The sequence below is a fragment of the Curtobacterium sp. MCBD17_019 genome (assembly GCF_003234555.1).
In the GTDB taxonomy this organism is placed as follows: Bacteria; Actinomycetota; Actinomycetes; order Actinomycetales; family Microbacteriaceae; genus Curtobacterium.
This window is the reverse complement of the sequence record NZ_QKTT01000002.1, coordinates 1-56,233: the sequence shown is the minus strand read 5'-3', so window position 1 is coordinate 56,233 and position 56,233 is coordinate 1. Positions and strand designations below refer to the sequence as shown.

At 73.6% G+C, this 56,233-nt stretch carries 53 protein-coding genes; 33 read left to right on the top strand and 20 right to left on the bottom strand.

Annotated elements, in window-relative coordinates:
• The first annotated feature begins 45 nt into the window (after positions 1-45).
• Both DEI82_RS02170 and DEI82_RS02165 read left to right on the top strand, forming a co-directional pair.
• Positions 46-1,383 carry a sugar ABC transporter substrate-binding protein gene (locus tag DEI82_RS02170; protein WP_111035654.1) on the top strand — a complete coding sequence of 446 codons (1,338 nt, stop codon included), beginning with the start codon at positions 46-48 and terminating at the stop codon, positions 1,381-1,383.
• Positions 1,384-1,448: 65 nt separating this feature from the next.
• Complete coding sequence (locus tag DEI82_RS02165) at positions 1,449-3,461, top strand: beta-galactosidase family protein (RefSeq protein WP_111035653.1); 2,013 nt, start codon at positions 1,449-1,451, stop codon at positions 3,459-3,461.
• A gap of 185 nt (positions 3,462-3,646) precedes the next feature.
• On the opposite strand, the gene DEI82_RS02155 is transcribed toward DEI82_RS02165, so the two are convergent.
• Complete coding sequence (locus DEI82_RS02155) at positions 3,647-4,162, bottom strand: hypothetical protein (protein WP_111035652.1); 516 nt, start codon at positions 4,160-4,162, stop codon at positions 3,647-3,649.
• A gap of 95 nt (positions 4,163-4,257) precedes the next feature.
• A complete protein-coding gene (locus DEI82_RS02150; protein ID WP_220037222.1) occupies positions 4,258-5,847 on the bottom strand; it encodes a phospholipase D-like domain-containing protein in 1,590 nt (529 codons plus the stop codon).
• 131 nt (positions 5,848-5,978) lie between these two features.
• On the opposite strand from DEI82_RS02150, the gene DEI82_RS02145 reads away from it, so the two are divergent.
• The 19 genes from DEI82_RS02145 (at position 5,979) to DEI82_RS02055 (ending at position 26,725) form a co-directional block, all read left to right on the top strand.
• Positions 5,979-8,360: an alpha-galactosidase gene (locus DEI82_RS02145; RefSeq protein WP_111035651.1), complete on the top strand. Its 2,382-nt coding sequence runs from the start codon at positions 5,979-5,981 to the stop codon at positions 8,358-8,360.
• A gap of 144 nt (positions 8,361-8,504) precedes the next feature.
• Positions 8,505-10,016 carry an alpha-N-arabinofuranosidase gene (locus DEI82_RS02140; RefSeq protein ID WP_111035650.1) on the top strand — a complete coding sequence of 504 codons (1,512 nt, stop codon included), beginning with the start codon at positions 8,505-8,507 and terminating at the stop codon, positions 10,014-10,016.
• Between the two features lie 78 nt (positions 10,017-10,094).
• Complete coding sequence (locus DEI82_RS02135) at positions 10,095-11,108, top strand: substrate-binding domain-containing protein (RefSeq protein ID WP_258368731.1); 1,014 nt, start codon at positions 10,095-10,097, stop codon at positions 11,106-11,108.
• A gap of 106 nt (positions 11,109-11,214) precedes the next feature.
• Positions 11,215-12,900, top strand: a complete 1,686-nt coding sequence (locus tag DEI82_RS02130) for a xylulokinase (RefSeq protein ID WP_111035813.1) — start codon at positions 11,215-11,217, stop codon at positions 12,898-12,900.
• Positions 12,897-13,628 (top strand): L-ribulose-5-phosphate 4-epimerase, encoded by a 732-nt coding sequence (locus DEI82_RS02125; protein WP_111035649.1) that lies wholly within the window; start codon positions 12,897-12,899, stop codon positions 13,626-13,628. Before DEI82_RS02130 ends, DEI82_RS02125 begins: the two co-directional genes overlap by 4 nt.
• On the top strand, positions 13,625-15,136 hold the full coding sequence (araA, locus tag DEI82_RS02120; RefSeq protein WP_111035648.1) for an L-arabinose isomerase: 1,512 nt from the start codon (positions 13,625-13,627) through the stop codon (positions 15,134-15,136). The genes DEI82_RS02125 and araA overlap by 4 nt, the downstream gene beginning before the upstream one ends.
• Before the next feature lie 433 nt (positions 15,137-15,569).
• On the top strand, positions 15,570-16,265 hold the full coding sequence (locus DEI82_RS02115; protein WP_111011261.1) for a transglycosylase family protein: 696 nt from the start codon (positions 15,570-15,572) through the stop codon (positions 16,263-16,265).
• A gap of 258 nt (positions 16,266-16,523) precedes the next feature.
• On the top strand, positions 16,524-17,117 hold the full coding sequence (locus tag DEI82_RS02110; RefSeq protein ID WP_111035647.1) for a molybdopterin-dependent oxidoreductase: 594 nt from the start codon (positions 16,524-16,526) through the stop codon (positions 17,115-17,117).
• Complete coding sequence (locus tag DEI82_RS02105) at positions 17,114-17,947, top strand: FAD-binding oxidoreductase (RefSeq protein ID WP_309146635.1); 834 nt, start codon at positions 17,114-17,116, stop codon at positions 17,945-17,947. Before DEI82_RS02110 ends, DEI82_RS02105 begins: the two co-directional genes overlap by 4 nt.
• Complete coding sequence (locus DEI82_RS02100) at positions 17,944-18,243, top strand: DUF6510 family protein (RefSeq protein ID WP_181435070.1); 300 nt, start codon at positions 17,944-17,946, stop codon at positions 18,241-18,243. Before DEI82_RS02105 ends, DEI82_RS02100 begins: the two co-directional genes overlap by 4 nt.
• An 88-nt stretch (positions 18,244-18,331) precedes the next feature.
• Positions 18,332-19,126, top strand: a complete 795-nt coding sequence (locus DEI82_RS02095) for an HAD family phosphatase (protein ID WP_111035646.1) — start codon at positions 18,332-18,334, stop codon at positions 19,124-19,126.
• Entirely contained in the window at positions 19,123-21,630 is a 2,508-nt protein-coding gene (locus tag DEI82_RS02090; RefSeq protein ID WP_111035645.1) for a glycoside hydrolase family 65 protein, read from the top strand. The genes DEI82_RS02095 and DEI82_RS02090 overlap by 4 nt, the downstream gene beginning before the upstream one ends.
• Entirely contained in the window at positions 21,627-22,211 is a 585-nt protein-coding gene (locus DEI82_RS02085; RefSeq protein WP_111035644.1) for a DUF1697 domain-containing protein, read from the top strand. The genes DEI82_RS02090 and DEI82_RS02085 overlap by 4 nt, the downstream gene beginning before the upstream one ends.
• An 82-nt stretch (positions 22,212-22,293) precedes the next feature.
• A complete protein-coding gene (locus DEI82_RS02080; protein ID WP_111011229.1) occupies positions 22,294-22,761 on the top strand; it encodes a hypothetical protein in 468 nt (155 codons plus the stop codon).
• The gene (gene folE, locus DEI82_RS02075) at positions 22,742-23,368 is read left to right on the top strand and encodes a GTP cyclohydrolase I (protein ID WP_111012092.1); all 627 of its coding nucleotides are present in this window, start codon (positions 22,742-22,744) and stop codon (positions 23,366-23,368) included. The genes DEI82_RS02080 and folE overlap by 20 nt, the downstream gene beginning before the upstream one ends.
• Positions 23,365-24,417, top strand: a complete 1,053-nt coding sequence (folP, locus tag DEI82_RS02070; RefSeq protein ID WP_111035643.1) for a dihydropteroate synthase — start codon at positions 23,365-23,367, stop codon at positions 24,415-24,417. The genes folE and folP overlap by 4 nt, the downstream gene beginning before the upstream one ends.
• The gene (locus DEI82_RS02065; protein ID WP_111035642.1) at positions 24,414-25,307 is read left to right on the top strand and encodes a pyrimidine reductase family protein; all 894 of its coding nucleotides are present in this window, start codon (positions 24,414-24,416) and stop codon (positions 25,305-25,307) included. Before folP ends, DEI82_RS02065 begins: the two co-directional genes overlap by 4 nt.
• Positions 25,307-25,975 carry an HAD-IA family hydrolase gene (locus DEI82_RS02060; protein ID WP_258371912.1) on the top strand — a complete coding sequence of 223 codons (669 nt, stop codon included), beginning with the start codon at positions 25,307-25,309 and terminating at the stop codon, positions 25,973-25,975. Before DEI82_RS02065 ends, DEI82_RS02060 begins: the two co-directional genes overlap by 1 nt.
• A gap of 186 nt (positions 25,976-26,161) precedes the next feature.
• Positions 26,162-26,725: a type 1 glutamine amidotransferase domain-containing protein gene (locus DEI82_RS02055; RefSeq protein ID WP_111011232.1), complete on the top strand. Its 564-nt coding sequence runs from the start codon at positions 26,162-26,164 to the stop codon at positions 26,723-26,725.
• A 92-nt stretch (positions 26,726-26,817) separates the two neighbouring features.
• Here DEI82_RS02055 and DEI82_RS02050 read toward each other — a convergent pair whose 3' ends face one another.
• The gene (locus tag DEI82_RS02050) at positions 26,818-27,459 is read right to left on the bottom strand and encodes an MOSC domain-containing protein (RefSeq protein ID WP_258371910.1); all 642 of its coding nucleotides are present in this window, start codon (positions 27,457-27,459) and stop codon (positions 26,818-26,820) included.
• Between the two features lie 160 nt (positions 27,460-27,619).
• Between DEI82_RS02050 and DEI82_RS02045 the strand changes: the two genes are divergently transcribed.
• Together DEI82_RS02045 and DEI82_RS02040 are read left to right on the top strand one after the other, a co-directional pair.
• Positions 27,620-29,233, top strand: a complete 1,614-nt coding sequence (locus DEI82_RS02045; protein WP_111035641.1) for an AlkA N-terminal domain-containing protein — start codon at positions 27,620-27,622, stop codon at positions 29,231-29,233.
• Positions 29,230-29,865, top strand: coding sequence for a methylated-DNA--[protein]-cysteine S-methyltransferase (locus tag DEI82_RS02040; RefSeq protein WP_111035640.1), 636 nt, complete (start codon positions 29,230-29,232; stop codon positions 29,863-29,865). The genes DEI82_RS02045 and DEI82_RS02040 overlap by 4 nt, the downstream gene beginning before the upstream one ends.
• Before the next feature lie 120 nt (positions 29,866-29,985).
• On the opposite strand, the gene DEI82_RS02035 is transcribed toward DEI82_RS02040, so the two are convergent.
• The gene (locus tag DEI82_RS02035) at positions 29,986-31,212 is read right to left on the bottom strand and encodes a cobalamin-independent methionine synthase II family protein (protein WP_111012097.1); all 1,227 of its coding nucleotides are present in this window, start codon (positions 31,210-31,212) and stop codon (positions 29,986-29,988) included.
• A 526-nt stretch (positions 31,213-31,738) separates the two neighbouring features.
• Between DEI82_RS02035 and DEI82_RS16100 the strand changes: the two genes are divergently transcribed.
• Positions 31,739-32,563: an alpha/beta fold hydrolase gene (locus tag DEI82_RS16100; RefSeq protein ID WP_181434588.1), complete on the top strand. Its 825-nt coding sequence runs from the start codon at positions 31,739-31,741 to the stop codon at positions 32,561-32,563.
• Between the two features lie 73 nt (positions 32,564-32,636).
• The gene (locus DEI82_RS02025; protein WP_111035639.1) at positions 32,637-33,512 is read left to right on the top strand and encodes a hypothetical protein; all 876 of its coding nucleotides are present in this window, start codon (positions 32,637-32,639) and stop codon (positions 33,510-33,512) included.
• A gap of 13 nt (positions 33,513-33,525) precedes the next feature.
• Here DEI82_RS02025 and DEI82_RS02020 read toward each other — a convergent pair whose 3' ends face one another.
• A complete protein-coding gene (locus DEI82_RS02020) occupies positions 33,526-34,335 on the bottom strand; it encodes a DUF4184 family protein (protein WP_181435069.1) in 810 nt (269 codons plus the stop codon).
• 156 nt (positions 34,336-34,491) lie between these two features.
• Here DEI82_RS02020 and DEI82_RS16095 point away from each other — a divergent pair, with 156 nt between their 5' ends.
• On the top strand, positions 34,492-35,010 hold the full coding sequence (locus DEI82_RS16095; protein ID WP_111011239.1) for a hypothetical protein: 519 nt from the start codon (positions 34,492-34,494) through the stop codon (positions 35,008-35,010).
• Between the two features lie 139 nt (positions 35,011-35,149).
• On the opposite strand, the gene DEI82_RS02010 is transcribed toward DEI82_RS16095, so the two are convergent.
• From DEI82_RS02010 to DEI82_RS02000, 3 genes are all read right to left on the bottom strand, one after another.
• Positions 35,150-35,929: a DNA-formamidopyrimidine glycosylase family protein gene (locus DEI82_RS02010; protein ID WP_111011240.1), complete on the bottom strand. Its 780-nt coding sequence runs from the start codon at positions 35,927-35,929 to the stop codon at positions 35,150-35,152.
• A complete protein-coding gene (locus tag DEI82_RS02005; protein WP_111035636.1) occupies positions 35,922-40,607 on the bottom strand; it encodes an ATP-dependent helicase in 4,686 nt (1,561 codons plus the stop codon). The genes DEI82_RS02010 and DEI82_RS02005 overlap by 8 nt, the downstream gene beginning before the upstream one ends.
• Before the next feature lie 303 nt (positions 40,608-40,910).
• Positions 40,911-41,240 (bottom strand): ATP-dependent DNA ligase, encoded by a 330-nt coding sequence (locus DEI82_RS02000; protein ID WP_111035635.1) that lies wholly within the window; start codon positions 41,238-41,240, stop codon positions 40,911-40,913.
• Positions 41,241-41,416: 176 nt separating this feature from the next.
• On the opposite strand from DEI82_RS02000, the gene DEI82_RS01995 reads away from it, so the two are divergent.
• Together DEI82_RS01995 and DEI82_RS01990 are read left to right on the top strand one after the other, a co-directional pair.
• Positions 41,417-42,082, top strand: coding sequence for a PadR family transcriptional regulator (locus DEI82_RS01995; RefSeq protein WP_258371909.1), 666 nt, complete (start codon positions 41,417-41,419; stop codon positions 42,080-42,082).
• A 122-nt stretch (positions 42,083-42,204) separates the two neighbouring features.
• A complete protein-coding gene (locus DEI82_RS01990; protein WP_111011244.1) occupies positions 42,205-42,747 on the top strand; it encodes an NUDIX hydrolase family protein in 543 nt (180 codons plus the stop codon).
• Positions 42,748-42,891: 144 nt separating this feature from the next.
• On the opposite strand, the gene DEI82_RS01985 is transcribed toward DEI82_RS01990, so the two are convergent.
• From DEI82_RS01985 to DEI82_RS01960, 6 genes are all read right to left on the bottom strand, one after another.
• Positions 42,892-43,089, bottom strand: coding sequence for a CsbD family protein (locus DEI82_RS01985; protein WP_111035633.1), 198 nt, complete (start codon positions 43,087-43,089; stop codon positions 42,892-42,894).
• A 106-nt stretch (positions 43,090-43,195) separates the two neighbouring features.
• Entirely contained in the window at positions 43,196-44,782 is a 1,587-nt protein-coding gene (locus tag DEI82_RS01980; protein ID WP_111035810.1) for a DEAD/DEAH box helicase, read from the bottom strand.
• A gap of 375 nt (positions 44,783-45,157) precedes the next feature.
• On the bottom strand, positions 45,158-45,526 hold the full coding sequence (locus DEI82_RS01975; protein WP_258369875.1) for a GntR family transcriptional regulator: 369 nt from the start codon (positions 45,524-45,526) through the stop codon (positions 45,158-45,160).
• Positions 45,523-46,182 carry a DUF1684 domain-containing protein gene (locus DEI82_RS01970; protein ID WP_258369876.1) on the bottom strand — a complete coding sequence of 220 codons (660 nt, stop codon included), beginning with the start codon at positions 46,180-46,182 and terminating at the stop codon, positions 45,523-45,525. The genes DEI82_RS01975 and DEI82_RS01970 overlap by 4 nt, the downstream gene beginning before the upstream one ends.
• Before the next feature lie 100 nt (positions 46,183-46,282).
• A complete protein-coding gene (locus tag DEI82_RS01965; RefSeq protein ID WP_146242800.1) occupies positions 46,283-46,774 on the bottom strand; it encodes a hypothetical protein in 492 nt (163 codons plus the stop codon).
• A 7-nt stretch (positions 46,775-46,781) separates the two neighbouring features.
• On the bottom strand, positions 46,782-47,423 hold the full coding sequence (locus DEI82_RS01960; protein ID WP_111012105.1) for a GNAT family N-acetyltransferase: 642 nt from the start codon (positions 47,421-47,423) through the stop codon (positions 46,782-46,784).
• Between the two features lie 35 nt (positions 47,424-47,458).
• Between DEI82_RS01960 and DEI82_RS01955 the strand changes: the two genes are divergently transcribed.
• Both DEI82_RS01955 and DEI82_RS01950 read left to right on the top strand, forming a co-directional pair.
• Positions 47,459-48,088 (top strand): hypothetical protein, encoded by a 630-nt coding sequence (locus DEI82_RS01955; protein WP_111011249.1) that lies wholly within the window; start codon positions 47,459-47,461, stop codon positions 48,086-48,088.
• Positions 48,089-48,146: 58 nt separating this feature from the next.
• Positions 48,147-48,449, top strand: coding sequence for a DUF427 domain-containing protein (locus tag DEI82_RS01950; protein ID WP_111011250.1), 303 nt, complete (start codon positions 48,147-48,149; stop codon positions 48,447-48,449).
• Between the two features lie 120 nt (positions 48,450-48,569).
• On the opposite strand, the gene DEI82_RS01945 is transcribed toward DEI82_RS01950, so the two are convergent.
• The 6 genes from DEI82_RS01945 to DEI82_RS01920 all read right to left on the bottom strand — a co-directional run bounded on the left by DEI82_RS01945 (position 48,570) and on the right by DEI82_RS01920 (position 53,479).
• Complete coding sequence (locus DEI82_RS01945) at positions 48,570-49,799, bottom strand: Nramp family divalent metal transporter (RefSeq protein WP_111035631.1); 1,230 nt, start codon at positions 49,797-49,799, stop codon at positions 48,570-48,572.
• Positions 49,796-50,485 (bottom strand): CGNR zinc finger domain-containing protein, encoded by a 690-nt coding sequence (locus tag DEI82_RS01940; RefSeq protein WP_258368739.1) that lies wholly within the window; start codon positions 50,483-50,485, stop codon positions 49,796-49,798. Before DEI82_RS01940 ends, DEI82_RS01945 begins: the two co-directional genes overlap by 4 nt.
• A 39-nt stretch (positions 50,486-50,524) precedes the next feature.
• Positions 50,525-50,992, bottom strand: coding sequence for a SprT-like domain-containing protein (locus tag DEI82_RS01935; RefSeq protein WP_111035630.1), 468 nt, complete (start codon positions 50,990-50,992; stop codon positions 50,525-50,527).
• Positions 50,989-51,687 carry a tetratricopeptide repeat protein gene (locus DEI82_RS01930; RefSeq protein WP_111011253.1) on the bottom strand — a complete coding sequence of 233 codons (699 nt, stop codon included), beginning with the start codon at positions 51,685-51,687 and terminating at the stop codon, positions 50,989-50,991. The genes DEI82_RS01935 and DEI82_RS01930 overlap by 4 nt, the downstream gene beginning before the upstream one ends.
• Before the next feature lie 64 nt (positions 51,688-51,751).
• Positions 51,752-52,546, bottom strand: coding sequence for a hypothetical protein (locus DEI82_RS01925; protein WP_111035629.1), 795 nt, complete (start codon positions 52,544-52,546; stop codon positions 51,752-51,754).
• A gap of 93 nt (positions 52,547-52,639) precedes the next feature.
• Positions 52,640-53,479 (bottom strand): spermidine synthase, encoded by an 840-nt coding sequence (locus DEI82_RS01920; protein WP_111035628.1) that lies wholly within the window; start codon positions 53,477-53,479, stop codon positions 52,640-52,642.
• A gap of 153 nt (positions 53,480-53,632) precedes the next feature.
• Between DEI82_RS01920 and DEI82_RS01915 the strand changes: the two genes are divergently transcribed.
• From DEI82_RS01915 to DEI82_RS01905, 3 genes are read left to right on the top strand one after another with little or no spacing between them, the layout of a single operon-like run.
• The gene (locus tag DEI82_RS01915; RefSeq protein ID WP_111011256.1) at positions 53,633-54,133 is read left to right on the top strand and encodes a hypothetical protein; all 501 of its coding nucleotides are present in this window, start codon (positions 53,633-53,635) and stop codon (positions 54,131-54,133) included.
• 7 nt (positions 54,134-54,140) lie between these two features.
• Positions 54,141-55,430 carry a histidine kinase gene (locus DEI82_RS01910; RefSeq protein WP_111035627.1) on the top strand — a complete coding sequence of 430 codons (1,290 nt, stop codon included), beginning with the start codon at positions 54,141-54,143 and terminating at the stop codon, positions 55,428-55,430.
• Positions 55,427-56,176, top strand: a complete 750-nt coding sequence (locus DEI82_RS01905) for a response regulator transcription factor (RefSeq protein ID WP_111035626.1) — start codon at positions 55,427-55,429, stop codon at positions 56,174-56,176. Before DEI82_RS01910 ends, DEI82_RS01905 begins: the two co-directional genes overlap by 4 nt.
• Positions 56,177-56,233: the final 57 nt, after the last annotated feature.

The following is a 56,233-nucleotide window of genomic DNA, read 5'->3' as shown; positions in this document are numbered from 1 at the left end:
CACCACCGCACCCCTGCGATCCACAACGAAGTGAAAGGCATCACCATGCACAAGCGTCTCCGGCGCGGCCTCGCCGCCGTCGCCATCGGCGTCTCCGCCGCGGTCGCCCTCGTCGGCTGCGCGAGCGGCAGCTCGTCGGCCTCGGGCGGCAGCGCGAGCGACGTCTCCGCCGCGCTGAAGAAGGGCGGCACGATCACGTACTGGTCGTGGACCCCGTCCGCCAAGGCCCAGGTCGCCGCGTTCGAGAAGGCGTACCCGAAGGTGCACGTCAAGCTCGTCAACGCCGGCACCGGCACCGACGAGTACACGAAGCTCCAGAACACGATCAAGGCCGGCTCGGGCGCGCCCGACGTCGCGCAGGTCGAGTACTTCGCCGTCCCGCAGTTCGCGCTGTCGAACTCCCTGGCCGACCTCACCTCGTACGGGTTCGGCTCGCTCAAGGGCAAGTACTCCGCGAGCACGTGGGACTCGGTCGCCATGAACGGCAAGATCTACGGTCTGCCGCAGGACTCCGGCCCGATGGCGCTGTTCTACAACAAGCGCATCTTCGACCAGTACGGCCTCACCGTCCCGAAGACGTGGAGCGAGTACGTCGCCGACGCCAAGAAGCTGCACGCGGCGAACCCCAGCGAGTACATCACCGCGGACAACGGCGACCCCGGATTCGCGACCAGCATGATCTGGCAGGCCGGCGGCACCCCGTTCACGACGAACGGCACGAAGGTGTCGATCGACCTGCAGGACGCGGGGAGCAAGAAGTGGACGTCGACCTGGAACCCGCTCGTCCAGGGCAAACTCCTCTCGACCACGCCGGCCTGGAGCGACGACTGGTTCAAGCAGCTCGGCAACGGCCAGATCGCCTCGCTCATCACCGGCGCCTGGATGCCCGGCAACCTCGAGGCGAGCGCCCCGGCCGGCAGCGGTGACTGGCGCGTCGCCCCGATGCCCACCTACGACGGCAGCAAGGCCGTCACCGCGAACAACGGGGGCAGCTCGCAGGTCGTCATGAAGCAGTCGAAGAACCCCGCGCTCGCGGCGGGCTTCCTCAAGTGGCTCAACTCGTCGAGCGCGAGCACGAAGATCTTCGCCAAGTCCGGCGGGTTCCCGTCGACCACCGCCGACCTCGAGTCGTCGTCGTTCCTCAACGACAACCCGTCGTACTTCGGTGGCCAGAAGATCAACGAGGTCCTCGTCGACGCGTCGAAGAACGTCAAGTCCGGCTTCACCTACCTGCCCTACGAGGTCTACGCGAACAGCGTCTTCGCGGACACGGTCGGCCAGTCCTACCAGAACAACACGTCGCTCGACAGCGGCCTGCAGTCCTGGCAGAGCCAGCTCGTCAAGTACGGCAAGCAGCAGGGCTTCACGGTCTCGTCCAAGTGACCGAACGGTGCCCGGGCGCGCGTCGCCCGGGCACCGTCCCCTCCCATCCGAAGAAAGGCACGCTCATGCGTTTCGCCATCGGCCCCGACGACTTCCTGCTCGACGGCGAACCCCACCGCGTGCTCTCCGGAGCGCTCCACTACTTCCGCGTCCACCCCGACCAGTGGGCGGACCGGATCCACAAGGCCCGGCTCATGGGCCTCAACACCATCGAGACGTACGTCGCCTGGAACGCCCACGCGCCGTCGCCCGACACCTTCGACCTGACCGGCGGGCTCGACCTCGGCCGGTTCCTCGACCTCGTCGCGGCCGAGGGCATGCACGCGATCGTCCGCCCCGGCCCGTACATCTGCGCCGAGTGGGCGAACGGCGGACTGCCGTCCTGGCTGTTCGCCGACGCGAACGTCGGCGTGCGCCGGAACGAGCCCCGGTTCCTCGCCGCCGTGCAGGCGTACCTCGAGCGCCTCGCCCCCGTGCTCGTGCCCCGGCAGATCGACGCCGGCGGCCCGATCGTGCTCGTGCAGGTCGAGAACGAGTACGGCGCCTACGGCTCGGACCCCGCCTACCTCCGCGCGCTGCTCGCCATGCACCGCGACATCGGGCTCACCGTTCCGTTCACGAGCGTCGACCAGCCGATGGGCACGATGCTCGAGGACGGCACGATCCCGGGTCTCCACGCCACCGGCTCGTTCGGGTCCCGCGCGTCCGAGCGACTCGCGACCCTCCGACGTGTGCAGCCGACCGGCCCGCTCATGTGCTCGGAGTTCTGGGACGGCTGGTTCGACAGCTGGGGCGAACACCACCACACGACCTCGGCGACCGACTCCGCCCGGGAACTCGACGCACTCCTCGCCGCCGGGGCGTCCGTCAACGTCTACATGTTCCACGGCGGCACGAACTACGGCCTGACGAACGGTGCGAACGACAAGGGCGTCTACCGACCGATCGCGACGAGCTACGACTACGACGCACCGCTCGACGAGGCCGGGCTGCCCACCCCGAAGTTCCACGCGTTCCGATCGGTCATCGAGCGGTACGCGCCCGTGCCGGACCTGCCGCCGGAGTTCGCCCCGGACGCACCCGCCCCGGCCCCGGTGCCCGACGTCGCGATCCTGTTCGACCGTGCCCTGTCGCTCTGGAGCACCGTCGACGACATCGCCACGTGGACGCACCACGACGACGTCCCGACCGTCGACGCACTCGGGAGCGGCGCCGGCTTCGTGCTCTACCGCACCGAGGTCGACCTGCCCGCGGGCGGCGTCCTCACCGTCGAGGAGGTCCGCGACCGCGCCCAGGTGTTCCTCGACGGGCGACCGGTGGGCGTCCTCGAGCGCGAGCACCACGACCACGCGCTCGTCCTGCCGCCGGTGGGCCGCGCCGTGCTCGACGTCCTGGTCGAGGACCAGGGACGCGTCGACTACGGCGTCCGCATCGGGGAGCCCAAGGGCCTGGTCGGCCCGGTCACCGTCGACGGCGTCCCGCTGGCCCGGTGGTCCGTCACGCCGCTCGACCTGGTCGCGGCCGTCGCCGGGCCCGCGGACGGCCGGGAGGCCCGGCACGCGTCCGTCCCGCAGCCCGCGTCCGCCGTCCCCGCCGCCGTCGCATCGCTCGGCCATCACCCGTCGGACGGCGCCGCGAAGCCTGCCGCAGTGTCCCCGGCTGCGGAGCCCGCCGCCCCGGTGTCCCCTGCCGCGGACGGCCTGCTCGGCGAGCACATGACGGAAGAGGCCGTGCTGACGGCGCCGGCCCCGGCCCTCCCGGTCGTCGCCGCGCTCCGCGATGCCCGGCCCGACCCGGCCCCGACGCTCGCGGGACCGACGTTCGCGCTCGCGACCGTCGAGCTCGACGCCGTGCGGGACCTGCACCTGGCGCTCGACGGGTTCGGCAAGGGCGTCGCCTGGGTGAACGGGTTCTGCCTCGGGCGGTACTGGTCGCGTGGCCCCCAGCGGACGCTGTACGTGCCGGCGCCCGTCGTCCGCGCGGGCCGCAACGAGGTCGTCGTGTTCGAGCTCGGTGCCGCCGCCCGCCGCGATGCGGCGTTCCGGGGCTCCGCGGACCTCGGGCACACGGAGGCCTGATCCCCGAACCGGCTGGTCTACTCCGTCACGGATGACCACATCGTCGTGTTGCAGGCGCGCGACCACTCCTGAGGTGACCGAGCCGGAGCGGTCGGTGTCGTGCTGATGGCACACGGCGTCCGGATCGCCGAGGCGCGACCGCTCCGATGTCGCCTGTGAGGGCAGGGTCGCTGCCACCGCAGGAGTCACACTCCGATCATCTGGGGCCGACGCCGGGCTCCGACGATGCGGCCCCGCACGAAGAGCACGACCGTCCGCCCGAGCACCTCACCGACGGCCATCAGCAGGAGCGCGTCCACCCACGCCGATTCCTCGATCCGGTGCTCGACGCTGAAGGTGGCGAGATGCAGCTGCCCGGCAGCCGAGTTCGCCCAGAGTTGGAACGCCAGGCGGAACCCCATGCCGAGCACCCAGAGGGCGGCTGCCGCCGGTGTGGCCCGGGCGAACGGGTGACCGTCCTTCCGCCAGACGCGCGTCAGAGCCGCGGCGCCGATCCCGAGCGTCACACCCACCGCCGGTCCGAGGAGGACGAGGAGGACCCCGTTCGCGGTCGTCGGAAGTGCGTGCCCGTAGTGGAGCACGGCCACGGCGACGAGTGCGATCGGCAGGAGGAGCTGCACGATGCCGAGCCGTCGTCCGCGGAGTTGCAGCACCACGAGTCCGAGCAGGGTGCCGTCGATGAGCCAGTCAGTGATCGTCATGCGGCAAGCCTCGCGATCCCCGCGCGGCTGGGGCACCACCCCGGGGTGGTGCCGGGGGTGGTGATGTGGCACCCGGTCGGGCGGGAGCCGGACCGTCAGAACCGCGTGGTGCCCCGCAGCCGCCGCGGCCGCCCGTCCGGGTCCACCGCCAGCCGCGCGACCGCTCCGGCCCAGAGCCGCTGGACCGCCGAGATCGACTCGGGCGTGTGCTGCCGGACGTGCCCGACCGGCCGCGGTCCGGGCTCGCCGTCCTCGTGCCAGTGGTCGAGGGCACGAGCGGCGGCGGTCCACAGCGCGAGTCCGCCGGTCAGGTCCTGGAGCCGAGGGTCGTCCGGCGTCGTCCCGAGGTGCTCCGCCCACAGCTGGAGGCGCAGGTCACGCGGCAAGGAGGAGTCCGGGCCGTCGTCGGGCCGCGCCGCTCCGTCGACCACGGCGCAGGTGAGCTCGCTGTCACTGGTCCAGGATCGGCGGTTGAAGTTGTCCGACCCGCACGTCATCCAGGTGTCGTCGACGATGCAGATCTTGGCGTGGATGTAGATCGGCGTGCCCGCGGTGTTCTCGAGGTCGAACACCCCCACCCGGTGCGGGGCGGTGCGCTGCAGGGCCCGCACGGCTCGGAGCTGCCCGATGCGGCTCGGTGGTCCGGCGAGGGGACCGTCGGAGTCGGGGTAGCGCGGCACGACGACGATGACGTGCAGGTCCGGGTTCCGCTCGAGCGCGTCCGCGATGCCGGTGGCGACCTCGGTGGACCACAGGTACTGGTCCTCGATGTAGATGAGTCGCCGCGCCCGCTCGAACGCCTTCGTGTACGCCCGGGCGACGCTCCGCTCGCCGGCGGGGGCGAACGGGAACGCCGGGCGCTTCACTCCGTAGGTGCGGAGGAGCTGGACCGCGTGCGTGCCGGCGGGCGGCGGCGGGGGTGCGGTCTCCGGCAGCGGCTCGGGGTGCCGCGGCATCCGTGCGAGGCGCTGCAGGAGCATCCGGTAGGGGTCCCGGTGGTCGAGCGGGTGCGGATCGTCCCACCGCTCGGCGAACACGGCGAGGACGTCGGCCACGACCGGTCCGTGGAGTTCGAGGGCGGCGTCGTGCCACGGCGGTCGGTCGCCGTAGCGGGGGTCCATCGAGAGCGCCTGCGGGTCACCGGCGTGGTCGGCGTCGTCCCGCCGGCTGTGACAGAGGTCGATCCCGCCGACGAACGCGACGTCGCGGGCCGGGTCGTCGCGGTGCCGGATGACGAAGAACTTCTGGTGGTGCAAGCCGAACACCCGCACGCGCTGGTCGAGGAGCACCTCGCCGCCGGCGTCGTTGACCTCGCGCCCCAGCAGCTCGTTCGACCTGCCGCTGATCGGCGAGGAGATCCGTTCGCCGTGCGATCGCCAGACCAGGCCGCGGACCTCGACACCGCCTCGGGCCAGGTCCGCGAGGAGTTCCCCGATCGTCGGCCCGTCGGGGAGCAGGCGCTCGTCCGCGTCGCCGCGCCAGTCCGTGAACCAGACCCGGTCGCCGGGCTCCAGCGCGGTGAGTTCCTCGTGCAGCCGGGCGAAGTACGGCGCGCCGTGCACGATCGGCACGACGAGGTTGCCCTCCGACCACGCCGGTTCGCCGTCGCGGTCGGCATGCACCGCGGTGGCCGTGTTGCCCCGCTCGCCGGCGCGCAGGAACCAGTGGCGGGCGTCCTCGTACACGGTGGGAACACTACGGGAGGCGCTCCCGGGCGTCCCGTGCGTGCGGGGCGCGAGGGCGTACCGCCGCGGGTCGTGTTGTGTGCGCACGGCCGGAGCCGGGATGCTGGCAGGGCGACGAGTCAGGAGTCCCGATGACGCACCTCCCGGTCCCCGATCAGGCCACCGCATCCTCCGTGCCGGACGCGGTGGTCCACCTGAGCAGCGGCGGGGTGAGCCTCGTGCTCGACGCGTCGTCCGGCCTCCTGCCCGCGGTCGTCCACTGGGGAGCCGCGCTCGGGTCGCTGACCGCGGACGACGTCGCGGCGCTGTCCGAGGCGGGCGTCCCGCCGGTCGGCGGGAACGCCGTCGACGAGCCGGTGCGCGTCGCCGTGCTGCCCGAGGGGTGGACGGGATGGACCGGGAGGCCCGGGATCAGCGGCCATCGGAGCGGCCGGGACTGGTCGCCGCGGTTCCGCACGACGGCGGTCCGCCTGGAGGCCCGGGGGCACGAGGGCGCGCTGGCCGACTTCCGGGAGGTCGGGGCCGGCACCGTCACCGTGACCGCGGCGGACGAGGTGGCCGGGCTCGGGCTCGTGGTCGTCGTCGAACTGCTCGAGAGCGGCCTCGTGCGGCTGCGAGCCGAGGTCGAGAACACGGGTGCGGAGGAGTACGCACTCGACGACGTCACGCTCGCGCTGCCCGTGCCGTCGCGAGCGCGCGAGGTCCTCGACTTCGGCGGACGGTGGGGCGCGGAGCGGACACCGCAGCGGACTGAACTCGTGACGGGCATCCACGAGCGGCAGGGCCGCAAGGGCCGAACCGGTGCCGACGCGGCGACGGTGTTGAGCGTCGGGACGCCCGGGTTCGGGTTCGCCGGCGGTGAGGTCTGGGGCGTGCACACCGCGTGGAGCGGGAACCACCGGCACGCGGCGGAGCGCGTGTTCAGCGGCGAGCAGGTGCTCGGCGGTGGGGAGCTCCTGCTGCCGGGCGAGGTCCGGCTCGGCCCCGGCGCGTCCTACCGCACGCCGTGGGTGTTCGGCGCGTACGGGGTCGGTCTCGACGACCAGGCGCGGCGGTTCCACCGGTTCCTGCGCTCGCGCCCCCGACACCCGCGGCGGGACCGCCCGGTGACGATCAACGTGTGGGAGGCCGTGTACTTCGACCACGACCTGGGACGGCTGACGGACCTGGCGGAGCGTGCTGCCGGGCTCGGGGTGGAGCGGTACGTGCTCGACGACGGGTGGTTCCGGGGCCGCCGGGACGACACCCGAGGTCTGGGCGACTGGGTGGTCGACGAGGACGTCTGGCCGGACGGGCTGCACCCGCTCGTGGACCGCGTGCGGGAGCTCGGCATGGAGTTCGGCCTGTGGTTCGAGCCCGAGATGGTGAACGAGGACAGCGACGTGGCCCGCGCGCATCCGGAGTGGCTCATGCAGACGGGGGCGCGCCTCCCGGTCCGGTCACGGAACCAGCAGGTGCTCGACCTGGCGATCCCGGAGGCGTACGAGCACGTGCTGGGGCAGATGACGGCCGTGCTCGAGGAGTACGCGATCGCGTACGTCAAGTGGGACCACAACCGGGACCTCGTCGACGCGGGGCGGTGGCCGGCCGGCGAACCGGCGGTGCACGAGCAGACCCGGGCGGCGTACCGGCTCATGGCCACGCTGAAGGAGCGGTTCCCGGGGCTCGAGATCGAGTCGTGCTCGTCCGGGGGCGGGCGGGTCGACCTCGGCGTCATCGAACACACGGACCGGGTCTGGGTCTCCGACTGCATCGACCCGCTCGAGCGCCAGCGGATGAACCGGTGGACGATGCAGCTCCTGCCGCCGGAACTGCTCGGGTCGCACGTGGCCTCGGGCGTGAACCACACGACGGGGCGGTGGCACGAGCTGTCGTTCCGTGCCGGGACCGCCCTGTTCGGCCACTTCGGGATCGAGTGGGACCTGGCGCGGGCGACGGAGCTCGAGCTCCGGGACCTCGGCGCGTGGATCGACCTGTACAAGCGGTACCGGGACCTCATGCACCGTGGGGAGCTCGTGCGGGTCGACCAGGTGGACCCGACGCTCAACGTGTACGGCGTGGTCGACCCCGCGCGGCGGGAGGCCCTGTTCTTCGTCGCCACGATCGGGCGGTCGGACGTGTCACCGCGGGGTCGCCTGACGTTGCCCGGCCTCGACCCGGCGACGCGCTACCGGGTCACCCCCGTGCTCGTCGGCGACCCCGAGGCGGGGGTGCAGCCCGCATCGTGGTGGGGGCCGGTCGTCACTGCTGCCGCTCCCGCCACGGCATCCGCATCGAACCGCGTCCTTCCTGACGAACCCCGCGATGACGCGGTTCGAACGGACGGAGGCGGTGCAACGCCCACGGGTGCCACGGGTGCCACCGGTGCCACGGGGACCAGCGTCGGCGACGGGACGGTCCGTCGGTTCCGCGGGACGGTCCTCCCGGGCAGCGCGCTCGCGTCCGCGGGGCTGCAAGCGCCCCTGATGTACCCGGAGCGCGTGGTGCTGCTGCACGTGACGGCCGAGGACTGACCGCCCCGGGTCACCGGACGCGGCGCTGCCCAGCAGACGCGACGGCATCCCGCGGCACGGCGTGGATCGCGTTGTGTCCCTCGGGCTTCCGCCGTACACTCGGAGCCACTACAACGTTGTAACCGCGAACGAAGGAACACCGCAATGCCGCGCGTCCACCTCTCCCTCGACCCTGCGTTCACCATCGGCCCGGTCCGGCGTCGCCTGTTCGGCGGGTTCGTCGAGCACCTCGGCCGCCACGTCTACGACGGCATCCACGAGCCGAACCACCCCACCGCCGACGAGCAGGGCTTCCGGCAGGACGTCATCGAGCTCGTCAAGGAGCTCGGGGTCACGACGATCCGGTACCCCGGCGGCAACTTCGTGTCGGGCTACAACTGGGAGGACGGTGTCGGGCCGGTCGACCAGCGTCCCCGCCGCCTCGACCTCGCGTGGCACGCCACCGAGACGAACCAGGTCGGGCTGCACGAGTTCTCGCACTGGCTCGACCAGGTCGGCAGCGACCTCATGCTCGCGGTGAACCTCGGCACGCGCGGCACGAAGGAGGCCATCGAGCTCCTCGAGTACACGAACGTCCCCGGTGGCACCACGCGCTCCGAGGAGCGCAAGGCGAACGGGCGGGAACGGCCGTTCGACGTCCGCATGTGGTGCCTCGGCAACGAGATGGACGGCCCGTGGCAGCTCGGCCACCGCAACGCCGTCGACTACGGCAAGCTCGCTTCGCGCACCGCCAAGGCGATGCGCCAGATCGACCCCGACATCGACCTCGTCGCGTGCGGGTCCTCGGGCCGTGGCATGCCCACGTTCGGCGCCTGGGAGCGCGAGGTCCTCGAGCAGACGTACGACGACGTCGACTACATCTCCTGCCACGCCTACTACGAGGAGAAGGACGGCGACCTCGTCAGCTTCCTCTCGTCCGGTATCGACATGGACCAGTTCATCCGCTCGGTCGTCGAGACCGCGGACCACGTCAAGGCCGCCCGGAAGTCGGACAAGACGATCGAGATCTCGTTCGACGAGTGGAACGTCTGGTACATCACCGACTGGGAGGCGCAGCAGAAGACGTACACGATCGACGAGTGGCCGATCGCCCCGCGGCAGCTCGAGGACATCTACTCGGTCGCCGACGCGGTCGCCTTCGGCGGCCTCATGATCACGCTGCTCAACCACGCCGACCGGGTCGCCTCGGCCAGCCTCGCGCAGCTCGTCAACGTCATCGCCCCGATCATGACCGAGCCGAACGGCCCGGCCTGGCGGCAGACGACGTTCTTCCCGTTCTCGCTCACGTCGCAGCTCGCCCAGGGCCAGGCGCTCAAGGTCGCGATCGACGGCGACACCATCGACACCCCGGTCTACGGTGCCGTCCCCGTGGTGGACGCCGCTGCGACGACCGACGGTGAGCGCACGTCGGTGTTCCTCATCAACCGGAGCACCGACGCGGCGACGACCGTCACGCTCGACCTCGGCCGGCTCGGCGCGAGTGCGACCGGCTCGGTCAGCGCCCAGGGCATCTGGGACGACGACGTCCACGCCAAGAACACGCTCGAGGACACCGAGCGCGTCGGCCTGCGGACGAACGACACCGCGACGTTCGAGGACGGCACGCTCACGATCGAGCTGCCGGCGACGTCATGGACGGCGGTGACCATCGGCTGAGCCGACCTGGCGGGGTGCGGGTCGGTCCCGCACCCGGCCAGGGCTCGGTCGCCGATGCCGGAACGGTACGGTGCAGACGTGACAGCAACCCCGGAGCGGAGCGTGACGCGCTCGCCGACGATCTTCGACGTCGCCGAGCGCGCCGGGGTCTCCCACCAGACGGTGTCCCGCGTCATCAACGGCGACGCGACGGTGCGGGCGCCGTTGCGCGAGCGCGTGACCGCGGCGATCGCCGAGCTCGGGTACCGACCCCGTGCCGCCGCCCGGGCCCTCGCGAGCCGGACGAGCCGCGCCCTCGGTGTCGTGTCCACGGGCGGTGCCCTGCACGGTCCCACGAGCACCGCGCTCGCGTTCAACCAGGCGGCCCGTCGTGCCGGGTACCACGTGCTCACCGCGACGCTCGACCGGGCGGAACCGGAGTCGATGCGCGACGCCGTCGAGACCCTCCTGGCGCAGGACGTCGCCGCGATCGTCCTCGTCGCCGCGGACTCCACCGCGACCGACGCCCTCGCCGCGCTCCCGGTGGCCCCGCCGGTCCCCGTCGTCATCGCGAACGGTCGCGCCGGCCAGGTCGCGGGGTGGACCGCGGTCGCGATCGACCAGGCTGCCGGCGCGGAACTCGCCGTGCGGCACCTGCTCGACCGGGGGCGGCGCCGGATCGCGCACCTCACGGGCCCGGAGGTCTCGCAGGAGGCCGTGGTCCGCCGCGACACGTACGAGCGACTCGTCCGCGAGGCCGGGTTCGAACCGCTCGTGCTGGCGGGTGACTGGACGCCCGAGAGCGGGTACGACGCCGGGCTCGCGCTCGACCGGGACACGGTCGACGCCGTGTTCTGCGGGAACGACCAGATGGCGCTCGGCGTGCTCCACGCGTTCGCCGACCGGGGTGTCCGCGTGCCCGAGGACGTCGCCCTCGTCGGCTTCGACGACATCCCCGAGGCGGCGCACTTCACCCCGCCGCTCACCACCGTGCGGCAGGACTTCGCATCGCTCGGCGAACGCGTGCTCGAGGCCGTCCTCGTCGTGCTCACCGGTGGTGCCGTGACCGACCGGACGGTCGAGCCGGAGCTCGTCGTGCGCACGTCGACGTAGCCCGCACCCCCGGTCCTGACCGGCCCACCCACCCGATCCGTGCCTCCCGGCCTTGCCGAAGTGAGCGCTCACATGGCACGATCACACCATGACGAAGGAGTCGCCCATGCCCGATGACGACCAGGCGCGCCAGCGCCACGCCGACGACGTCAGCGAGGGTCGCGCGACCCTCGGGATCGAGCTCGGCTCCACCCGCATCAAGGCGACCCTCGTCGGCGCCGACCTGCTGCCGATCGCATCGGGCAGCCACGAGTGGGAGAACGAGTTCGTCGACGGCCGGTGGACGTACCCGCTCGACGCCGTCTGGTCGGGCCTCCAGGCCTGCTACGCGGACCTCGTGTCCGACGTCCAGGACCGGTTCGGGGTGCGCCCCACGCGCTTCCGGGCCATCGGCGTGTCCGCGATGATGCACGGCTACCTGGCGTTCGACGCGGACGACGAACTGCTCGTCCCGTTCCGGACCTGGCGCAACACCTCGACCGGCGCGGCGTCCGCCGAGCTGACCGAGGCGCTCCAGTTCAACATCCCGCTCCGTTGGTCCGTCGCGCACCTGTACCAGGCGGTCCTCGACGACGAACCGCACGTCGCCGACATCGCGTCGCTGACGACGCTCGCCGGGTACGTGCACTGGAAGCTCACGGGGCGTCGGGTGCTCGGCGTGGGGGACGCGTCGGGCGTGTTCCCGATCGACCCCGCCACCGGCACCTACGACGCCGGCATGCTCGCCACGGTCCAGGAGCGCGTCGGACAGCGGGCCGCGCACCTCGACCTCGCGGCCGTGCTCCCCGAGGTGCTCCCCGCCGGACGGGAGGCGGGGCAGCTGACCGCGGACGGCGCACGACTGCTGGACCCGACCGGCTCGCTGCAGGACGGCATCCCGCTCTGCCCGCCCGAGGGGGACGCGGGTACCGGCATGGTGGCCACGAACGCGGTCGCGCCGCGCACCGGGAACGTGAGCGTCGGCACGAGCATCTTCGCCATGGTCGTGCTCGAGGAACCCCTCACCGCCGCGCACCACGAGCTCGACGTCGTGACGACGCCGTCCGGTGACGCCGTCGCGATGGTGCACTGCAACAACGGCGCGAGCGAGCTCGCCGCCTGGGCGCGGGTGTTCGGCCGCTTCGCCGAGGTCACCGGGTCGCCGGTCGAGCCGGACCGGGTGTACGCGGCGCTGCTCGCGGAGGCCCTGGACGCGGACCCCGACGCCGGTGGCCTGCTGTCCTCGAACTACCTGTCCGGCGAGCCGGTGACGGGCGTCGAGGAGGGGCGACCGCTCCTCGTCCGCAGTCCCGCGGGTCGGTTCACGCTCGGCAACCTCATCCGGGCCGAGGTGGACGCGGCGTTCGCGACCCTCCGTATCGGCATGGACGTCCTGGCGGGCGAGGGAGTCGCGGTCGACCAGCTGCTCGCCCACGGGGGCCTGTTCCGGACGCGCGGGCCGGCCCAGCAGTTGCTGGCCGCCGCGTTGCGGGTGCCGATCGCCGTCGGGGCGACCGCCGGTGAGGGCGGTCCGTGGGGCATGGCGGTCCTCGCCGCGTACCTCGAGGCCGCCGACGAGCGGTCCCTGGCCGAGTACCTGGCCACCGAGGTCTTCGATGGCGACACGGTCGACGTCGTGCAGCCGGCGGCCGAGGACGTCGCGGGCTTCGCCACGTTCCTCGAGCGGTACCGGGCCGGCCTGGCCCTGCAGCCGGTCGCGGTCGCGGCCACACCGGCCGGCACGAGTGACGGCGACGCCGCCGGCGACGCCGTCGCGAACGGCGACACCCCGAACGAAGGAGCAACCCCATGACCGAGGACACCCCCGTGTCCGGCGACGCCGTGTCCGACGACGTCCGTGCCGCCGTGCAGGCGACCCGCGAGAAGGTCGCCGCCCTGCACAGCGAGCTGACCCGGAACGGACTCGTCGTCTGGACGGGCGGCAACGTGTCGGAGCGCGTGCCCGGCGCCGACCTGTTCGTCATCAAGCCGTCCGGCCTGACGTACGACGAGCTCCGTCCCGAGAACCAGATCGTCTGCACCCTCGACGGCGTGCCCGCCGACGGTTGGGGCAACGAGCACGGTCCGTCGAGCGACACCGCCGCGCACGCCTACGTGTACCGCCAGATGCCGAGCGTCGGCGGCGTCGTGCACACCCACTCGACCTACGCCACCGCGTGGGCCGCGCGGGGCGAGGAGATCCCGTGCGTCATCACCGCGATGGCGGACGAGTTCGGCGGACCCATCCCGATCGGTCCGTTCGCGATCATCGGTGACGACTCGATCGGCCGCGGCATCGTCGCGACGCTCGAGGGGCACCGCTCGCGCGCCGTGCTCATGCAGAACCACGGGGTGTTCACCATCGGCAAGGACGGCCGCGACGCGGTCAAGGCGGCCGTGATGGCCGAGGACGTCGCCCGCACCGTGCAGATCAGCCGGCAGCTCGGCGACCCGCTGCCGATCGACCCCGCCGACATCGACCGGTTGTTCGACCGGTACCAGAACGTCTACGGACAGGAACCCAAGGGAGCGATGCAATGACGCAGATCGACAGCGGACTCGACGGATACCAGATCTGGTTCCTGACCGGGAGCCAGGGGCTCTACGGCGAGGAGACCCTCCGCCAGGTCGCGGAGCAGTCGCAGGCGGTGCACGCGCAGCTCGCGGCGCAGGTGCCCGTCGAGCTCGTGTGGAAGCCGGTGCTCACCGACCCGGACTCGATCCGCCGCGCCCTCATCGAGGCGAGCGCGGACGACCGCGTCATCGGGGTCACGACGTGGATGCACACGTTCAGCCCGGCGAAGATGTGGATCGGCGGCCTCGGTGCGCTCACGAAGCCGTTGCTGCACCTGCACACACAGGCGAACGTCGAGCTGCCCTGGGGCGAGATCGACTTCGACTTCATGAACCTCAACCAGGCCGCGCACGGCGACCGCGAGTTCGGCTACGCGCTGGCCCGCATGGGGGTCGCGCACGCCACGACGATCGGCCACGTGTCGGATCCGCGCGTCGTGGCCGAGGTCTCGGCGTGGGCCCGTGCGGCCGCCGCCTGGGCCGCTGTCCGGTCGCTCAAGCTCGCGCGCTTCGGCGACAACATGCGGTACGTCGCCGTCACCGAGGGTGACAAGACCGAGGCCGAGATCGCGCTCGGCGTCCAGGTGAACACCTGGGCCGTCAACGAGCTCGCCGACGCGGTCGCCGACGTCGACGACACCGACGTCGACGCCCTCGTGGCCTCGTACGAGGAGGAGTACGAGGTCGTCGCCGAGCTCCGTCGCGGTGGCGAGCGCCACCAGTCCCTCCGTGACGGTGCCGCGATCGAGCTCGGGCTCCGCTCGTTCCTCGAGGCCGGTGGGTTCGGTGCGTTCACGACGAACTTCGAGGACCTCGGCGCGCTCAAGCAGCTGCCGGGCCTCGCGGTGCAGCGGCTCATGGCCGACGGCTACGGGTTCGGTGCCGAGGGCGACTGGAAGACCGCCGTGCTCGTCCGCGCGATGAACGTCGCCGGGGCCGGGCTCCCCGGCGGCGCCTCGCTCATGGAGGACTACACGTACGAGCTCACGCCGGTTCGCGAGAAGATCCTCGGCGCGCACATGCTCGAGGTCTCGCCGACGTTGACGGCCGCACGCCCCACGCTCGAGATCCACCCGCTCGGCATCGGCGGCAAGGACGACCCCGTGCGCCTCGTGTTCACGGCCGACCCGGGTGAGGCCGTCGTCGTCGCGATGTCCGACGTCCGCGACGGCTTCCGCCTGACGGCCAACGTCGTCGACGTCGTCGAGCCCGACGCGCCGCTGCCGCACCTGCCCGTCGGCCGCGCCGTCTGGGAGCCCCGGCCGTCGTTCCCCGTCGCCGCCGAGGCCTGGCTCGCCGCGGGTGCCGCCCACCACACCGTCATGACGAACGCGGTCGGGCTCGACGTCGTGGAGCGCTTCGCGACGATGGCCGGGACCGAGTTCGTGGTGATCGACGAGCACACCACGATCCGCGAGTTCCGGCAGGAGCTCAAGGTGCAGCAGGTGTGGCACCGCCTCGACCGGGGGTTCTGAGCCTCCCGCTCAGAACGCAGGACACGCCGTGTGCACCCGAGTGCACACGGCGTGTCCTGCACTCTGGGCAGGGTCGGCGTGACCCCCGGATGCGGGGTTCCCAGGTGATTCGGATGATCGCGGCGCCCATTGCCGCCGATCCGCGCGGTCATGGCGATCCCGGGGTGTCGTTCCGCTCAGGCTGCGCGCCCGACCGAGGGGTGGACCGATCGTTCCCGGTTGAGTCCGCGTCGAGCGGTACCTATCGTGGCCGAGGTCGTCCCGGGGGTGGGGAATGACGGTGGCCGCCCCAGGCGGTTGCACCAACGAGGCCGGACGCGCGCGAACAGCTGCCCCGCGACGGAACCCTCGACCTGACCGCAGATCGGCCGGGGTGGGCAGCGGTCGTCCGACGATCGTCGGCGTGCGCGGCCCCGTGAGGAAGCACCACACCATGAAGAAGTCCATCCGTACCCGCGCGCTCGTCAGCGGGCTCGCGTTCGCCGGCCTCGCCGTCACGGGCGTCGCCCTGGCGGCACCCGCCAACGCGGCCTCCGAGTCGACCTGGGACCAGATCGCCCAGTGTGAGAGCAGTGGCAACTGGGCCACCAACACCGGCAACGGCTACTCCGGCGGCCTCCAGTTCTCCCAGAGCACCTGGGCCGCCAACGGCGGGACCGGGACCCCGGCGTCCGCCAGCAAGTCGGAACAGATCGCGGTCGCGAACCGCGTGCTCGCGTCGCAGGGCTGGGGCGCCTGGCCGGCGTGCTCGTCCCGGCTCGGTCTGAGCGGCACCGAGGGCGCGTCCGCTCCCGCGGCGACCACCTCGACCGCTCCGTCGTCGACCACCTCGACCGCTCCGTCGTCGACCACCTCCACCGCGCCGTCGGCCGCCTCGTCCACCGCGACGTCGAGCGCGGCGACCTCGAGCGCGCCCGTCGCGGCACCGTCCGCACCCGCGGCGCCGTCGATCCCGTCTGTGGCGACGAGCGGCAAGACCTACACGGTGCTCTCGGGCGACACGCTCAACACGATCGCCACGAAGCTCGGCGTGAGCGGCGGGTGGACGCGCCTCGCTGGTGCGAACACGCGCACCGTGACCGACGTCGACCTGATCTACCCGGGGCAGGTCCTGCAGCTCCCGGCCTGATCGCAGGCGCCGCTCGGTCCGCACCACGCGCGGACCGAGCGGGACACGACGGACGGGACCCGGGCGACCGGGTCCCGTCCGTCGTTCCGTTCGGCGTGGACACCGCCGTGTCGACGCCGTCTCCGGCTCGTCCTCCACATCGGCAGGTGCATGAACGCTGTCCACCATCTCGGCTCGGCACCTTGTCGGCGGGCGTGCTCCCCGGCCATCATCGGAGCACGCGCCGCGGGGTGCGCAGGAGCACGAGGAGGACGGGACATGGCGACCTTCACCAGGGGGTTCGGCGGGCGGCGGCGTGACGTGGACCCGCGGGTGCCACCGGGACAGACCACCGTGGCCGACTGGCCGGTGCTCTCGGCGAGCGGCACACCGATCATCGAGCCCGAGGAGTGGCAGTTCTCCGTCCGTACCGAGACCGGCGCAGTGCACGAGTGGTCGTGGGACGAGGTCCGGGCGCTCGGGATCGAGGACATCCGGACCGACATCCACTGCGTGACTCACTGGTCCAAGCTCGACATGGGGTGGCGGGGCGTCCCGCTCGACGCCGTCTTCGCCGACGTCGAGACCTCGTTCGACCACCTGATGGTCCACAGCTACGGCGGCTACACGACGAACCTGCCCCTGGCCGAGGTCCTCGACGGCAAGGCGTGGATCGCGTTCGAGGCCGAGGGCGAGCCCCTGTCGCCCGAACACGGCGGCCCGGCGCGGTTGCTCGTGCCGCATCTCTACTTCTGGAAGAGCGCCAAGTGGGTCCGCGGGATCACGATGCAGGCGAACGACGAGCCGGGCTTCTGGGAGAACGCGGGCTACCACCTGCACGGGGACCCGTGGAAGGAAGAGCGCTACTGGTGAGCGTCGACGTCGGAGCGACCGCATCGGCGCAGACGGTGTCGGCCACGACGGGTGCGCCTGCGGACCCGGCCTCCCGTCCCGCGTCCGCACTCCCGCGCCCGGGGTGGCACGTGGCGCGCGTCGTCGCGGCCGCGTCCGAGACCCCGACGGCGCGGCGCATCGTGCTCGACGTCGCGGGCTGGCCCGGGAACGAGGCCGGCCAGCACCTCGACCTGCGCCTCACCGCCGAGGACGGCTACCAGGCGACGCGGTCCTACTCGATCGCCTCGCACGGGGCGAGCAGCCGGGTCGAGCTCGCGGTCGACCGGGTCGACGACGGCGAGGTCTCGCCCTTCCTGGTCGACGACGTCATGGTGGGCGACGAGCTCGAGGTGCACGGACCGCTCGGCGGCTGGTTCGTCTGGCGGCCACCGACGGAACCGGAACCGCGCCCGGTCCAGCTCATCGCGGGCGGATCCGGCGTCGTCCCGCTCGTCGCGATGGTCCGTGCGCACGCGGAGGCCGGGGACCCCACGCCCTTCCGGTTGCTGTACGCGGTCCGCACGCCGGAGGACGTCTTCTTCCGCCCGGAACTGCGGGCGGCGCTCGACGCGGACGCTCCCTTCGCACTGACGACGGTGTACTCGCGACGGACGCCCCCGGGCGACGACGCCGCACCCGGCCGCCTGACGCGGGACCGCCTCGGTGCCGCGATCGTGCCGGCGGCGGCCCACCCGCGCATCTACGTCTGCGGCTCGACGCCGTTCGTCGAACAGGTCATCACGTGGCTCGGCGAGCTCGGGTACGACACCCGGGGCGTGCGAGCCGAGCGGTTCGGAGGCAGCGCATGACGACCCGACTCGACGGCAACGCGGCGGCCGGGGTCCTGGCCGACGTCTTCGGCACGGACACCACCACCGCACGGGTCCGATGCTCCGGCTGCGGGGCGGTCGGGGTCGTCGCCACGGTGGTCGTCCTGGCCGATGCGGCGGGCACGGTCCTCCGCTGCCCCGAGTGCGACGACGTCCTCGCCACGGTGGTCGACGACGGCGCCACGGCCTGGCTGTCCATGCCCGGGGTGAGCGCGATCGGCATCCCACGACCGGTGCCCCTGGGCAGCCGCGCACGGGCCCGGCCCGGAGGCTGAGCGGACACGCCCTGGTCGGACTCCTACACTGGCCAGTCGCAGGAACCCCACCCCACCCCGCCACACCCCTCGGAAGGTCGATCGCCCGATGACCACCCCGTCCACACGCGTGCCCGGCAGCCTCGCCGAGCAGCGTGCGCTCCTCTTCGACCTCGACGGCGTCCTGACGCCCACCGCGGACGTCCACATGCGCGCATGGTCACGGCTGTTCACGCCGTACCTCGAGCAGCACGGGGTCGCCCCGTACACCGAGCAGGACTACTACGCGTACATCGACGGCAAGCCGCGCTACGACGGCGTCCGGTCCCTGCTCGTCGCGCGGGGGATCCGGGTCCCGGAGGGCGACCCGTCCGACGGCCCGGACGCCGACACGGTCTGCGGTCTCGGCAACCGGAAGAACGCCGCGTTCAACGCCGAGCTCGAGGAGAACGGCGTCCTGCCGTACCCCGGCTCCGCGCGGTTCCTCGACGCCGCCATCGCTGCCGGGTACCTCGTCGCGGTCGTCTCGAGTTCCGCGAACGCCCGGTCGGTCCTGCGCACCGCGGGGATCCTCGACCGCTTCCCCGTCGTGGTGGACGGCGCCGTCGCGATCGCCGACCACCTGGCCGGCAAGCCGGCTCCCGACACCTTCGTCGACGCGGCGCACCGCCTCGGACTGACGCCGGCGTCGTGCGTCGTGTTCGAGGACGCCCTCGCCGGGGTCCAGGCCGGCCACGCCGGGGCCTTCGGACTCGTCGTCGGCGTCGATCGCGGTGCGGGCGCGGACGCCCTCCGCGCGCACGGCGCGGACGTCGTCGTGCCCGACCTCGCCGACCTCGTCGACGACCTGCCGGCTCCGGGCACCGTCACCCACCCCACGGACGCTCCCGGGAAGGACGCATGAACCCGATCACCGCGGATCCCCTCGACCGCACCCGCTACCCGATCGACGAGTGGGCGCTGGAAGAGGCCGAGTACGCCCCCGACGAGCAGGGCGTCGCCGAGACGCTGTTCGCGGTCGGCAACGGGTACCTCGGCCTCCGGGGGAACTTCGACGAGGGCCGGGGCGGGTTCTCGTACGGCACCTACGTGAACGGGTTCCACGAGACCTGGCCGATCCGTCACGCCGAAGAGGCCTTCGGGTTCGCGAAGGTGGGACAGACGATCGTCAACGCCCCGGACGCCAAGGTGATCCGGCTCTACGTCGACGACGAACCCCTGGTCCTCGCCGAGGCCGACATCCTCCGGTACACGCGACGGCTCGAGTTCCGTGACGGCTACCTGCTCCGTGAGACCGAGTGGAGCACGCCCTCGGGCAAGCGCGTGCTCATCCGCTCGCGCCGACTCGTGTCGTTCGCCGACCGGCACCTCGCGGTCGTCGACTACGAGGTCACGATGCTCGACCACGATGCCTCCGTGTTGCTGTCGAGCCAGATCCTCAACCGCCAGGACGTGCCCGACGAGTACCACGCGATGATGCAGACCGCGGCGCCGATGTTCGACCCGCGCAAGGCGGAGCAGTTCACGAACCGGGTCCTGCAACCGCGCTTCCGGCGGAACACGGGCGAGCGGTCGCTGCTCGGTTACCAGACGTCGAGCTCGGGCATGACCATCTGCGTGGGGGCCGAGCACCGGCTCGAGACCGACAACACCTGGGACCACACCGCGCAGATCGACGACGACCTCGCCAAGCACGTGTACCGGATCACGGCCAAGGCCGGACAGCCGATCCGCCTCGTCAAGACCATCACGTACCACACGTCGCGCGGGGTCCCCGCCCGGGAGCTCGCCGATCGCTGCGACCGGACGCTCGACCGTGCGGCCGAGACCTCCGTGGACGACATGTTCGCGCACCAGCGGACGTGGATGGACGACTTCTGGGCCCGGAGCGACGTCGAGATCCCGCACGAGCCCGGCTTGCAGCAGGCGGTCCGGTGGAACCTGTTCCAGCTCGCGCAGGCCACCGCCCGCACCGATGGCCACGGCATCGCGGCGAAGGGCGTGAGCGGCTCCGGGTACGGCGGCCACTACTTCTGGGACACCGAGGTCTACGTGCTGCCGTTCCTCAGCTACACGGCACCGATCGTCGCCCGGAACGCCATGCGGTTCCGCTACAACATGCTCGACGCCGCCCGTGACCGCGCTCGGGAGCTGAACCAGCGCGGCGCCCTGTTCCCGTGGCGCACGATCAACGGTCAGGAGTCGAGCGCGTACTACGCGGCCGGCACGGCGCAGTACCACATCGACGCCGACATCGCCCACGCGCTCATGCAGTACGTGCGGGCGAGCGGTGACCGCGAGTTCCTCAAGCGTGGGGCGATCGACATCCTCGTCGAGACCGCGCGCTTGTGGGAGGACCTCGGCTTCTGGCGGCGGAACGGCGACCGGAAGTTCCACATCGACGGCGTGACGGGCCCGGACGAGTACACCACCGTCGTCGACGACAACATGTACACGAACGTCATGGCCCGCGCGAACCTGTGGTTCGCCGTGAACGCGTGCCGTGAACTCCGTGCCGACGACCCGGTCGAGTTCTCGCGCATGGTCCGTCGTACGGGTCTGGACGAGTCGGAGATCGCGGGCTGGGCCGCGGCGGCCGAGGCCATGGAGATCCCGTTCGACCCGCACCGGGGCATCCACCCGCAGGACGCCCAGTTCCTCGACAAGGAGCTCTGGGACCTCGAGAAGACGCCGGAGTCGAAGCGCCCGCTCCTGCTCCACTACCACCCGCTCGTGATCTACCGGTTCCAGGTGCTCAAGCAGGCGGACGTCGTGCTCGCGCTGTTCCTGCAGGGCCACGAGTTCACGCCCGCCGAGAAGCGCCGCGACTTCGAGTACTACGACGCACTGACCACGGGTGACTCCACGCTGTCGGCGGTCGTCCAGTCGATCATCGCGGCCGAGGTCGGGTACCACGAGCTCGCGGAGCAGTACTTCCTCACCTCGTTGTTCGTCGACCTCGCCGACCTGCACGGCAACACGTCCGACGGCGTCCACGTCGCCTCGACGGGCGGCGTCTGGGGTGCCCTCGTCAACGGCTTCGGCGGCATGCGCGACCACGGCGGCCGACTGACGTTCAATCCGCGGCTGCCGAAGACATGGCCCGGCCTGACCTTCCGGCTCACCGTGCAGGGGAACCGGATGCGCGTCGAGCTCGAACCGGATCGCATGACCTTCACGATCGAGCACGGCACCGAGGTCACGGTGTGGGTGCACAACGAGGAGTTCCTCGTCTCGGCGGACCACCCGCTCGTCGTCGAGCTCGGGCACCAGGGGCCGCGGCTCGAGGCGCACGCGCCGACGACGAGCGACATCCAGGGCACGCTCCGTGCCGACGGATCGGTGATCACCGCGTCCATCCCGACGATCTCGCTCGAGCGTGACGAGGTGGAGGCGCAGCCGTCGTGAGTGCACGCCGGGTCGCCACCGACGCGGACGTCGGCACCCGCTGGGTGGCCCTGCTCCGCGGCGTGAACGTGGGCGGGGTCACCGTCCGGAACCCCGAACTCACCGCGGTCGTCGAGGGGATCGGCGGCACCGACGTCCGACCGGTGCTCGCGAGCGGCAACGTGGTGTTCACGGCCCCGGCGCCCGACGCCGGACCGGAGCACGCGCTCGCGCAGGACGCTGCGGAGGCGACCCTGCGGGACCGGCTCGAGCGGGGCCTCCAGGACCGGTTCGGCCGCCCGGTGCCCGTGGTGCTCGTGAGACAGGACCGACTGGCGGCGCTCGTCGACGCGTTCCCGTTCCCGGTCGACGCGGCGACGCACGCGTACGTCGTGTTCTCGTCGGACCAGGACGCCCTCGAGGCCCTCGTCGCCGACCCGGTGGACCCGCCGGACCGGGTGGCCGTCGGCGACGGCGTCGTCTACTGGGCGTGCCCGAAGGGGTCGAGCACCGACACCCAGTTCGCCAAGCGTGCGGCCACGTCGCGGTTCCGCGCGACGACGACGACGCGGAACGTGAACACGCTCCGTCGCATGGCGTGACCGCGGCACCATGCGCCAGGGAAACGCGCCGGGGGACACCGCCCCGGGGGCGACCGGCAGCCGCCCGAGTACAACGATCACCATGACGAACGAACGTCCCGACACCGACGGGCCCGACGCAGCCCATCGGATCCCGGAGGGGGTCGACGACGCCACGGTGGACGCCCTCGGCAAGCTGTCCGAGGGGCTCGAGGCGCTCGAGCACGCTCGCGGCCTGCTGTACGGCTTCCACCGCCTCACGGGCACGGCGGACCTCGCGATCGGTGAAGCGGTAGACCTGTTCCGCCAGGCCGGACACGACGACGTCGCCGACCGCATCGAGCGTGACGTCGTCGGCCGCAACGTCATCGCCGGCCGATGGACGTTCCAGATCGTCGAGGACTACGACGACGGCTACTGGTCGGTCGTGCGCGACGCCGAACGGGAGGCCCGCGAGCAGCTGGCCGGCGGCCGTCGCCACCTCTTCGAGGCCCGCATGAAGGAGCAGCGCCGCACCCACGGGGCGCCCCACCACGAGGCCCTGCCCGCCGATGTCGGCGAGCAGGTGTGATGATGGGGCGGTGAACGGACGCCAGGACCGGGCTCGCGTCGAGGCGGCCGTGCGCGAGCTCCTGGCCGGTGTCGGCGAGGACCCGACGCGTCCGGGCCTCCAGGCGACGCCCGCGCGGGTGGCGGACGCGTTCGCCGAGTTCTTCAGCGGCCTCGGGGTCGACGCGACCGACATCGTGCGACGCGGGGCGGTGCCGGCCGAGCCGGACGAGCTCGGTGAGGTCGTGATCGTGCGCGACGTCCGGTTCCGCTCGGTGTGTGAGCACCACCTGCTGCCGTTCCTCGGGGTCGCCCACCTGGCGTACGTGCCGGGCGAGCGGATCATCGGGCTCGGCACGCTCTCGCGGGTGGTCGACGCGATCGCCTCGCGGCCGCAGCTGCAGGAGCGGCTCGGGTCCGAGGTCGTGTCGGCCATCGCCGAGGGGCTCGACGCCCCGGGGGTGCTCGTCGTGCTCGACGCCGTGCACGCCTGCGTGACGACCCGTGGTGAGCGGCAGACGGCCAGTTCGACGGTGACCGTGGCGAGCAGCGGAGTCCTCGCGGATCCGGTCCGTCGGGCCGAGGTCATCGCGCTCATCGGCGCGGCCGGCAGCGGAGCGGTGGCATGACGGCGGACGCGGCCCTGGGCCTCCCGACCGGCGCCGTGCTCGTGACCGGCTCCGAGCGCACGGCCGGCCCCGAGCGCGCGGCCGGCCCCGAGCGCGCGACCGGCCCCGAGCGCACGGCCGCCCCCGTGCTCGCGACCGGTCCCGTGCTCCCGCCGCTCCGCCACCCCGTCCGCAGGATCGGCCGCCGGACGTTCGACTTCGACCGGCGGATCGCCGTCATGGCGATCGTCAACCGCACCCCCGACTCGTTCCATGACCGAGGCGCCACGTTCGCGCTCGATCGAGCGGTCGCCGCAGCGGTGGCGGCGGCGGACGAGGGCGCGGACTGGGTGGACGTCGGCGGCGTCAAGTTCGCCCCCGGCCCCGAGGTGCCCGCGGACGAGGAGGCCGACCGCGTCGTGCCCGTGGTGCGCGCGCTCGTCCAGGCGTCGGACGTGGTCGTGTCCGTGGACACGTTCCGGCCCGAGGTCGCGGCGGCGGCGATCGCCGCGGGCGCCTCGGTCGTCAACGACACGACGGGGTTGTCGGATCCGCGGATGGCCGACGTCGTGGCCGACAGCGACGCGACGGTCGTCATCACCCACAGCCTGGCTGCCCCGCGGCAGGAGCACCCGATGCCGCGGTACGACGACGTCGTCGGCGACGTGGTCGCGTTCCTCCGGCGGCGGGTCGACCTCGCGCTCGAGCGTGGTGTGCCGGAGTCGCGGATCGTCGTCGACCCCGGACACGACCTCAACAAGACGACGGTGCACTCGCTCGAGTTGACCCGACGACTGGCCGAGGTCGCGGCGCTCGGGTTCCCGACCCTCGCGGCGGTGTCGAACAAGGACTTCGTCGGGGAGTCCCTGGGGCGGCCCCGGGGTGAACGGCTGGCGGGGTCGCTCGCGGCCGCGACGATGAGCGCGATGCTCGGCGCCCGGATCCTCCGCATGCACGACGTCCGTCCCGCGGTCGACGCGGCCCGCATGGTCGAGGCCGTGCTCGGCTGGCGCGCCCCCGTCGACCCGGTCCACAACCTGTTGCCCGAGGGCAACCGCCCGGTCGCATGAGCCCGGACGAGCACGCCGACGACGAGCCCGCAGCCGCAGCCGCCGCCGGGGCGACGGTCGCCGCCGCACCTGTCGCCGGGGCGACGGACGCCGCCGCACCCGTCGGCGGGGCGACGAACCCCGCCGCCGCCATCGAGCAGCTGTTCCCCGCCGCCGGCCCGGGGCCGCTCGACGACGACGCACTCCTCGCCCTGTACGGCCGGGAGGACCGACACCCCTCCCCGACGACGGCCGACGGCTGGGTGCGGGTCAACGTCGTCAGCAGTCTCGACGGCTCCGCCACCGCCGAGGGCGTCTCCGGTGGCCTCGGCGGCCCGGCCGACCTCCGCGTGTTCGACCTCCTGCGCCGCCTCGCGGACGTCGTCCTCGTCGCAGCCGGGACCGTCCGGAACGAGGGGTACGGGCCGATGCGCCTGCACGACGCGGACGTGGCGTGGCGGCGTGCGCGGGACCTCCCGGACCACCCCGCGTTCGCGATCGTCAGCGGGTCCCTGGCGCTCGACGCGGCGTCGCGGGTCTTCACGGAGGCACCGGTGCGACCGGTCGTCCTGACGCACGCGGAGGCGCCCGCGGACCGACGCGCGGCGCTCGCCGCGGTCGCGGACGTCGTCGACTGCGGGGCGGACGCCGTGGACGTCGCGGTCGTCCGGCGGGCGCTGGTGGAGCGCGGCCTCGCCCAGATCCACTGCGAGGGCGGGCCCGGCCTCCTCGGGGCGCTCGTGGCGGCCGATGCGGTGGACGAGCTGTGCCTCACCGTCAGCCCGGTCCTCGAGGGCGGCGACGGCCCCCGGATCGCGCGGGGCGGTGCCGGACAGGGCCTCCGCTCGATGCGGCTCGCCCACGTCCTCCGCGCCGGCGACATGCTCCTGACGCGGTACCGTCGACCGTGATGCCGCAGCACCTCGACCACGTCACCGCCGGGTTCCTGTTCGACATGGACGGCACCCTCGTCGACTCCACCGCGATCGTCGAGGCCGCCTGGGGGCGCTTCGGGGCGGAGCACGGCATCGACCCGCGCGAGATCCTCGCGTTCTCGCACGGTCGCCAGACGATCGACACCGTGACCCGGTTCCTGCCCGACCGGTCGCACGACGAACGGGTCGCCCTGTCGGCGGCGCTCGTGGCCGACGAGGTCCGTCGCACCGACGGCATCACCGAGGTCCCCGGCGCCGGCGCGCTCGTGCGGACCCTCCTCGACCTCGGAGCGCCCGTCGCCCTCGTGACGAGCGCGCCGCGCGACCTCGCCCTGAACCGGATGGCGGCGGCCGGCGTCCCCGTGCCCGAGGTGGTCGTCACCGCCGAGGACGTGCCGAACGGCAAGCCCGCTCCCGACTGCTACCGGCTCGGGGCCGAGATGCTCGGTCTCCCGCCCGGGGACTGCACCGCGTTCGAGGACGCTGAAGCGGGGCTCGTGTCCGCCGTGGCGTCGGGGGCCCACGTCGTCGTGGTCGGCGCGCACACGTCCCCGACGACCGAGGGGCTCGACCGCGTGACGGACCACACGGGCGTCACGGTGTCACGCGCGGGCGCAGGCGCGGGCTTCCGCATCCGGGGCTGAGCGCCCGCCGGGCCGGGAGCAGGTGCCGGGCCGAGCCGGTGTGCACCCGGGGGACGGGGCGCCTCCACGTCGGCTGCGACCTGCGGACGCTCGCGGGTGATCACGCCGACACTCGATGGAGCCGCCGGACACGACCCGACGGCGGCGCGGAGCCGATCCGGACCGCGCACCGACGGAAGGAGCACCATGGCCGACGAACTGAACGGCACGAAGATCCTCGTGATCGCCACGAACTACGGGGTCGAGCAGGACGAGATCGTCGTCCCGGTCGAGCAGCTCCGCGAGAAGGGCGCCGCGGTCACGATCGCCGCCAAGGAGCAGTCGCCCATCCAGACGCTCGTGGGCGACAAGGACCCGGGCCAGCAGGTGGACGTCGACCTCGCGCTCGACGAGGCCGACGAGAGCGACTACGACGCGATCCTCATCCCCGGCGGCACCATCAACGCCGACACGCTGCGCCGCGAGCCGGGAGCGATCGCCCTCGTCACGGCGTTCGCCGACGCGGGCAAGCCCATCGCCGCGATCTGCCACGGCCCCTGGCTCCTGGTCGAGGCGGGCATCCTCCCCGGACGCACGATCACCTCGTTCCACACGCTGCAGACCGACATCCGCAACGCCGGCGCCGAGTGGGTGGACCGCGAGGTCGAGGTCGACGTCTCGGGGGGCTACACGCTCATCACCTCCCGCAACCCCGGCGACCTGCAGGCGTTCGTCCCCGCGATCGAAGGGGCGGTCGTCCCCGTCGGCTGACCGCGGCACGTGGAACGCCCTGGTGCCCGTCGAACCGCGTGATCCCGCGGTTCCACGGGCACCACGCGGTTCGACGGCCACGCGAACCATGCTCAGCCCAGCGGCACCGCCGCCCGGAGCGTCCCCGGGCCGAGCGTCAGCACGCCGTCGGTCAGCGGCTCGCAGCGGATCCCGCCCCGACCCCGCATCCCGCGGAACACGCCCGGCCCGATCGCCACGTCCATCCACGCGCAGGGGTTCGCCGCACGGTGTCCCTGCAGCACGACCGGCCCCGACCCCGTGTCGATCGAGAACAGGACGCCGCGGAGGGCCTCGACGTCGACGCCGCGGAGCACCACGTTCCGTCGGGTGAGCGCCGGGTCCAGCGGGATGCCGAGTTCCGCCGCGAGCGCCTCGAGCGGCTCGGCCCCGATCACCGTGACGGACGCCTGCCGGTGCGCGGGGTGGCCGTGGAACCGGTCGCCGACGATCCCGAGCCCGGCCCGGACCGTGATCCGCTCGTGGAGCTCCGGTCCGTCCGCCGGGGCCGGACCGTCGGCGGGCCGGCCCTCGTAGCGGTGCCGCGGTGCGGCGAGCAGCAGCTCGACGGTCACCGGGTACGCGGTCGTCAGCAGTCCGGCCGGGAGGCCCGCAACCCCGTCCGCCCCGTCGCGCGCGTCCGCCCCGTCGCGCGCGTCCGCCCCGTCGCGCGCGGTCGTCCCGTCGCCGGCGGGGTGCTCACCGCTCGCGTCCATGACACCCGACCGTACCTGTCGGCGTCCGCCGTGCCTCCCGGTCGAGGTGCGGAGGCGGACCGAGCGCGCCACTGCGCGCCCGCCGGGCCGATCCCGTCGACCCTGCCGCCGTGTCCGATTCCCGCTGGTCCGGGTCGGTGGCGCGTGTCAGGCTGGGAGCATGGACACGGGCGGGGGGACGGGCGCGACCTCCGACCCGCTCCACGCGGAGCGCTACCGCATCGCCGCGTCGCGCGATGCCCGCTTCGACGGCCAGTTCGTCACCGCCGTCCACTCGACGCGCATCTACTGCCGACCGAGCTGTCCCGCTCGCACGCCGCGGAGCTCGGGCGTGACGTTCTACCCCACGAGTGCGGCCGCGCACCTCGCCGGGTACCGCGCGTGCAAGCGGTGCCTGCCGGAGGCGAGCCCCGGCAGCCCCGCGTGGAACGTGCGCGAGGACGTCGCCGCGCGCGCCATGCGCCTCGTGACGGACGGCGTGGTCGAGCGCGACGGCGTGCCGGCGCTCGCCGCACGCCTCGGGTACTCCCCGCGACACCTCACGCGGATCCTCGTGCAGGAGCTCGGCGCCGGGCCGAAGGCGCTGAGCCGCGCGCAGCGCGCCCAGCACGCCCGGACGCTGCTCACGACGTCGTCGCTGCCGGTCGCGGACGTCGCGTTCGCCGCCGGATTCGGCAGCGTGCGGCAGTTCAACGACACCGTGCGCGAGGTCTACGGGCTCAGCCCGACCGCGCTGCGGGCGCGGAGTGGACGCGCGGCGCCGACGCCGGACGGGGCGCTCCGCGTCCACCTGCCCGCGCGACCGCCGTTCGACGCCCACGGCCTCTTCGCCTGGTTCGCCGCCCGCGCGCTGCCCGGCGTCGAGGTCGCGGCCACCGCCGCGGATCCCGGCGGCGCCCGCTACGAGCGGGTCGTGCGACTGCCGGGAGGCCCGGCCTGGTTCGCCGCGACCCCCGCCGACCCGGGACCCTCCGGCCGCGGTACCGGCATCGACCTCGAGGTCCGGATGACGACGCTGTCCGACCTCCCGACCCTCGTCGCGCGCGTCCGGTCCCTGTTCGACCTGGACGCGGACCCGGTCGCGGTGGACGCCCTGCTCGGGGTGGTCCCGGAGCTGGCGTCGTCGGTGGCCGCCGTGCCGGGCATCCGGGTGCCGGGGGCGCTCGACGCCGACGAGCTCGTCGTCCGGGCGGTCCTCGGGCAGCAGGTGCGCGTCGCCGCGGCGCGGACGGCGCTCGGTCGTGTGGTGGACGCCCTCGGAGAGCCGGTGCCCGACACCGTCGCGCCCGGGATGCGGATGTTCCCGACGGCCGCCGTGCTCGCCGATGCCGTGGGGCGACAGCTCGTCGCCGATGCGGGAGCGGGGTCGGCGCCGCCGGGCGACGCGGAGCGGATCATCCGCGGTCCCCGAGCCCGTGTCGCGGCGCTGCACCGGGTCGCGGCGGGGCTCGCCGACGGATCGCTCGTCGTGGACCGGGCCGCGACGCTGGACGACCTCCGCGCGCGACTGCTCGCCGTGCCCGGGGTCGGGCCCTGGACCGCCGCGTACGTCGCGCTCCGGGTCCGGCACCACCCCGATCTCCTCCTCCCCAAGGACGTCGCCGTGCGGATCGGTGCACAGGCCCTCGGGATCCCCGACGACCCGCGCGGACTCTCCGTATGGTCGTCGGCACTCGCTCCCTGGCGGAGCTACCTGACCATGCACCTCTGGCGCGCTGCCGCACGCACCCCGCCGCACCAGGGGCATCGACCGAACGGAAGGCACATCCCATGAGCACCATCGACCGACGGCCCGAACCGGCCGCGTCGGAGTCGGCGTCCGTCGTACCGGACGCGGCGTCCCCGCTCCGGTCGTCCGACGCCGTCGTGGTCCCGCCCGAGCCTCGCGCGGCGACGACGGTCGCGCGCGTCGCCACCCTCGCGACGCCCGACGGTACGTTCACCGTGCTCGAGGACGGCGACGGCACGGTCCTCGCGTCCGGGTGGACGGCGGAGGCCACCGAGGTCCTCGCCCGGCTGGCGGAGCGCCACCGCCCGGTGGTCGTCGTGCCGGGTGCGGTGGCGTCGGCCACGGCGGTCCAGGCCTACTACGACGGCGACGTCGAACCGGCCATGCAGGTGCGCGTCCGGCAGTTCGGCACGGAACTGTTCACCGAGGGCTGGCGGCAGCTCCGGCTCGTGCCGGCGGGCACCGTGCTCACGTACACGCAGCTCGCCGCGGCCATGGGTCGTCCGGAGGCCGTGCGCGCCGCGGCGAGCGTCTGCGCCCGGAACGCACCGGCACTGTTCGTGCCCTGCCACCGGGTGCTCCGGAGCAACGGCGGCCTCGGGGGCTTCGCCTGGGGCGAGCACGTCAAACGGTCCCTGCTCGAGCGCGAGGCCGACCTCGCCGCACGGACGGTCTGACGACCGAGCTCGGATCGCGGCGGCCGAGAGGACGGACGGCCCGACCCCAAGGGGGCGGGACGACGGACGGCCCGACCCCAGGAGGGGCCGGGCCGTCCGGTCAGCGCGATGTGTGACGGCTCAGAACAGCTTCGCCGAGGCCCGTCGGGCGCCCTCGCCGAGCGACTCGAGCTTGGCGGCGGCGATCGACGGGTGGACGCGGCCGCCCAGACCACAGTCCGTTCCGGCGATGACCCGCTCGCGGCCGACGAACTCGGCGAACCGCTCGATCCGCTGCGCGACCAGGTCCGGGTGCTCGACGACGTTCGTGGCGTGGCCGACCACACCCGGGATGATCACCTTGCCGTCCGGCAGCTCGGTGTCCTCCCAGACGGTCCACTCGTGCTCGTGGCGGGCGTTCGCGGCCTCGAACGAGTAGGCGCTCGCGTCGATGTCGAGCATGAGGTCCACGATGTGACGGAGTTCGATGTCCGTCGTGTGAGGTCCGTGCCACGAGCCCCAGCACAGGTGGAACCGCACGCGCGAGGTGTCCAGGCCGCGGAGCGCGTGGTTGAGGGCCTCGACCCGGATCCGGGTGAACGCGCGGTAGTCCTCGACGCTCGGCTCGGGGTTGATCTGGTCCCAGTTCTCGGCGATCGAGGGGTCGTCGATCTGCAGCGAGAGCCCCGCGTCGAGGATGATCCGGTACTCCTCGCGGAGAGCGTCGGCCCAGGCCCAGATGTGCTCTTCCTCGGTCGCGTAGTACTCGTTCGCGACGCGGGCACCGGAACCGGGCGAGAGCGCGGTGATGAACCCGTTGTCGACGCCGTTCGCCTCGAGCGCGTGCTTGAGGTTCGCGGCGTCGGTGCGGGCGGCCTCGTGGCCCGTGTAGACGATCGGCCCCGTCGTCGTGGGGAACGCGGTCGCGTTCTTGCCGACCCCGATCCCGCTCTCCGGGTCCTGGTAGGCGTCCCGGAAGGCGATCCAGTCCCGTCGGTCGGGGAACGAGGTCAGGCGGACGTGCCCCGGCTCCGAGCGGACGGGCTCCTGCGTGAAGATGTTCTCCTCGGTCAGGGACAGGCCGCTGACGCGCTGGAACGAGTAGCCCCACCAGGCGCCGTAGTCGACCGAACTCGACATCGCCTTGCCGTACTCGCCGTCGCCGGGTTGGGTGATCCCGAGCCGGACCTGCCGGGCGACCACGTCGTCGACGGCCGCACTCGTCAGGGCGCGGACCTCGTCGGTGGTCTGCAGGGTGAACCCGTCCTCGGCGAGCGGTCGCGCGGCGTTCGCGGCGATGAGCTCGGGGGTACGGGGAAGGGAACCGGCCGTGGTGGCCTGGATGTGTGTGGTGTTCTCGAATGACATGCGTGCGCTCCTCGGGGACGGAGTCGTCGTGCGACTCCCTCGGGCAGTGGGACGTCGCAGGCGTGCGCGGCGGCCGTCCACGACGGGAGCGGTCGACGCCGCGCGCGAGGCTTCGCGTGGTGCGCTGCGTGGAGGCAAGCGTGCCACGGGTCCGGCGCCGCACGGCATCTGTTACGCCACGCGACGGACGCGATCGCCGACGCCACCCGAACTGGGGTCAAGCGCGATCCCATCGGTCCGCGGACCCCGCATCGAAGGCATGGCGAGAAGTGCCCGGCGCTCGGCGTCGGGGAGCCCCCAGGGCCGAGGGCGCACCCGTTCGGGTCGGGTCGCCGTCGCCTCGGGGCCGGTCCGTTCGGGTGACCGGCCCCGGGGGCTTCGTCCGGACGACGGCTCCGCTCCGTGCCGGAGGCGCGACGACCACCCCTGGTTGCGGGTGATGACGCGTCGGGAGCGCGCTGACAGAATCGGGAGCGCCTTCCCCGGAAGCGCCCCGACCACGCGCCATCCCGTCCAGAGGACCTCCATGCACGTCGAACCCGCTGAGCGCACCGTCGTCTCCGCGGACGGCACCGCGATCGCGACGTCCACCACGGGCAGCGGGCCGGCGCTCGTGCTCGTCGCCGGGCCGTTCGACCACCGCGCCTTCGGTGCCCTCACCGAGACCGCCACGGCCCTCGCCGAGCACTTCACCGTCACCTGGTACGACCGCCGTGGCAGGGGCGAGAGCGGTGGCGGGTTGGCCGAGGCGCAGCGCGAGGTCGAGGACCTCGAGGCCGTCATCGCCGCTGCGGGCGGGCGACCGTCCGTCGTGGGCCTCTGTGCCGGCGCCGGGTTGGTCCTCCTGGCCGCTGCGGGCGGAGCGCCGATCGAGCGAGCGGTCGCCTGGGAGCCGCCGTACCGCGCGTCGGTCGATCCGCGGTTCCCGGACCCCGAGCGCATCACGGCCCTCGTCCGTGGCGGTCGTGCCGCGGCAGCGGTGCGGTTCTTCCTGCGTCGCGTGCTCGGCACGCCCTGGCTCGCGCCCGTCGTCCTGCGGATGCAGCGCCCGGCGTGGGCCGGTCTGCTCGCCGGTGCCGCGACCCTCCCGAACGACGTCCACGTCATGACCGGGTTCGCCCTGCCGACCGAGGTCCTCGCCCGCATCACGACGCCCGTGCTCGTCATGACCGGCGGATCGAGCCCCGACTGGCTCAAGCTCGCGGCCCACGCGGCGGTCGAGGCCGTGCCGGGGTCGGAGCACACCGTGCTGCAGGACCAGGCGCACGTCGTCAACGGTGCCGCGCTGGCCGAGGGCGTCGTCCCGTTCCTCCTGCGGGAGCGGGTGGAGGAGCCCGACCCGCTCGGCTGACCTCGGTCGGCGCGTCGCCACGGAGCGCGTCGTCCGCGTCCGTCCCTCGGCGTTCGCCTGGGAGGATGGACGGATGACGACCCCTCCGCGCCTCGGTCTGCTCCTCGACGTCGACGGTCCGATCGCCAGTCCGGTGTCGCGGACGATCGCCATCCCGTCCATCGTCGAGGACCTCGTGGCACTGGCGGCCCAGGGGATCCCGGTCGTGTTCAACACCGGCCGCAGCGACGCGTTCATCCGCGAGCAGGTCGTCGGGCCGTTGCTCGCCGGTGGTCTCGCGCCCGGTGGTCGGGTGCACGCCGTGTGCGAGAAGGGCGCGGTCTGGTGCTCGATCGACCCGCGGTTCGACGGCGGGATGAGCGCGATCGAGGTCGCCGAGGACCTCGCGCTCCCGGTGGACTTCGCCGACGAGATGCGCGCCCTCGTCGCCGACACCTTCGCCGACGTCGTGTTCTACGACGAGACGAAGCGGGCGATGGTCTCGATCGAGCAGCGGGTCGACGTCCCGAGTGCGACGTTCCTGGCCCGGCAGCCCGACCTCGACGCCCGCGCGATGGACGCCCTCGTCCGCCGCGGGTACGGGGTGCGGCGACTCGACGACGTCCGCCCGGCCGACGACGGCAGCGTCACCTGGCGCATCGACCCGACGATCATCTCCACCGACATCGAGTCCGCCCGCACCGGCAAGGACATGGGAGCGGAGCGTGCGCTCGAGCTCCTGGCCGGCGACGGCGCCCTGCCCACGACCTGGCGCACGGTCGGTGACTCCCGGAGCGACTACGCCATGGCGGACTGGCTGCACGAGCACGGGCACGACGTCGCGCACGTGGACGTCCGCCCGGCTGACGGTGTGCCCGAGACCCCGTACCCGGTCCTCACCGCGCCCGACGGTGTCATCCACGACGAGGCGGGAGCCCGGTTCCTGCGCACCTGGGTCACGGCCCCCTGACGAGTCCGCCCGGTCACCGGCCGCGGGGCACGACCCGCTCCGGCGCCCGTCCCACGCGCACCAGCGCGAGGCCGACGGCCGTCAGGACGAGCAGCACGGCGCACACCCGCACGGCCAGGATCGCGGCCCAGCCGAGCACGCCCTCCGCGCTCGATCCGACCAGGAGGAGCGGGGCAGCTCCGACGATCGTCACCAGCCCCGCGACCGCCAGCAGTGCGACGCGCAGGCCGCGCGCGATCCCGGCGGCCAGGCGCCGGGGACGCGGCACCGTGGGCGTCCGGCGCAACCAGAGCACGAACGCGACGGCGAGCACGAGCATCCCGCCCACCGAACACGTGTTCTGCACCAGGTCGTACACGGGGTGGCCGTGGATCGACGCACGGAGGACCGCGATCCGCGCGACCGACCACCCGTGCCGGTGGGTGAACGAGTCCCACGCGACGTGGCTGTAGACGCCGGCGATCACGGTGGCGAGCACCAGCGCCAGCCGACCCACCCGCGCGGCGGGCGTCCGGGACCGGAAGGCGGACCACGCACTCGTCGGGTCGTCCCAGGACGCAGGCAGTCGGTCGTGCACCGACCGGGGTTGGATCGCGGTGAACGCCCATCGGAGCCCGAAGGTCCACGCGGCCAGGGCGATGAGTGCGACCGGCGTGGACACCGTCAGCGCGCCGAGTGCCGAGTGCGTCACCCCGTACGCGGGCAGCTCCGGGACGAAGAGCACCGCGTCCGGTGCCATGGCACCGACGGCGAGGGCCGCTGCGGGGATCCGGGTCCCGCGGAACGGCAGCGCCACGATCGTGTGGCTGACGGTGAACGGCATGCGCGGATGATGGCACACCGGCACCGGGAGGAACCGGGCCGAGGTTGCGCGACACCCGTGGATGAGCCGCGACGTCGAACCGTCGGGGGACAGACACGCTGAGCGGACTCCCGGAAATGGGAGCCCGGGCAGGAGCGCGCGGGTACGGTCCGGGCCATGAGGACCACGAAGATCACGAGCGCGGCCATCGTGGCCGTCGCGTCTGCACTCCTGCTCACCGGCTGTCACACCGCGGGCACCGGGGGCGCGCAGAACCAGGATCCCGTCGGCAAGGTCCCCGGCTCCCAGCAGCAGCAGACGAACCCCGCGCAGCGCAACGGGTCGAAGTGCCCGGTCGCGAACGTCGACGTCGTCGAGCAGATCAACCACGCGCTCGGCACCCATGACGACATCGACTTCGCCGACACGTGGAAGACCACGGGGGGCTGGTACATCGGTGCCTCGGTGGCGCCGACGAACGGCCAGGACGACCCGAACGAGGACGAGGTCGCCGTCTGGGTGACGACGAAGAACCCGACCATGGCGAAGGGGCAGACCTTCGACGGCACGATCTACGCCGTGAACGCCGCAGCACGCAACGGCTCGTCGTCGCCGAACGCACCCGCGGGCTTCACCGCGTCGTCGTCGGACGCGAAGACCGTGATCAGCTGCATCGTCGAGGACATCGACCACTGATCCACGCGGGTCCGCCCGCGCAACGACTCTGAGCGCCGCGGCCGGCCACGAGCCCCGCGGCGCTCAGTGCTGTCCGCGGCGCTCGGTGCTGTCCGCGGCGCTCGGTGCTGTCCGCGGCGCTCGGTGCTGTCCGCGGGGTTCAGTGCTGACACCGCGGACACCAGTAGGTGTCCCGCAGCGAGAGCGCGTCCTCGCCGAGCGTGCCGTACCGGATCCGCGTGCCGCAGCGGAGGCACGGCTTGCCGTCGCGCCCGTAGACCCAGAATCGCTGCCCCGGCCGGGTGTTCCCCGTCGTGACGCGGTTGGAGCGGTCGCGGTTCGCCACGATGAGCCGTTCCGCGAGCGCCACCATGCGCGTCGGGTCGCTGACCTCGCCGACGGGCCGCGTCGGCAGCACCCCGCGGAGGAAACACAACTCGTTCCGGTAGACGTTGCCGAGCCCGGCCATGACCCGCTGGTCGAGCAGCGCGAGGCCGATCGGCCGTGCGGGGTCCGCGACGAGGTTCGCCTCGGCGCGCGCCGGGTCCCAGTCCGGCCCGAGCAGGTCCGGGCCGAGGTGCCCGACGATCGTGTCCTCGTGCTCGCGGGGGACGATCTCGAGCACACCGAGGGTGAACCCCACGGTGGAGACGCCCTCGGCGTCGAGGACGGCGCGTGCCTGGTGTGCAGGGCGCCGCCAACGGTCACCCGGCGCGTAGACGTCCCACCGGCCCTCCATCTTGAGGTGCGAGTGGACGGTGACGTCGCCGATGCGGTGCAGGATGTGCTTGCCGCGCGGGACGACCTCGTCGACCACGCGCCCGGTCAGGTCGACGGTCGCGAACGCCGGTACCCGGAAGTCGGTGCGCGTCAGGACCTTGCCGGCCAGGGCCGCGTGCAGCTTGTGGGCCGCGCGGTAGACGGTGTCGCCCTCAGGCACGGAGTCGCAGTCCCTGTGGCGTGGCGGTGAACCCGGCGTCGCGCAGCAGGTCTCCGAGCGGCGTCTCGAGCACGAAGGTCCCGTCGACGCGCTCGACGGCGAGGCGCCCGAGCCCACGGCGCACCGTCGCGGCGATGGACTGCGCGGCGGCGGCGAGCACGGGTTCGTCCGGGGTGAACGTCAGCACGCTCTTGCCGCCCCGCTCGACGTACACGGCGAGGCGGCCGTCGACGATCGTGACGAGTGCACCGGTCTTGCGCCCCGGCCGGTGTCCGCGCGAGCCGTCCTCGTCCGTGTCGCCCGCCGGCCAGGGCAGCGCCGCCCCGAACGGGTTGGCGGGATCGGTCGCGGCGAGGGTGATCGCCACGCGGCGGCGCTCCGGGTCCGCCTCGGCGGCGTCGATGTCCTGGCTGTACGTGCGGAGTCGGTCGACGGTGGGCCCGGTCGCGAACTGCGCCGCGCCGAGGCCCTCGACGAAGTAGCCGCGACGGGCACGCCCGGTCTCCTCGAACCGGGCGAGCACGCGGTACACGCCGGCGAACCCGCCTCGGACGCCCTCGACCTGCACGGCACCGCGGGTGACGACGCCGTGCCGCTCGAGCAGCTGTTCGGCGAGTGCGGCCGCGCGGACGGTCTGGTCGGGCTCGGCGAGGGGGAGGAGCGACCACCGGCCGCCGACGGTCGGCGGCCCGGACTGTGCGGGCAGGGTCGGTCGTCGTCGGCCACGGTAGGCGCGCGTTCGGGGCGCGGCGGCCCGGGTGCGACCGCCGATCACGGACCGGAGCGGCGCGAAGGTGTCGTTCGTGATCTGCCCGGCCCACACGAGGTCCCACAGCGCCGTCGCGAGGGCCTGGTCGTCCGTGCTGCCGACGGACTGTGCCAGCTGCCGGAAGAAGTACGCGCCGCCACCCGCCAGCGCCCCGAGCACGTCGCGCTGCAGCTCGGTGGTGTCCGCGCCGGACGGTTCGGCGAGCGTCGTCGAGGCCGTGTCCGCCAGGTGCAGGCGCACCCAGCCGTCGTTCCCCGGCAGCGACCCGCCGCCGGACCACAGGACCTCCCCGGTCGCGGTCAGCTCGTCGAGCATCGCGGGTGTGTAGTCGACCACGCGGCTCGGCAGCACCAGGGACTCCCACGCGGACGCCGGGACCGCGACGCCGGACAGCTGGTCGACGACCTGCAGCACGCCGTCGACGCCGCGAAGGCCCCCACGGGTCTCGGGTGTGTGCACGTGCTGCCACGCGGGCAGGAACCGGGCGAGCGCGTCGGCGGACACCGGTTCGACCTCGTGCCGGAGCGCGGCGAGCGACCGCGTCCGGATGCGCCGGAGGACCTCGGCGTCGCACCACTCGGCACCCTGACGGTCCGGGCGGAACTCGCCCTCGACGACGCGCCGGTCCGCGACGAGGCGCCGCAGGACGTCCGTGACCACCGCGACCCCGAGGCCGAGGTGGGTGGCGGCCTCGCCAGCCGCGAACGGCCCGTGGCTCCGTGCGTACCGGCCGACGAGGTCGCCGAGGGGGTCGGCGACCGGCTCGACGAACGCCGTCGGCACGCCGATCGGCAGGGCCACCCCGAGGGCGTCACGGAGGCGCGAGGCGTCCTCGATCACGGACCACCGCTGCTCGCCCCGGAACGTGAAGCCGAGGAGTCGGCGGTCCCGCTCCAGGTCCGTGAGGGTCGTGGTCATCGTCGCCCGGGCCTCCGCGGCGGCGGACTCGGACGTGGCGGCGCCGTCGGCGAGCCAGCTCCGGGCCACGCACTCGTCGAGGTCGAGCGGTCCCACGAGGCGGAGCACGTCGACGAGCCCCTCGGCGTCGCGCGCGCGGCGGTCGGGTGACAGCCGCTGCAGGTCCGCCTCGACGCTCGCGAGCACGCCCGGGTCGAGGAGCTCCCGCAGCTCTGCGCGACCGAGCAGTTCGCCGAGCAGGGTGGCGTCGAGCGACAGCGCCGCGGCCCGACGCTCGGCGAGGGGCGAGTCCCCCTCGTACATGAACGCCGCGACGTACCCGAACAGCAGGGAGCGTGCGAACGGCGACGGCTGCTCGGTCTGGGTCTCCACGATGCGGATGGACCGACGGGCGATGTCGTCGGCGATGCCGAGGAGGGCGGGCACGTCGTAGACGTCCTGCAGGACCTCGCGCACGGTCTCGAGGATGATCGGGAACGTCGGGAACTTGCGCGCGACGTCGAGCAGTTGCGACGCCCGCTGGCGCTGCTGCCAGAGCGGCGACCGTCGGCCCGGGTCACGGCGCGGCAACAGGAGCGCGCGAGCGGCGCACTCGCGGAACCGCGCGGCGAACAGCGCGGAGCCCCCGACCTCGTCCGTCACCAACGCGTCGAGGTCGTCGCGCTCGAACACGAACAGCTCGGAGCCGGGAGGCTCGGCGTCGGTCTCCGGGATCCGCACGACCACGCCGTCGTCGCTGGCCATCGCGCCGCCGTCGATCCCGTACCGCTCGCGCAGGCGCGCCCCGACCGCGAGTGCCCACGGTGCGTGGACCTGCATGCCGAACGGCGAGTGCAGGATCATCCGCCAGTCGCCGAGTTCGTCCCGGAAGCGCTCGACCACGAGCGTCGTGTCGGTCGGCACGTGCCCGGTCGCCTCGCGTTGCTCCCGGATGAACGTCAGGAGGTTCGTCACGGCGCGGTCGTCCAGCCCGCTGCCCGACACCCGGGCCCGGGCGTCGTCCGGCGCGGCCGTGTCGAGCTCGCGCACGTACGCGCCCATCGCCCGGCCGAGCTCGGCGGGGCGGCCGATGCCGTCGCCCTTCCAGAACGGGACGCGTCCGGGCTGGCCGAACGCGGGACTGACGAGCACGCGGTCGTGCGTGATGTCCTCGATCCGCCAACTCGTCGCCCCGAGGGCGAAGACGTCCCCGACGCGGGACTCGTAGACCATCTCCTCGTCGAGCTCGCCGACGCGCGATGCCTTCTCGCCGACCATGAACACGCCGAACAGACCGCGGTCCGGGATCGTGCCACCGCTCGTCACGGCGAGGCGTTGGGCACCCGGACGCCCGGTCATCGTGCCGTGCACGCGGTCCCAGACGAGCCGGGGGCGCAGCTCGGCGAACTCGTCGCTCGGATAGCGCCCGCTCACGAGGTCGAGGGTCGCCTCGAACGCGGAGCGCGGCAGGCCGCTGAACGGAGCACTCCGCCGCACGAGCTCGAACCAGTGCTCGACGTCGACCTCGTCGAGCGCGACGGCGGCCACGGTCTGTTGGGCGAGGACGTCGAGGGGGTTCGCCGGTACCGCGATGGACTCGATGGCGCCCTCGACCATGCGCTCGACGGTGACCGCACTGTGCACGAGGTCGGCGCGGTGCTTCGGGAACAGGACGCCCCGCGAGACCTCGCCGACCTGGTGTCCCGCCCGGCCGACACGCTGCAGGCCGCTCGCGACCGAGGGTGGTGCCTCGACCTGGACGACGAGGTCGACCTCGCCCATGTCGATCCCGAGCTCGAGGGAACTCGTCGCCACGACGCACCGCAGGCGCCCCGACTTCAGGTCGTCCTCGATGATCGCGCGCTGGTCCTTGGACACGGAGCCGTGGTGGGCGCGGGCCAGGACGGGGACGGCGTCGTCCGTCGTCGCGCCGCCGCCACCGGCCGTCTGTCCGGAGCCGCCGATGAGCTGTGCGGGCGGTCGTCGCGGTGTCGCGCGTCCGTCGTCCGAGCCGGGTCCGTGCTCGGCGGCCTCCCCGGCGTCCGCGGCGACGGCGACCAGGGCCTCCTCGGGGGCGCCGACCAGCCCGAGCCGTTCCTCGTGGATCTCGTTGAGCCGTGCCGTGAGCCGCTCCGCCAGGCGCCGCGAGTTCGCGAACACGATGGTCGACCGGTGGGCCTCGACGAGGTCGACCACGGCCTCCTCGACGTGGGGCCAGATCGAGCCGTTCGTCGGCGTGGCCGTCGGGTCGTCACCCGCGGCGGGCTGCCCGAGTTCGGCCATGTCCTCGACCGGGACGACCACGCGCAGGTCGAACGTCTTCTGGGCGGGCGGCGCGATGATCTCGACGGGAGCCCGACCACCGAGGAACCGTGCGACCTCTTCTGCCGGGCGGACCGTGGCCGACAGGCCGATCCGCTGCACCGGACGCTCGAGCAGGTCGTCGAGGCGCTCGAGGCTCAGGGCGAGGTGCGCGCCCCGCTTCGACGCCGCGACGGCGTGGACCTCGTCGATGATGACGGTGTCCACGTTCCGCAGGGTGTCCCGGGCCGAGGACGTGAGCATGAGGTAGAGCGACTCGGGCGTCGTGATGAGGACGTCGGGCGGCGTCCGCTGCAGCAGGCGACGGTCGGCCGTGGGGGTGTCCCCGCTCCGCACGCCGACGGTGACGTCCGGTGGCTCGAGTCCCAGACGCTTCGCCGTCTGCGTGATGCCGACGAGCGGGCTGCGGAGGTTGCGCTCGACGTCGACGCCGAGCGCCTTGAGCGGGGACACGTACAGCACGCGGGTCCGTGCCCGCGGATCGGGCTGCTCGGGCGCCGTGATGAGCCGGTCGATCGACCACAGGAACGCCGCGAGGGTCTTGCCGGACCCGGTCGGCGCGACGACGAGGGCGTGGCGCCCGGTCGAGACGGCGTCCCACGCGCCGGTCTGCGCGGCCGTGGGCGCGGTGAACGCCCCGCGGAACCACGCGGCAGTGGGCGGCGAGAAGCGGTCGAGCACGTCGGTCATGTGCGGCCCATCATGCCCGCGACGCCCGACATCCGGCCGGGAGGCCCGACCCCGCCCACGTGCTCCGACTCGCCTCCGGACGGAGCCCGGCCGGTCCCGGCGCGGAGCGCCCCTGAACCCGGCTCCCCGTGCCGGCACCCGCCCCGGCTCCTCGTCGACGGACGACGGCGACGACGCATGAGACATCGTCAACGCATTGCACGATACGGCAGGGCGCGAGGTCTCGCATCCCCTCGACCCGTCGCCAGGCCGTCGCTCCACGCCGCGCGTCACGCCGTGGCCGGGGCTGGCGGACAGCGCGCTTCAGCCGTCGTCGCCGCCGGCCCCGTCCCCGTCGCTCGGCTCCGGCACCAGGTGCAGCCCCTGCGCCGAGTTCGCGGTGGCGGTGAGCGCTGCGACCCACGCCCGGTTGAGCGAGGGTGGCCGTGACCCGAAGTACTTGAAGTACAGCGGGATGGACGGGTCGATCCACACGCTGCTCCGGCCGTCCCCGACCGAGGAGTCGTCGCGCCACGAGAACAGGAAGCTCTCGCGTCGCCGGAGCTTGGCGATGATCACGACGCTGAGGTGCGCGAGCGTGCGGTCGTCGAATCCGATCTCGACCACGTTCACGCCGTACACGAGCTTGCCCATGGCGTCTCCCTCCGGTGACCGACCGTCGGGATCGGTGGCGGTCCCGTGCCGCTCAGGATGCTCGCTCGGCCGGAAATCCACCCCAGGCTTGACGGTCCGCACGCTAACGACATATCGTTGACACATCGCGATACCGCGATGAACGCGACATGAACAGGAGGTCGACCATGCGATCCATGCATGACGACGAACACGGCCACGACGGCCACCACCAGGGCCGCAGAGGCCCCTGGGCCGCACGCTTCGGCGGCGCCCGGGAACACCACCAGCACGGCGGCGGCCGCGGCCGAGGCGGCGCGGGAGCGCCGTTCGGACCCGGCGGCTTCGGACCCGGCCGCTTCGGTCCCGGCTTCGCGCCCGGCTTCGGCTTCGGGCGAGAGGGCCGGCGCGCACGCCGTGGCGACGTCCGCCTGGCCGTCCTCGGACTGCTCGCGGACGGCGCCGAGAACGGCGAGCCGTACAACGGCTACGGCCTCATCCGCGCGATCGCCGAGCGGACGGGAGGGAACTGGCGTCCGAGTCCGGGGTCGGTCTACCCGACCCTCCAACAGCTCGTCGACGAGGGACTGGTGCGGGCCGTGGGCACCGACGGGCGGAGCACCTACGAGCTGACCGACGCCGGCCGGGCCGAGGTCGAGGCGCGCACCGCCGACATCGCTCGCGCCTGGGAGACGAGCCCGAGCGGTGTCTCGGACACCCAGCGCGCGTTCGCCGAGGGGCTGCAGAAGCTCTTCGGGGTCGTGCACTTCTACCGCTCCGGAGCGTCGGAGGCGCAGCTGGCCGCGGCGCGGGACAAGATCGACCAACTCCGCCGCGAGCTGCTCCAGATCCTCGCGGAGTGAGCCGGCGCCACGGGTCCGATCCGCGAACCCGACCCGGACCGGCGGCGGTGACCGACCGCGTGCACACCGTGCCACGCGTGCCGGTCGCCGCCGTCGCTCGTCCTGCCTGGTAAGAACGGACCATGGCCTCGTTGCGCACTCCCGACCCCGACTCCGGCTGGCTGTCCGACGAGGAGCTCGCGTCGATCCGGCGCCGACTCCCCATCTGCTACGTCGAGGCGCTGCCCGTCCGCACCGACGGACTCGGTGTCGTGACGGAGGTCGGCGTCCTCCTCCGGGTCAGCCCGAGCGGATCGATCGCGCGCACGCTCGTGTCGGGCCGCGTGATGTACGGGGAGTCCCTGCGGAGCGCGCTGTTCCGTCACCTCGAGAAGGACCTCGGTGCCATGGCGTTCCCGCAGCTGCCCGCGAGCCCGACGCCGTTCACGGTCGCCGAGTACTTCCCGCTGCCCGGCGCGTCGGTGTACACGGACGACCGGCAGCACGCGATCTCGCTCGCCTACGTGGTGCCCGTGACCGGCACGTGCGAACCCCGCCAGGACGCCCTCGAGCTCACGTGGATGACCCCGATCGAGGCGGCGAGTGACGCGGTGGCGGCCGAGATGGAGGGTGGCCGCGGCTCCCTGCTCCGCGCCGGGCTGGCGTCGGTCGGCGCCCTCATGTGACCAGGGGTCAACACCCCCACACCACCGACACCCGCGACCGCTGCCGTCGCCCCAGCTCGGGGACGACGAACGGCTCGGGAACGACGAACGGCCCCGACGATCATCGATCGTCGGGGCCGCTCGCAGCCGTTCTCCGGCTTGGTCCTACTTGTCCTTGAAGCTGTCCGCGACACCGTGCGCGGCGTCCTTGACGTCCGTCACACCCTGCTTCGCGGAGCCCTTGGCCTGGTCGGTCTGGCCCTCGGTCTTCAACCGGTCGTTGCCGGTCGCGTCGCCGAACGCCTCCTTGGCCTTGCCGAGGAGCTTCTCGCCGTTGTTCTTCATGTCTTCCGTGCCTGCCATGGGCTCTCCTTCCGTCGGGGACGGTTGCCGTCCGGGCCACGTCGTGACCAGGACGCCGCTCACCGTACGCGGATGGGAGGACGTGCTCCCAGCGGGTTGCCAGCGATCAGTCGCGCGCGGATCCGGCCGGACGGGAGGCCCGGCGCGAGCCCGTCCGGCGGGCCGGCTTCTCGTCGTGCCACGGCTGGGCGGGCCGCCCCGTCTCGGACGAGTACACCGCGGCCGAGCCGCCACGCGTCACGGAGGACTGTGCGCGGCGACCGCCGCCGGACGTGTGGCCGGTCGACCGCGAGCCGGCCTGGCCGCCACGGCGGGGCTCGCCGCGACGCGCGTCCGAACGGTGCCCGGCCTCGTCACCGGAACGGGCCCCGGCGGACCGCTGCGGACCTCCCGATCGACCCTGCGTCGGTTCCCCGGTGGCGGTGCCCTGCCCGGTCCCGCGACCGCCGCGGCGACGGCGACGCCCGGCGCCCTCGGTGGCCGAGGCGGCCACCGCGTCGGCGACGGAGCGCGTGGCGCGCTGCGGCTGGCGCTGCGTGGGCGCGGCCTCCGCGACGTGGCGGATCGGAGCGACGTCCCCGACGAGCTCGGTGACCGCGGCGGACCGTGCGGTCACCTGCTGCGGGCGCGCGCCGATCGACGCCTTCTTGAGCATCTGCGCGACGTCGCGGCGCTGCTCGGGGAGCACGACCGTCACGACGTCACCGGCGGACCCGGCACGGGCGGTGCGGCCCGAGCGGTGCAGGTACGCCTTGTGCTCGGTCGGCGGGTCGACGTGCACGACGAGCTCGACACCGTCGACGTGGACACCGCGTGCGGCGACGTCGGTGGCGACGAGGACGAGCGCGTCACCCGATGCGAAGCGCGCGAGGTTGCGATCCCGCTGCGGCTGCGACAGGTTGCCCTGCAGGTCGACGGCGGGGATCCCGGCCGCGGTCAGCGACTTCGCGAGGCGCTTGGCGTGGTGCTTCGTGCGCATGAACATGATGCGACGGCCCGAGCCCGAGGCGAGCACCTGGACGAGGTCCTTCTTGTCGTCGGCCCCGGACACCTCGAAGATGTGGTGCGTCATCTGGTCGACGTGCGACGAGGCGTCGTCGACGGAGTGCATGACGGGGGAGTGCAGGAACTGCTTGACGAGCTTGTCCACGCCGTTGTCGAGCGTGGCGCTGAAGAGCAGTCGCTGACCATCGGCCGGGGTGGCCTTCATGATCCGCGTGACAACGGGCAGGAACCCGAGGTCCGCCATGTGGTCGGCCTCGTCGAGGACGGTCGCCTCGATGCCGTCGAGCTTGACGTGCCCCTGCTTCATGAGGTCGTCGAGTCGGCCTGGGCAGGCCACGACGATGTCGACCCCGCGCGAGACGGCATCGACCTGACGGCCCTGGGAGACACCGCCGAAGATCACGGTGGTGTTGAGGCCCATCGCCTGGGCGAGCGGGGCGAGCACGGCGTCGATCTGGGTCGCGAGCTCTCGGGTCGGCGCGAGGACGAGCGCGCGGGGGTGGCCGCTCCGGCGACGGCGCTGGTCGCCGGCGAGCCGGGCCACGAGCGGGATCGAGAACGCGAGGGTCTTGCCGGAGCCCGTGCGGCCGCGGCCGAGGACGTCCTTGCCGGCGAGGGTGTCGGGCAGCGTGTCGACCTGGATCGGGAACGCGCCGGTCTTGCCCTGCGCGGTCAGGACGTCGACCATGGCGGTCGGGACGCCGAGTTCGGCGAACGAGGTGGTGGGGGCGTCCGTGTCGGTGGACGCGGGAACGGTGGAGTCGGAGGTCACGAGGGCCTTTCGGATGCGCACGGCCGACGGCCATGCGGAGCGGGACGCCGGCGCGGACGCGCGGGCGGGTTCGCCGCAGTGAGCCAGGCACGGCCCTCCGTTCTGGAGGCCCGGTGCACGATACGCATCGGTCCGGCCGACCATGTGGCCGGGGACCGGGAGAGTCTCGGGGGCGTCGTACGACGCACGAGGCAGTGGAACGCCTCGAGTGCCCCCATCATATCGCCGTCGGCACCGGAGGGCCAGGGCGACGGGTGTCGGACCGCTTCGGACGGGTGCGCGCTCGGCGCGTCAGGCCTGCCAGCGGTCCCGCAGCGCCGCCACCGTCTGGTCGAACGACAGGCCGTCGTGGCGGGCCTGCTCGGCGAGGACCCGAGCGGCGGCGTCGACCGCCTCGGGCACGGCGGCAGGCCGGACCACGCGGGTCCCACCGCCGCGCGCCGTCGTGACGAGACCGGCCTCCTCGAGCAGCCCGTAGGCCTTGGCGACGGTGCCGGGCGCGAGCCGGAGTTCGCCCGCGAGGCCGCGCACGCTCGGCAGGCGCTCACCGTCGACCAGGTAGCCGGCGGCGATCTGCGCGGCGATCTGCGAGCGGACCTGTTCGTACGGCGGGACCCGTCCGCCGGCGTCGATCGCGACGAGGTGCCCGGTGCCGCTCACCGCACGTCCTCCGCCGCCACCACGCCGGAGCGCTCGCCCACGGGGATCGGGACGGGGACGGTGTTGCCGGGCGGCGCGAGGGGGCACGCCCATGCCGGGTCGTAGGCGCACGACGGGTTGTACGCGAAGTTGAGGTCGACCACGAGGGAGTCAGGGGTGCCACCGAGGTCCGCGCCCTTGATCGTGTCGAGCAGGTAGCGACCGCCGCCGTACGTGCCCCCGGGGCGTCCCGCGTCGGCGTCCTTGACGGGCACGAACAGCCCACCGCCGTACCCGGCGTGCGCCCAGACGTCGAGCGGTCCGACGTCGGGGACCCGGACCAGGCCGACGCGGTCGAAGGCGACGATCCCGTCGGTGCCGGTCGGGACGTCGAGGTGCGCGGGCTCGGTCGGCTCGACGGCGAGCTCGAACCGCCAGGCGGGGTCGTACGCCGCCACGGGCAGCCCGGTGAACCCCACGGTGTCCTCGGGGAGGAGCGGGCTGGCGGGGTGCTCCGCGAACATCGCGTCGCGTCCGGCCCGCCACAGCGCGTGCGCCTCGGCCGGGTCCCCGACCGCACGGACCCGGCGGTACAGGTCGAAGGTGCTGCGCCGCCAGTCGATCGTGGCGAAGGTGGCGGCGGTCGTCTCGTCCACGGCGGTGCTCGCGTCGGTCACGGGAGCGAGGGTACGCCCGTCGGCGATCCGGTGCCCTCCGTCGTCCACAGGGCGCACCGGCCGCGCCCGGCTCTGGTCGGCGTCTCCGGAGGACGGGGGATCAGACGCGGGATCGGCCGCGCGCCGCCCAGGTCGGCGCGAGCATCCGCATGCGCAGGCCGCGCCACTGCCACACCACCCACATGCCCGGCCACAGCGCGACGCCGAGCCCCCACGGCCGCGTGCGGTACACGAGCCGATCGTGCAGCAGGGTCCGTCCGTCCGCGGTCGCCGTGGCCGCCATCCGGTGCCGGATCGTCATGCGCGCGAACAGGCCGGAGATCCCGCCGCCGACGTCGCGCTGCACGGGGACGCCGTCGACCTCGTACCGCTCGAGGTGCACGTGGGTCGCACCGCTCGGCAGCACGCCGAACGCGTCCGCCCGGACCCGGTGGGGTTCGTCGGGGGTCCACCGCTCCGGGAACCCACCCGGTTCGAGCGACCGGTACACCAGCAGGGGGCGGGTCACGGCGACCATCACGGCGGGGTCGAGCAGGGCCTCCCGGACCGTGGCGACCGGGGCGTCCAGCACCACGCGGAGTCCGACGTGCACGGTTGCCTCAGGCGTGCCGGCCGGCGTGCCGACCCTCGTGGCGGCTGCCCGCGCGGCGGTCGTGGGCGGCGAGCCGCTCACGCAGACCGAGCCGGACCGTGGGCCACTCGTCGTCGGTGATCGAGTAGACGACGGTGTCGCGTCGACTGCCGTCCGGCCCGAGCCGGTGGTTGCGGAGGACGCCGTCGAGCTTCGCGCCGAGCCCCTCGATCGCGGCACGCGACTGCCGGTTGTGCCAGTGCGTGCGGAACTCGACCGCGATGCACTCCCAGACGTCGAATGCGTGGGACAGCATGAGCAGCTTCGCCTCGGGGTTGACGCCCGTGCGCTGCGCCGAGCGCGCCAGGAACGTCGCGCCGATCTCCACGTGCCGGTTCAGCTCGTCGACGTCGAGGAACGTGGTCGCCCCGACGACCCGACCCGTCGGACGGTCACGGATGGCGAACGGGACCATCGTGCCCGCCGCGTGCTCGGCCAGCCGACGGTCGATCTCGCCCTCGACCTCGGCCGGGCGGGGCACGGACGTGTACCAGGTGCGCCAGAGGTCCCCGTCCGCCACCACGGCCCGCAGGTCGTCGGCGTGCTCGTGTCCGAGCGGCTCGAGCGTGACGCGGTCGCCGATGAGGGTCGGGATCGGGTCGATGTCCATGCGGCGATGTTAGTCGTCGCGGCTACAGTGACGGGGTGCACGAGCGTGGACAGACGAAGTACCAGGTCCGGTTCGGGTGGGGCGCCGCGGGCGCGGGTCGCATCGCCGCCGACGCCCACGTGCTCGTGTGGGTCGACGTCCTCCCGACATCGGAGGTCCGGGCCGTCCTGCCGCTCCTCCCCGCGGGCCCCGAGGTCGTGCACGCGGGACTCGCGGACGCGGACCTCGTGGCGGAGCGGGTGCTGGGCCTCCAGGCCGCACTCGGTGACCGGTGCGTCGTCGCCGTGGTCGGCGCCGGTGTCGACGACGACGCGACGGCCGGCGGTGCGGCGCCGTCGCTCGAGGACGCCGGGGAGGCCGTGGCCGATCCCGCCGGCGCACCCGAGCCCGCCGTCGAGGACCTCCTCGCCGCCGGCGCGGTGGTCGACGCGCTCGCCGCTCGGGGCATCGACCACACGTCGCCCGAGGCCGCCGCGGCCTGCGCCGCGTACACGGGCCTGCGGCGTGCCGTCCGGCACCTCCTGACGGCGTCGGTGAGCGCGACGATGCTCGACGCGGTCGGCCGTCACGACCTGGTGGAGGCGGCGCTCGCCGCCCCCGCGACGCTGCGGACCCTGCGCGCCGGGGGCGCCGGCGGCGGACGGGAACACGGTCGCCGCGGGTAGCGTTCCATAACGGGAACGCGGTCGCCCGGGCCGCGGACCGATCGACCCAGGAGGAACCATGAAGGCCGTCGCCAACGGCACCGTGATCGCCGAGGCCCCGCAGGAGGACCTCATCCAGATCGAGGGGAACTGGTACTTCCCGCCGGCGAGCGTGCGGACCGACCTGCTCGAGGAGTCGGACACGCCGTACCACTGCCCGTGGAAGGGCGACACCCAGTACTTCACGGTCCACGCCGGCGACCAGGTCCTGCCCGACCGCGCGTGGTCGTACCCGGACCCGATCCCGTCGTCGTTCGACCGCGTCGGCAAGGACTACAGCGGCTACGTCGCGTTCTGGAAGGAAGTCCAGGTCACCGACTGACCTGACGCGTGCCCCGCGGCCGGATCCGGGACGTCCCGGGTCCGGCCGCGCTGCGTCCGGGGACGGGGGCCGGAGGCCTGCCTGCGGGCCACCTCGGACGGCCGGCAGGGGCGCGCGGGCTCAGCCGTGCAGCGTCAGCCAGATGAGCGCGACGTTGAGCGCGACGATGACGACCGCGATCACCGACGCGAGCACCCGCGTCCCGATCGCGTTGACGTCCGGCCCCATGAGGCTCCGGCGGGACGTGTACGCGACGAGCGGCACGACGGCGAACGCGATGCCGAAGCTGAGGACCACCTGGCTCACCACGAGCAGGACGGTCGGGTCGACCGCGACCGCGAGGAGCGCCAGGGCGGGCACGAGCGTCAGGAGGCGCCGGAGCAGCAGCGGGATCCGGACGTGCAGCAGGCCCCGCATGATCTCCGCCCCGGCCATGCAGCCCACCGAGGTCGACGCCAACCCCGACGCGAGGAGCCCGACCGCGAACAGCACGCCCACGACCGGACCCAGGTGTGCCGTGATCGCGCGCTGGGCACCGGCGATCGTGTCGGTGCCCCCGACCCCCTGCAGTGTCGCGGCCGCCAGGACGAGCATCGCGACGTTGACCCCGCCCGCGACGACGAGCGCGAGCCCGACGTCCCAGCGGGTGGCGCGGAGCACCCGCCGGCGCTCGGTGCCCGGCGCGGCCGCCGCGTGCCGGTCCCGGCTCAGCGCGGAGTGCAGGTAGACGGCGTGCGGCATGACCGTCGCGCCGAGCATCGACGCCGCGAGCACGACCGACCCCGAGCCCTCGAACCGCGGCACGAGTCCCGCGAGCATCGCCGACGGTGACGGATCGGTGAACACGAGGCCGGCGCAGAACCCCACGGTGAGCACGGCGAGCATGCCCGAGACGACGACCTCGAACGTCCGGGCGCCCCGGCGGGACTGCACGGCGAGCACGACGACCGACACGATCCCCGTGACGACCCCGCCGACGAACAGCGGGAGCCCGAACAGCAGGTGGAGCGCCAGTGCGCCGCCGATCACCTCGGCGACGTCGGTGGCCGCCGCGACGACCTCGGCCTGGGCCCAGAACAGCAGTCGCGCCGGGCGGCGCATGTGCGCGCCGAGCACCTCGGGCAGTGAGCGACCCGTCACGATGCCGAGCTTCGCCGACAGGTACTGCACGACCACCGCGCTCGCGTTCGCCGCGACGAGCACCCAGAGCAGCAGGTACCCGTAGCGCGCGCCGGCGGTGAGGTTCGCGGCGACGTTCCCCGGGTCGACGTACGCGATCGCCGCGACGAACGCGGGCCCGAGGAGTGCGAGACCGCCCGCCCGCCGACGTTCCGGCCGCGGGTCGGTCACCGTGCTGCGACGCGCGCGCGGTGCGCGCGGACCTTCTCGCGGTTGCCGCACCGTTGCATCGAGCACCACCGCCGGGTGCCACCGCGCGACCCGTCGTGGAACACGAGTCCGCAGTCGGCGGCCGCGCAGCGGCTCAGCCGACCAGCGTGGTCTCCCTCGACGCCGTCGAACCCGACCTCGGTGAACAGCGCGACCGCGTCACGCGCGATGCTCGACAGGGCCTGCGCGAGTCGGACGCGGTTCGCACCGGCGCGACGACGCCCTCCGGCGAGGGTCGGCGGGACGTCGGGCAGGGCGGCGAACAGGTTGACGGTGTCGATGTCGTCCGGGCGCGGTCGGACCGGGCCGGCGGGTGCGCGGAGGCCCGCGGCCACGACGCTGCCGCCGGCCGTGACGACGGGCGGTGGTGCCGCGGCCACCGCGAGGCGGGCGATCGCGCCCCGGAGCTCGCGCGCGTCGTGCAGCTCACGCTCGCCGGCGCCGACGTCCACCGGTTCGGTGTGCTCGGACAACCACTGGTCGAGGTCGGCGGGCGTCGCGAGCAGTTCGCCGAGGTGCGCCCGCGGCCGGAGTCCGTCCGGGTCGTCGGCGAAGCCGCCCGTGTGGGCGAAGTCGAGCGCGATCCGGCCCGCGTCGAAGAACCACGTCCCGCCGGACTCGGTCCTGATCTGTTGCCCGGTGTGCACGGACACCACGCTAGTCGGTTACGTCGCAGCCGGTTCAGATCAAGCTGCGCGCTCGGGTGTGCGGCGCTGCCAGGTGATCCCGTGCCGGGGGTCGTATCGCCGCGAGCACCGCGCGCACGCCATCGGGCGGTTCGGGGTGCGGTACCGGAAGTGCTCGTGGCCGGCCGGGCACGTCCCGACCCACGGCGCGAGTTCGCTCGCGATGGGCCCGTCGTGCAAGCGCGAGCCGACGTACCCGATGGCCCCCGCTGCCCGTCGCCATGCCGGACCGTGGCCGGCGCGGGCACCCGCGAGCGCGTGGGCGACCTCGTGCAGGAGCACCTGCCGGACCTCGTCATCGGTCGAGCGCAGGGTGATGTACCGGCTGACGGTGATGCGGCGGCGGCCGAAGTCGCACTGCCCGGCGCGGGTCTTCGCGTTGTCGAGGTCGAACGACCAGCTCCCGGGTTCCAGGTGGGCGTCCATGACCGCGGCGGCGATCTGCCGGACGCGGTCGAGGTCGCTCACCGGGGCAGGTCCCTCCTCGCCGCGGCGGCACGCACGGCGTCGGCTGGATCCGAGCGTCGCGAGGACGAGGGGTTCTGCAGGTGGGCACGCATCGCTTCCTCCACCGCGGCCTTGAGCGCGCTCGTCCGCTCCGGTGATGCCCCCGCGGCACGGAAGGCGTCGTGGGCGCGGTTGAGTGCGGCGCGGGCCTCCTCGTAGCGGTTCAGTTCGTACAGCGACCAGCCCTCGAGCTCGGCGGCGGCACCCTCGAGCTCGTACCACTCCTCGATCGCGGCGGTGCCCCGGGCGGTCGAGGCCTCGGTCACCGCGCGCTCGAACCGGCCGAGGTCGTGCAGCACGTGCGCGCGTCGGATGCGGGCGGACACTCCGTCGGCGCGGTCACCCGTGAAGAGAGCGAGGCGGAACCCCTCCTCGGCCACGGTGAGGGCCTCGTCGAGCCGACCGAGCAGCCGGAGCAGTTCGGCCCGCTCGGCGAGCGCTGCCGTGCTGCGGTTCTGGCCGAGGCGCTGCAGTCGCTCCTGCACGAGGGCGACGTCCACGGCGGGACGGAGGCTGATGGGCGCGAACGTGCTCCCGGGGCTGACTCCGGCGGTCCGCGGCCGCAGGTCCACCGGGTCGGTGTCCCGGGGGCGTCGGTCCGCGCGCGGGTCCCGGGGGCCGGTCGGGCCGGTCGGGTCGGTCGGGAGGGGGCACATCAGGAACGAGGGTAGCCCCGTCGACCTGCGTGCGGGGTGCACTGCGCCCGCTCGGCGGCGACCGTCATCGCGTCGCTGCGGCGACGACGGCCGTGTAGACCGCGCCGAAGGCGATCGGCCCGAGCACGGCGACGACCACCGCGATGATCCCGAACACGCGGCCGCGGTCCTTGGCGATCGCGATGATGCCCTGCACGAGGGCCCAGATCCCGAAGGCCGTGCCCACGAGGGCGAGGAGACCGCCCGTCGCGATCCCCGCGAGCACGGACGGGTCCTGGCGGATCTTCGCCTGGAGCTCCGACTGGTCGACCACGCCGCCACCGCTGCGGATCTGGTCGGCGAGGCCGGGGATGTGCGCCAGGCCCTGGCCGAAGACGATCCCGCCGACGATCCCGAGCGCGAGCGCCACGATGCCGGCGATGAGCGCGATCAGGCCGAGTCGACGGGACGGTCGCGCGCCGCCGGCGCTCGCCCACGCCGCGCTGCCGCCGGACGGCTGCCCGTAGGGGTGCTGCGCGTACGGCTGCCACTGCGGAGCGCCGTGCGGGGTGTCGCCCTGGTGCGGCTGGCCGTACTGGGGCTGGCCGTACTGCTGCCCGTCGTGCTGTTGGCCGTACTGCTGCCCGTCGTGCTGCTCGCCGTACCGGCGCTGCCCGTACTGCTGGCTGTCGTCCTGCTGGCCGTACCGGGGCTGGCCGTCCTGCGGTGCCGGGTCCTGCCGCTCGCCGTACCGGGGCTGCCCGTCCGGCTGCTCGCCGTACCGCGGCTGCCCGTCCCGCGGGGCCTCACCGTGTCGGTCGGCGTCGGGCTGCGGCAGGCGCTCCCCCCACCGGGGTGCGTCGCGGTCGTCGTTGCTCATGGCGGTTCCCCACTCGTCCGGGTCGGTGCGACGCCGGGGGCCCGGCGGCACTGCGCTCATCCTGGCAGGACCGGCGGCCCAGCGGCAGGGGACTCAGCGCCCGCTCGTGAACACGGACCGGTTCGGCTCCGGGGACCCGGTCGCGGTGTCGTCCGTCACGACGGCCGCACCGGCGATGAGCGCGGTGAGTTCGGCGCCGTGCACGACCTTGCTCGGGAGCGGGTCGGAAGCGAACCGTCGGGGCATGCCGGCGAACGGCAGTTCGGTCGGCGAGGCGAGGAGCACCACGTTCCCGAACCGCCGCCCCTTGAGCATCCCCGTGTCCGCCACGGCCGCCACGGAGGGCAGCACGGCCTGCAGCGTCGCGAGCTGCCCGCGCACGAACGCCAGGCCGGCACCGTCCGCCGCGTTCACCGCGATGATCCCGGTGGGCGACAGGAGCGCGGCGAGCTCCCGGTGGAACTCGATGCTCGTCACGTGGGCCGGCGTCGTCGAGCCGCTGAAGACGTCGACCACGGCGAGGTCGACCGTCCCGGCGAGTCCCGCGGGCAGCCGTTCGAGCACGGCGCGGGCGTCGCCGTACCGGACCCGGATGGACGCGTCGCGGGGCAGGGGCAGCTCCTTGCGCACCAGGTCGACGAGGTCCCGCTCGAGTTCGATCACCTGCTGGCGGGACCCCGGGCGGGTGGCCGCGACGTACCGTGGCAGCGTCAGCGCCCCGGCGCCGAGGTGCAGCGCGGTGATCGGCCCCGACGGCAGCAGGTCGATCGCGTGGCCGATCCGCCGCACGTACTCGAAGGCCAGGTGGGTGGGGTCCTCGAGGTCGACGTGCGACTGCGGGGTGCCGTCGACGACGAGCGTGTACGACCCCGGGCGGTGCCGGTCTGGCTCGATCACGGCGATGCCGGCACCGATGCGGATTGCGTCCTCCATGCCCCCATCCTCCGCCTTGCCCCGACGAGCACGATCACCACCCGCCTGCACCCCGGTCCCCACCCGGGGGTGGTGGGGCGTCCGCGACCCGATGACGAGGCTGGATCCCGGTGGTCACGGGAGCGTCCCGACCACCGGGAGGAGACCGTCGTCATGACGCTGCAGGCCATCGGGAACATCGCGCTCGGACTCGCGCTCGTCGCGTTCCTCATGTACCGCCAGACCACCTGGCGCCGCGTCGACCCGACCCGGGTCTGGCGGATGCCGGTCGTCCTGGCCGGCGTCGGCGTGCTCTCGCTCACGCACAGCGGCGTGACCCGCGTCGGCACGGTGGACGTCGCACTCCTCGTGGTCGAGCTCGTGCTGTCGGCCGCCGTCGGTGCGGTGATGGGCACGATGACGCGGTTCCGGACCGTGGACGCAGGTGGCCCCGGGCGGCCGTCGTCCCTGGAGGCGCGGAGCGGCTGGACCGGCGCGGCGCTCTGGCTCGTCCTCGTCCTGGTCCGCGTCGGGATCGACGTCCTCGGGTCGCAGCTCGGCGCCGTCCTGCTCACCTCGACCGGGGTGGTCCTGCTCGGCATCGCGGCGAACCGGGCCGCCCGCGCGTTCGTCATCGACCGCCGGATCCCGCGCGGACCCCTCGTCCGGGCATGATGGAGCGGTGAACAGCGTGGGCCGCCCCGGCACCGGTTCGACCGACGCCCTGCTGACGGACCGCAACGGAGTCGGCTCCGCACTCAACCTCGTCGGCGTGGTCGTCGTCGCGTGGTCGACGGCCCGGTCCTTCGCCGGCGCGGACGTGCCCGTGCTCGTCGTGGTCGCCACCGGGGTCGCCCTGCTCGCGTGGGCCGTGCGGCTGTTCCTGCCCGGACGTGCCGGCCCGGCCGTCGCCGCGGTCGTGATGGTCCTCCTCGCCGCACCGGGCGTCATGGCGTCCTCGGCCGCCCTCGTCGCACCGATCATGGTCGCGCTCGTCGTCCTCGGAGCGGACCTCGCGCTGCCGGTGTGGCTCGGACCGTCGCTCGCCGCGGTCGCGGCCGTCATCGTCGCGGTCGTGGCGGCCGTCGAGGGCGTCCCGGCACTGGTCCTGCTCGGCGTGCTCGCGGGCCTCGCGGTGGCGGTCCTCATCGGGGTCAGCCGGCGGCAGGCCCGGCTCGCCAGGCGCCGGGAGGAAGCGCTCGCACACCGCGTCGCCGAGGCCGAGGCCGAGCAGCAGCGGTCCGCGTTGCTCGCCGACCGGGCTCGGGTCGCCCGCGACGTCCACGACGTCCTCGCGCACGGACTCGGCGGACTCGTCCTCCAGCTCGACGCGGTCGAGGCCCTCCTCGAGGCCGGGCGGACGGCCGAGGGCACCGCCAAGGCCGCCGATGCCCGCCGTCTCGCCGCGGACAGCCTGGTGGAGGCCCGGCGTGCGGTCGCGGCGCTCCGCGATCCGGAGGGGAGGGACGGAGCCGCACCGTCCCTCCCCGCCGCGTCCGGCGCCGCCGCGACCCGCGCCACCGTGTCCGGCACCGAGTCCGGCGCCGCCACGTCCGGCCCTGTCGACGCCGGTGCCGCCGTGCCCGGTCCTGGCGCATCCGGCGGCGGGCTCGTGCCCCTCGTGGCCGCGCACCGCTCGTTCGGCGGCGCCGTGCTCACCGAGGGCGACCTCTCGCTGCGGGACCTCGACGACGCGCACCGCGCGGTCGTCGTCGCCGCGGCCCGGGAGGCCCTGAGCAACGCCCGCAGGCACGCGCCGGGTGCCACCGTGGAGCTCTCCGTCGTCCACGGTTCCGATGCCGTCGACGTGGTCGTCACGAACCCGCTCGCCAGCGGTGGCCACGGCCTGGTCGGCATGCGGGAGCGGTTCGCGGAGCTCGGCGACGGTTCGGCCGTCCGCGCCGATCGCACGGCGGGGGAGTTCGTCGTGTCGATGCACGTGCCCCACGTGGACGGCGGCCCGCGCTCGTGACCCCGATCCGCGTCCTCGTCGCCGACGACCAGGCGATCGTCCGCGACGGGCTCGTGACGGTCCTGTCGCTCCTGCCCGACGTCGAGGTCGTCGGCGAGGCCGCCGACGGCGCCGCGGCACTCGCGCTCGTGGCGACGGAACGCCCCGACGTCGTCCTCATGGACCTCCGGATGCCCGGGGTCGACGGCGCGACGGCGACCGCGGCGATCCAGCGCGAGCACCCCGGGGTCCGTGTCCTCGTGCTCACGACCTTCGCGGACGACGCCTCGATCGTCACCGCGCTCCGTGCCGGGGCCCGCGGGTACCTGACGAAGGACGCGGGTCGAGCCGAACTCGCGGCAGCGGTCCGAGCCGTGGCGAGTGGGCAGACCACCCTGGACGCGTCGGTGGCGGCGCTCCTCGTGGCGAACCTGCCGGACGCGACCGAGCCGACGACGGGTCTCCCGGCACCGGCGGCGCAGCGGGCGACGGGCGCCGCGGATCCGGGGACCCACCCCCTGGCAGCGCCCTCGCGAGCGGCGGACCCGGCGACACCCGGGGCGCTCCGCACCCGCTGGCCGACGCTCACCCCGCGCGAGGCGGACGTGCTCGCGGCGATCGCGGCGGGTCGCACGAACCCGGAGATCGCCAGCGCGCTGTTCCTGACGGTCCCGACCGTGAAGTCGTACGTGAACCAGGTGTTCGCCAAGCTCGGCGTCCGCACCCGGGCCGAGGCGGTCGCGGTCGTCCTGTCCCCGCGCTCCTGACACCCCTCCGGCCCCTCCCACCCGAGCCGTCCCCCGGTGCGGAGCGTAGCCTCCGCT

What these genes read in the sequence shown, in the direction of transcription:
- DEI82_RS01950 (WP_111011250.1), top strand. Translation starts at nt 48,147, where the DNA reads ATGAAGGCCGTCGCCAACGGCACCGTGATCGCCGAGGCCCCGCAGGAG.
- DEI82_RS02050 (WP_258371910.1), bottom strand. Translation starts at nt 27,459, where the DNA reads ATGGACGCGAGCGGTGAGCACCCCGCCGGCGACGGGACGACCGCGCGC.
- folP (WP_111035643.1), top strand. Translation starts at nt 23,365, where the DNA reads ATGACGGCGGACGCGGCCCTGGGCCTCCCGACCGGCGCCGTGCTCGTG.
- DEI82_RS02025 (WP_111035639.1), top strand. Translation starts at nt 32,637, where the DNA reads ATGACGACCCCTCCGCGCCTCGGTCTGCTCCTCGACGTCGACGGTCCG.
- DEI82_RS01985 (WP_111035633.1), bottom strand. Translation starts at nt 43,089, where the DNA reads ATGGCAGGCACGGAAGACATGAAGAACAACGGCGAGAAGCTCCTCGGC.
- DEI82_RS16095 (WP_111011239.1), top strand. Translation starts at nt 34,492, where the DNA reads ATGAGGACCACGAAGATCACGAGCGCGGCCATCGTGGCCGTCGCGTCT.
- DEI82_RS02155 (WP_111035652.1), bottom strand. Translation starts at nt 4,162, where the DNA reads ATGACGATCACTGACTGGCTCATCGACGGCACCCTGCTCGGACTCGTG.
- DEI82_RS02170 (WP_111035654.1), top strand. Translation starts at nt 46, where the DNA reads ATGCACAAGCGTCTCCGGCGCGGCCTCGCCGCCGTCGCCATCGGCGTC.
- DEI82_RS02045 (WP_111035641.1), top strand. Translation starts at nt 27,620, where the DNA reads ATGGACACGGGCGGGGGGACGGGCGCGACCTCCGACCCGCTCCACGCG.
- DEI82_RS02005 (WP_111035636.1), bottom strand. Translation starts at nt 40,607, where the DNA reads ATGACCGACGTGCTCGACCGCTTCTCGCCGCCCACTGCCGCGTGGTTC.
- DEI82_RS01980 (WP_111035810.1), bottom strand. Translation starts at nt 44,782, where the DNA reads ATGGTCGACGTCCTGACCGCGCAGGGCAAGACCGGCGCGTTCCCGATC.
- DEI82_RS02040 (WP_111035640.1), top strand. Translation starts at nt 29,230, where the DNA reads ATGAGCACCATCGACCGACGGCCCGAACCGGCCGCGTCGGAGTCGGCG.
- DEI82_RS01990 (WP_111011244.1), top strand. Translation starts at nt 42,205, where the DNA reads ATGGCCTCGTTGCGCACTCCCGACCCCGACTCCGGCTGGCTGTCCGAC.
- DEI82_RS02095 (WP_111035646.1), top strand. Translation starts at nt 18,332, where the DNA reads ATGACCACCCCGTCCACACGCGTGCCCGGCAGCCTCGCCGAGCAGCGT.
- DEI82_RS16100 (WP_181434588.1), top strand. Translation starts at nt 31,739, where the DNA reads ATGCACGTCGAACCCGCTGAGCGCACCGTCGTCTCCGCGGACGGCACC.
- DEI82_RS02065 (WP_111035642.1), top strand. Translation starts at nt 24,414, where the DNA reads ATGAGCCCGGACGAGCACGCCGACGACGAGCCCGCAGCCGCAGCCGCC.
- DEI82_RS02055 (WP_111011232.1), top strand. Translation starts at nt 26,162, where the DNA reads ATGGCCGACGAACTGAACGGCACGAAGATCCTCGTGATCGCCACGAAC.
- folE (WP_111012092.1), top strand. Translation starts at nt 22,742, where the DNA reads ATGTCGGCGAGCAGGTGTGATGATGGGGCGGTGAACGGACGCCAGGAC.
- DEI82_RS02115 (WP_111011261.1), top strand. Translation starts at nt 15,570, where the DNA reads ATGAAGAAGTCCATCCGTACCCGCGCGCTCGTCAGCGGGCTCGCGTTC.
- DEI82_RS02110 (WP_111035647.1), top strand. Translation starts at nt 16,524, where the DNA reads ATGGCGACCTTCACCAGGGGGTTCGGCGGGCGGCGGCGTGACGTGGAC.
- DEI82_RS01930 (WP_111011253.1), bottom strand. Translation starts at nt 51,687, where the DNA reads ATGTGCCCCCTCCCGACCGACCCGACCGGCCCGACCGGCCCCCGGGAC.
- DEI82_RS02100 (WP_181435070.1), top strand. Translation starts at nt 17,944, where the DNA reads ATGACGACCCGACTCGACGGCAACGCGGCGGCCGGGGTCCTGGCCGAC.
- DEI82_RS01995 (WP_258371909.1), top strand. Translation starts at nt 41,417, where the DNA reads ATGCATGACGACGAACACGGCCACGACGGCCACCACCAGGGCCGCAGA.
- DEI82_RS01920 (WP_111035628.1), bottom strand. Translation starts at nt 53,479, where the DNA reads ATGGAGGACGCAATCCGCATCGGTGCCGGCATCGCCGTGATCGAGCCA.
- DEI82_RS02080 (WP_111011229.1), top strand. Translation starts at nt 22,294, where the DNA reads ATGACGAACGAACGTCCCGACACCGACGGGCCCGACGCAGCCCATCGG.
- DEI82_RS02000 (WP_111035635.1), bottom strand. Translation starts at nt 41,240, where the DNA reads ATGGGCAAGCTCGTGTACGGCGTGAACGTGGTCGAGATCGGATTCGAC.
- DEI82_RS01915 (WP_111011256.1), top strand. Translation starts at nt 53,633, where the DNA reads ATGACGCTGCAGGCCATCGGGAACATCGCGCTCGGACTCGCGCTCGTC.
- DEI82_RS01925 (WP_111035629.1), bottom strand. Translation starts at nt 52,546, where the DNA reads ATGAGCAACGACGACCGCGACGCACCCCGGTGGGGGGAGCGCCTGCCG.
- DEI82_RS02035 (WP_111012097.1), bottom strand. Translation starts at nt 31,212, where the DNA reads ATGTCATTCGAGAACACCACACACATCCAGGCCACCACGGCCGGTTCC.
- DEI82_RS02090 (WP_111035645.1), top strand. Translation starts at nt 19,123, where the DNA reads ATGAACCCGATCACCGCGGATCCCCTCGACCGCACCCGCTACCCGATC.
- DEI82_RS02165 (WP_111035653.1), top strand. Translation starts at nt 1,449, where the DNA reads ATGCGTTTCGCCATCGGCCCCGACGACTTCCTGCTCGACGGCGAACCC.
- araA (WP_111035648.1), top strand. Translation starts at nt 13,625, where the DNA reads ATGACGCAGATCGACAGCGGACTCGACGGATACCAGATCTGGTTCCTG.
- DEI82_RS02130 (WP_111035813.1), top strand. Translation starts at nt 11,215, where the DNA reads ATGCCCGATGACGACCAGGCGCGCCAGCGCCACGCCGACGACGTCAGC.
- DEI82_RS01960 (WP_111012105.1), bottom strand. Translation starts at nt 47,423, where the DNA reads ATGGACATCGACCCGATCCCGACCCTCATCGGCGACCGCGTCACGCTC.
- DEI82_RS02020 (WP_181435069.1), bottom strand. Translation starts at nt 34,335, where the DNA reads ATGCCGTTCACCGTCAGCCACACGATCGTGGCGCTGCCGTTCCGCGGG.
- DEI82_RS02060 (WP_258371912.1), top strand. Translation starts at nt 25,307, where the DNA reads ATGCCGCAGCACCTCGACCACGTCACCGCCGGGTTCCTGTTCGACATG.
- DEI82_RS02125 (WP_111035649.1), top strand. Translation starts at nt 12,897, where the DNA reads ATGACCGAGGACACCCCCGTGTCCGGCGACGCCGTGTCCGACGACGTC.
- DEI82_RS02145 (WP_111035651.1), top strand. Translation starts at nt 5,979, where the DNA reads ATGACGCACCTCCCGGTCCCCGATCAGGCCACCGCATCCTCCGTGCCG.
- DEI82_RS02140 (WP_111035650.1), top strand. Translation starts at nt 8,505, where the DNA reads ATGCCGCGCGTCCACCTCTCCCTCGACCCTGCGTTCACCATCGGCCCG.